We start from the raw sequence: 57,053 nt of genomic DNA, 5'->3' as shown, positions 1-57,053 counted from the left end.
CGGCAACGAAGAAACGCAAATGTCGCAAATTGAGAATATGATCAACCGCGGTGTCGATGTGCTGGTCATTATCCCTTATAACGGCCAGGTATTAAGTAACGTCGTTAAAGAAGCCAAACAAGAAGGCATAAAAGTCTTAGCCTATGACCGCATGATTAATAATGCGGATATCGATTATTATATTTCGTTCGACAATGAAAAAGTGGGTGAATTACAGGCTAAAAGCCTGATCGACAAAGTACCTCAGGGCAATTATTTCCTGATGGGCGGCTCGCCGGTTGATAACAACGCCAAGCTGTTCCGCGAAGGGCAAATGAAAGTCCTGAAGCCGTATATCGACAGCGGTAAGATTAAAGTGGTCGGCGATCAGTGGGCGGATGGCTGGCTGCCAGAAAACGCGCTGAAAATCATGGAAAACGCCTTAACCGCCAACAACAACAAAATCGATGCTGTCGTCGCATCCAACGATGCCACCGCAGGGGGCGCAATCCAGGCACTCAGCGCCCAGGGGCTGGCAGGAAAAGTGGCTATTTCGGGTCAGGATGCCGACCTCGCGGGCGTCAAACGCATCATGGCAGGCACACAAACCATGACCGTCTACAAACCGATTACCCAGCTTGCGAATACAGCGGCGGAAATTGCCGTGGAGCTGGGAAATGGTAAGCAACCTAAGGCAGACGCGACGCTGAATAACGGGCTTAAAGATGTTCCGGCTCGTCTGCTCACCCCCATTGAAGTCAATAAAGAGAACATTGACGCCACCGTCATTAAAGACGGTTTCCACAAGAAGAGTGAACTGTAATCCAGCGCGCCCCTGCTCTGCGGGGGCGCATAGAGTTGTACTGTTCTTCCCTCGGGTCATGTGGAGCAGTTATGCCTTATTTACTTGAAATGAAAAGCATCACCAAGCGCTTTGGCGCGGTGAAAGCGGTCGACAACGTCAGTCTGCGGCTCAATCCCGGCGAAGTGGTCTCGCTGTGTGGCGAAAACGGATCGGGCAAATCGACGTTGATGAAAGTGTTGTGTGGGATCTACCCGCACGGCAGTTACGAAGGCGAAATTGTCTTTGCCGGTGAAGTGATTCAGGCGACACACATTCGCGATACCGAACGCAAAGGCATCGCCATCATCCACCAGGAGCTGGCGCTGGTGAAGCACCTCACCGTGCTGGAGAACATTTTTCTGGGGGCCGAAATTTCACGTCATGGCGTACTGGATTACGACACCATGACGCTACGCTGTGAAAAACTGCTGGCCCAGGTAAGTCTCGCGATTTCCCCGGATACGCGCGTCGGTGATCTTGGCCTCGGGCAACAACAGCTGGTTGAAATCGCCAAGGCGCTGAACAAACAGGTAAGGCTGCTGATCCTCGATGAGCCAACGGCCTCCCTCACCGAGCAGGAAACGGCCGTCCTGCTCAATATCATTCGCGATCTGCAAAACCACGGCATTGCCTGCATCTACATTTCGCACAAGCTCAATGAGGTAAAAGCCATTTCGGACACCATCTGTGTGATCCGCGACGGTCAGCACATCGGCACACGTGAAGCTGCCGGCATGAGTGAAGATGACATCATCACCATGATGGTGGGGCGCGAGCTCACGGCGCTCTATCCAAACGAACCGCACACCACGGGTGACGAAGTGTTACGCGTGGAAAACCTCACCGCGTGGCATCCCGTTAACCGCCACATCAAGCGCGTTAATGACGTCTCGTTTTCCCTTCACAGCGGCGAAATCCTCGGTATTGCGGGGTTAGTCGGGGCCGGGCGCACTGAAGCCGTCCAGTGCCTGTTTGGCGTGTGGCCGGGCCGCTGGGAAGGCCGTATTTTTATCGACGGACAGCCGGTAAAAATCGAGAACTGCCAGCAGGCGATTGCCCACGGTATCGCCATGGTACCGGAAGATCGCAAGAAAGATGGCATCGTCCCGGTCATGGCGGTGGGTAAAAACATCACGCTTGCCGCGCTCGATAGGTTCTCCGGTGCGCTGAGCAGCCTCGATGATGCTGCTGAGCAGCAGTGCATTCTCCAGTCGCTCGCCAGACTCAAGGTTAAAACATCCTCCCCGGAACTGGCCATTGGACGTCTGAGCGGGGGCAACCAGCAGAAGGCAATCCTGGCGCGCTGCCTGCTCCTCAATCCACGCATATTGATCCTGGACGAGCCGACGCGTGGGATCGATATCGGCGCCAAGTACGAAATCTACAAACTGATTAATCAGCTTGTACAGCAAGGGATTGCCGTCATTGTCATCTCGTCTGAGTTACCCGAAGTGCTCGGCCTGAGCGATCGCGTGCTGGTCATGCACGAGGGAAAACTGAAAGCCAATCTGATTAACCAGAACCTGACGCAGGAGCAGGTGATGGAAGCCGCTTTAAGGAGCGAACGTCATGTCGAAAAGCAATCCGTCTGATATTAAAGTCGCTGTTCCGACGCCCGGCGCGTTTGCCGGGCTAAAAGCGCTGAACCTGCAGGTTTTCGTGATGATCGCGGCGATTATTGCCATCATGTTGTTCTTTACCTGGATGACCGATGGCTCGTATTTAAGCGCGCGTAACGTCTCTAACCTGCTGCGTCAGACCGCCATTACCGGCATCCTCGCGGTGGGCATGGTATTCGTGATTATCTCGGCGGAAATCGACCTGTCGGTGGGGTCGATGATGGGTCTGCTTGGTGGCGTGGCGGCCATTTTTGACGTCTGGCTTGGCTGGCCACTGCCGCTGACCATTGCGGTTACGCTGGTGCTGGGCCTGCTGCTGGGCGCCTGGAACGGCTGGTGGGTTGCCTACCGTAAAGTCCCTTCGTTCATTGTCACGCTGGCGGGGATGCTGGCCTTCCGCGGGATCTTAATTGGCATCACCAACGGCACCACCGTCTCCCCTACCAGCGCAGCCATGTCACAAATTGGTCAGAGCTACCTCGCCGATAGCGTCGGCTTTACGTTCGGTGTGATTGGGTTGCTGGCGTTTGTGGCCTGGCAGTGGCGTGGGCGAATGCGCCGTCAGGCGTTGGGTCTGGCATCGCCAGCGTCAACGTCCACAGTCGGTCGTCAGGCACTCACTGCGGTCATTGTGCTGGGCGCAATCTGGCTTCTGAACGACTATCGCGGTGTCCCGACGCCGGTATTGCTGCTGGCACTGTTGCTGCTGGCCGGGATGTTTATGGCCACGCGTACCGCGTTTGGTCGCCGTATTTATGCCATCGGCGGCAACCTTGAGGCTGCTCGTCTTTCAGGGATCAACGTCGAGCGCACCAAACTCGCCGTCTTCGCCATTAACGGCCTGATGGTTGCTATCGCCGGGTTGATCCTCAGCTCGCGTCTGGGGGCGGGTTCTCCCTCGGCCGGGAACATCGCCGAGCTGGATGCTATCGCCGCCTGCGTCATTGGCGGCACCAGCCTCGCAGGCGGTGTCGGCAGCGTGGCAGGCGCGGTGATGGGGGCATTTATTATGGCTTCGTTGGATAACGGGATGAGTATGATGGACGTCCCGACGTTTTGGCAGTATATCGTCAAGGGGGCCATTCTTTTGCTGGCAGTCTGGATGGACTCTGCAACCAAGCGACGAGCCTGATAACAATATTGTGACTTATTTGGGAAGTTAGCCATGTTTGAAAAGCGTCACCGCATCACGTTGTTATTCAATGCCAACAAAGCCTACGACCGTCAGGTGGTGGAGGGCGTTGGTGAATATTTGCAGGCGTCGCAATCCGAGTGGGATATTTTTATCGAAGAAGATTTCCGAACCCGTCTCGAAAACATCAAAGAGTGGCTGGGCGATGGGGTCATCGCTGACTACGACGACCCCGTCATTGAGCAATTGCTGACTGACGTCGACGTTCCGATTGTTGGCGTCGGCGGGTCTTACCATGCGCCCGAGCACTATCCGCCGGTTCACTATATCGCCACCGATAACCATGCGCTGGTTGAGACCGCCTTCCTGCATTTGAAAGAGAAAGGCGTCCATCGCTTCGCGTTTTATGGTTTACCGTCAACCAGCGGCAAGCGCTGGGCAGTTGAGCGCGAACATGCTTTCTGCCAGCTTGTCGCGCAGGAGAAGTACCGCGGCGTGGTTTATCAGGGGCTGGAGACCGCGCCGGAAAACTGGCAGCACGCGCAAAACCGACTGGCGGACTGGCTGCAAACCCTGCCGCCGCAAACCGGCATTATTGCCGTCACGGATGCTCGTGCCCGCCACGTTTTGCAGGTCTGCGAACATTTACACATTCCGGTGCCGGAAAAACTGTGCGTCATTGGCATCGATAACGAGGAGCTGACGCGTTACCTCTCTCGCGTGGCGCTCTCGTCCGTTGCACAGGGTACGCGTCAGATGGGTTATCAGGCGGCGAAGTTACTGCATCGTCTGCTGGATAAAGAAGCGTTGCCGCTTCAGCGCTTACTGGTTCCCCCTGTCCGTGTAGTCGAACGCCGTTCAACGGATTACCGCTCCTTAAGCGACCCGGCAGTTATTCAGGCCATGCACTACATTCGCAACAACGCCTGCAAAGGGATTAAGGTCGATCAGGTGCTGGACTCGGTGGGCATTTCCCGTTCGAATCTGGAGAAGCGGTTTAAAGAAGAAGTGGGCGAAACCATTCATGCGGTCATCCACGCCGAGAAACTGGAGAAAGCGCGCAGCCTGCTGATCTCCACCTCATTGTCGATCAACGAAATCTCACAGATGTGCGGTTACCCGTCGCTGCAATATTTTTATTCGGTGTTCCGAAAGGAGTATGAAAGTACGCCAAAAGAGTACCGGGAGCGTCACAGCGAAGTGATGATGTAGAAAAAAGAGAAAAGAAAACGCCTTCCGATGGAAGGCGTTTTTTTGAATTACATATGTGCGGCGATTAATCGCTGGTTATCCTGGTACATCGCGAACAGATAGTTGTTATAGCTCTGTCCCTTGGTCGAATAACCTTTCAGCTTGTGGATCATCGTGCTGGCCGTCACTTCCTGATCCGCTTTACGCAGCTGAGCGCGCGATTTACGGAACGATGAGTAGGCCGGATGCGTGTTCAGATTCACCACGTAGGCATTCACGGAATCTTTCACCGATTCAAACTGAGAATAACCTTTCACCTTACCTGGTGCATTGTTACAACGCCCCTTGATACATTTCATACCAAACAGGTTGTTGTTGTTACGCGCCAGTTTCGAGGTACCCCAGCCACTTTCGGCTGCAGCCATGGTCGCAACCATGCTCCCCGGGATAATGTCGACACGCTCTAAGAGAGAGTTCCACGGCACACGGCGCGTGTTACCGTTCCAGCTCACCTTGTAGCGTTTGGTGATATCTTTCAGACGCGCGCGTTCTGATGGCGACCAACGGCTGTCGTACTGTTTGGCAATCAACCAGTTACGATCCGCAGTAATCGCGGCGTTTTGACTTGTGATGTAAGGCATTACCGTCCGGAGAAACGCTTTTTTCCTTGGTGTTCCGGAAGGGTATTTTCGCAAATCAGGAAGTGAACTACTCTTTGCACTATTGCGAGAATACTCTTGTTTACTGCTAACCTTACTACTTGTCGTCTTTATTACGTGGGCTTTCTTACTCGTTGTATCCGTGTGCGTCTTCGCAAGCACCTCACCCGAAAATGCCATGGTGAGTAACATGAGTATCGCGGCCCCATATCGTCGAATGGGAGTCGATATCATTAGGTCTCCTGGTCGGATATAAACATTCCAACACCTTATTTTTTTCACAAATTTGAGAGCGGAATCTCAAATCATAACAAAAATAGACTGCAAGAGCACGTATAGAAATAGTCCAATTCCGAAACTATGTCACCTGAAACCTGCTCACATAAGCATCAATTCTGAAAAATTGTGCGCGAACTCGCAGATAACTTCCTAATTTTGCGCGGGATCACTCATCCTCACGCGTCATCCTTGCAGAAAGCCCCGGGGGATGAGTTTTTACCCCACACCTGATGGCACACTGGTCAAAAATGCCGCGACAGGAAAATGGAATGAAACGCACCGCATTAGCTTTTCTGATGTTACCCGCACTGGCTCATGCTGACTGGTCATCACCGGGTTTCAACGCCTTTAGCGCCGAAGGTACCGGGATATTCACCAGCCAGGCAAAGCTTGCGAAGGGTACTCGCCCTCTTACGCTGAGTTTTGACAACACGTGCTGGCAGCCAACGGATGCAATAAAACTCAATGAGATGCTGTCGCTTAAAAAATGTGACGGCACGCCGCCGCAGTGGCGACTGTTCCGCGACGGCGAGTATCAGATGCGTGTCGATACCCGCTCCGGTACGCCCACACTGATGCTGACTATTCAGAGCGCAACGGAACCGTCGCTTGCAAACGTTACCCGCCAGTGTCCGAAGTGGGACGGTAAACCCCTGACGCTTGAAGTTGGCAACGATTTCCCGGAAGGATCGGTGGTCCGTGATTTCTACAGCAAACAGACTGCAACAGTGCAGAATGGAAAAATCACCCTGCAACCCGCCGCCAACAGCAACGGCCTGCTGCTGCTTGAACGCGCCGAAACCGACAAACCTGCGCCCTTTAGCTGGCAAAACGCCACCGTCTATTTCGTGCTGACTGACCGCTTTGTCAACGGCGATCCCTCTAACGATAACAGCTATGGACGCCACAAAGATGGCATGCAGGAGATCGGCACCTTCCACGGTGGCGATCTCAAGGGGCTTACAACCCGGCTCGATTATTTACAGCAGCTGGGCGTGAATGCGCTCTGGATAAGCTCCCCGCTGGAGCAGATCCACGGCTGGGTTGGCGGTGGCACCAAAGGTGACTTCCCCCACTACGCCTATCATGGCTACTACACCCAGGACTGGACCACGCTTGATGCCAACATGGGCACCGAAGATGATTTACGCCACCTTGTCGATGTAGCGCATAAACGCGGTATCCGCATCCTGTTTGATATCGTCATGAACCACACGGGTTACGCGACGCTCGCAGACATGCAGGCGTTCCAGTTTGGGGCCCTTTATCTGCAGGGTGATGAACTGAAAAAAACGCTGGGCGAGCACTGGACGGACTGGAAGCCGGGAGCAGGCCAAAGCTGGCATAGCTTCAATGATTACATCAACTTCAGCGACAAAGCCGCCTGGGAAAAATGGTGGGGTAAAAAGTGGATCCGCACCGACATTGGCGATTATGACAATCCCGGCTTCGACGATTTAACCCTGTCGCTGGCGTTCCTGCCGGACCTGAAAACGGAGTCGACGACCCCTTCCGGTTTACCCAACTTCTACCAACATAAACCTGATACCCACGCGAAGGCCATTTCGGGCTACACCCCGCGTGATTACCTGACCCACTGGCTCAGCCAGTGGGTACGTGACTATGGCATTGACGGTTTCCGTGTGGATACGGCAAAACACGTGGAACTCGAGGCCTGGCAGCAGTTGAAAGATCAGGCAAGCCAGGCGCTGGCAGCCTGGAAAGGCGCGAACCCCGACAAAAAACTCGACAATACCCCGTTCTGGATGACCGGCGAGTCATGGGGCCACGGCGTGATGCAAAGCGATTATTACCGCCACGGGTTTGACGCGATGATCAACTTTGATTATCAGGAGCAGGCAGCAAAAGCGGTCGGTTGTCTGGCGGACATCGACCTGACCTGGCAGCAGATGGCGGAAAAACTGCAAAGCTTCAATGTCCTGAGCTATCTCTCGTCGCATGACACACGCCTTTTCCGTGAAGGCGGCCAGCGTGCCGCAGAGCTGCTCCTGCTCGCCCCGGGCAGCGTACAAATTTACTACGGAGATGAATCCGAGCGGCCATTCGGACCGACAGGGTCTGATCCATTACAGGGCACCCGCTCGGATATGAACTGGCAGGACGTGACGGGCAAGCAGGCCTTAACCGTCGCCCACTGGCAGGTTCTGGGCCAGTTCCGCGCCCGTCATCCCGCAATAGGTGAAGGCAAACAAACCACGCTGTCGCTGAAAGAAGGCTACGGCTTCGTTCGCGAGCACAATGGCGATAAGGTCATGGTGGTGTGGGCAGGTAATCAATAACGACGCAAACCGGTTCCCTCTCCCCTCCGGGAGAGGGATATTTCACCAGAACAATCCACTACCTAAATGCCTTCCCACCACATAAAACAACAATCCCGACCGCATCTCTCGATTTGCACCAGCACGGTGCTAGCGTTATGGTTACCCACTTTCAAAATAAGCTCGACAGATCACCTGCTATGACGTTTTCACTTTTCGGCGACAAATTCACCCGCCATTCAGGCATTACTCGCCTGATGGAGGACCTCAACGACGGGCTGCGCACACCAGGCGCCATCATGCTCGGCGGCGGAAACCCGGCTCAAATCCCGGAGATGAACACCTATTTTCAGACGCTGCTGGCTCAGATGCTGGAAAGCGGGAAAGCAACCGATGCGCTTTGCAACTACGACGGCCCACAGGGTAAAACCGAACTGCTGACACTGCTTGCTGAAATGCTGCGCAAAGAGCTGGGTTGGGATATCGAACCACAGAATATTGCACTGACAAACGGCAGTCAGAGCGCATTTTTCTACTTGTTTAATCTGTTCGCAGGCCGTCGCGCCGACGGCACCACCAAAAAAGTGCTGTTCCCGCTGGCGCCAGAGTACATCGGCTATGCCGATTCCGGCCTCGAAGAGGATCTGTTCGTCTCGGCGCGCCCGAACATTGAGCTGCTGCCAGAAGGCCAGTTCAAATATCATGTCGACTTTGAACATCTGCATATTGGTGAAGAGACGGGCATGATCTGCGTATCACGTCCAACCAACCCTACGGGCAACGTCATCACCGACGACGAACTGATGAAGCTGGATGCGCTGGCGAATCAGCACGACATCCCGCTGGTGATTGATAACGCTTATGGCGTGCCGTTCCCGGGGATCATCTTCAGCGAAGCACGTCCGCTGTGGAACCCTAATATCGTCCTGTGTATGAGCCTTTCCAAGCTGGGTCTGCCGGGCAGCCGTTGCGGGATCATCATCGCCAATGAAAAAATCATCACCGCCATTACCAACATGAACGGCATTATCAGCCTTTCCCCGGGGGGAATCGGCCCGGCGATGATGTGTGAAATGATCAAACGTAATGACCTGCTGCGCCTGTCGAACGAGGTTATCAAGCCGTTCTATTACCAGCGGGTACAGGAAACGATCGCCATTCTTCGCCGCTACTTACCGGAAGAACGCTGCCTGATCCACAAACCTGAAGGGGCAATTTTCCTGTGGCTGTGGTTTAAGGATCTGCCGATCACCACCGAGCTTCTCTACCAGCGCCTGAAAAAGCGCGGCGTGTTGATGGTGCCGGGTGATTACTTCTTCCCGGGTCTGGATAAGCCGTGGCCGCATACGCATCAGTGCATGCGCATGAACTACGTGCCCGATCCGGAGAAAATCGAAGCGGGCGTGAAAATTCTCGCCGAAGAGATTGAGTACGCCTGGCGCGAAGATAGCCAGTAACGCGTTACGCCAGATTATGCAGCCGTTCGGTGCGTAATCTGGCGGGGTCAACGCAGCGCAGCGCGTGGGTTGGACACGCCTCCACACAGGCGGGTCCAGCCTCGCGATCTGCGCACAAATCACATTTCACCGCCTGAACGCGGTTCCCCACTCGCTGAACCTGCATTGCCCCAAACGGGCACGCTACCACACAACTTTTACAGCCAATACAGCGCGCCGGCTCCACCCGCCAGGCACCCGCGGTGTGGCGAATCGCCTGTGTCGGACAAACAGTGGCACAAGGGGCATCTTCACACTGATGACAGCCCACAGCCGTAGTGAATGCACCGCCTTTGACCACCCGAATGCGGGGCGCAAACGCGCCTGCAGAAAGCATTCCCTGATGCGACACCACGCAGGCCACTTCGCAGGTACGGCAGCCAATGCATTTTTCCGTATCAGCCAGGATAAATCGGTTCATCTGTCACGCTCCGCGCACGTTAAAACCCAACTCTTTTGAGATAGCCTCTGCCGTTTCCCGCAGCGGTTTCAGCAGGTTTTTTTCACCAATTTGCTTCATGCGGGACGTCGAGAGCGAAATGGAGATCGCGTACGGCACGCGGCCATGAATATCAAACACCGGTACGGCAAGACAGGAGACGCCCAGCTCGTTCTCTTCTTTATCCATCGCCATGCTGTGCTCGCGGATTTCCGCCAGCTCGTCATACATCGCGCTCAGTTCGGTAATCGTGTTGCGGGTGAGCGGCTGGATCTGCTCCTGATGGCTCTGCCAGTAGCTCGCCACATAGTCCTGATGACCAAACGCCATGTAGATTTTGCCCATCGCCGAACAATAGAGCGGCATATGCTGACCGATGTAAGCACGCGTGCGCAGCATACCGGTTGTGGGCTCCAGCTTATAAATCAGAATCGCGTGATCGTCCTCGCGGCTTGAGAAGTTCACCGTCTCACCGGTGGCGATATTCAGCGTCTCAAGGTGCGGGGCCGCCACGTGAATGATATTCAGCGACGACAGCGCCTTTTGCCCGACGGCGATAAATTTGGTGGTCAGGCGGTAGCTGCCCGCCGCAGGCGCCGGGGTAACGTACCCGCACGACTGTAATCCCTGCAGTAAGCGGTGCACGGTGCTTTTATTCAGCCCTGCCAGTTCCGATAAATGGGCCAACGGACACCCGTTCGGGTAGTTGCTGAGGATCTCAATCAGCATCAGGCCGCGAAACAAGCTCTGGCTACCTGCTGGCCTCTCTTTTTCTTGCGTCATTTCGCTCTCTTTCGTGCTCATCCAATGGCTCCTTTTTATCGCGTCCTGATGGTAGCGCAAAGTGTGGTTCAGTTCACGATCTCAACAGAAAAAACACAACCAGTTGATTTTAATCGATTTTGAAAATCATGAATGTCGTTGATCTGGCAAAATTTGATCGTTATATTTGAAATCAGATTTCGCATAGTGAAATTTAGCGATAAAAAAGCACTCGTACTTGCCCCGACAAAAACAGGAGAACAGGGATGAAAGTGACCTTTGAAGAGTTAAAAGCGGCGTTCAGGCGGGTCCTGGTCGATCGCGGCGTAAAAGCGGACACCGCCGACGCCTGCGCGGAGATGTTTGCCCGCACCACGGAATCGGGCGTCTATTCACACGGGGTTAACCGCTTCCCTCGTTTCATTCAGCAGCTTGATGCCGGCGACATCATTCCTGATGCCCAGCCAACACGGGTGACCTCGCTAGGTGCCATCGAACAGTGGGATGCCCGACGTTCGATTGGCAACCTGACGGCGAAAAAGATGATGGATCGCGCCACCGAACTGGCCGCCGACCACGGTATCGGCCTGGTGGCTCTGCGAAACGCCAACCACTGGATGCGCGGCGGCAGCTACGGCTGGCAGGCCGCAGAGAAGGGGTACATCGGGATCTGCTGGACTAACTCCATTGCCGTCATGCCAGCCTGGGGCTCAAAAGCGTGCTGCATCGGCACTAACCCTCTGATCGTGGCGATTCCGTCTACGCCGATCACAATGGTCGATATGTCGATGTCAATGTTCTCCTACGGCATTCTGGAAGTGAATCGCCTGGCCGGACGCACGTTGCCGGTGGATGGGGGGTTTGACGATGAAGGGCACCTCACCAGAGAACCTGGTGTGATCGAGAAAAACCGCCGCATTCTGCCGATGGGCTACTGGAAAGGATCGGGCTTATCCATCGTCCTCGACATGATCGCAACCCTGCTCTCCAACGGATCCTCCGTTGCGGAAGTGACCCAGGACAACAGCGACGAATATGGCGTGTCACAAATCTTTATCGCCATCGAGGTCGATCGTTTGATCGACGGACCCACCCGCGATGCCAAACTGCAGCGCATCATGGACTTTATCATCAACGCCGAGCGGGCTGATGACAACGTCGCGGTTCGACTGCCGGGTCATGAATTCACACGTCTGCTCGAAGAGAACCGCCGCAACGGCATCACCATTGACGACAGCGTGTGGGCGAAAATCCAGTCTCTGTAAGGAGTGGGCCATGATTTTAGGACATATTTCGCAGCCAAATCCGTGTCGCCTGCCGCGGGCGATAGAGAAAGCGCTCGATTTTCTGCGCACCACGGATTTCACGGCGCTGGCACCTGGCGTGGTGGACATTGACGGACGTAACATCTTTGCTCAGGTGCTCGACCTCACCACTCAAACGTGGGATGAGAACCGTCCCGAAGTGCACCGTCGCTATCTGGACATTCAGTTTCTGGCATGGGGTGAAGAGAAAATCGGTGTCGCCATTGATACCGGCAATAACGAAATAAGCGAATCGCTGCTGGAACAGCGGGATATTATTTTTTATCACGGCAGCGAAAATGAATCATTTATAGAGATGACGCCCGGCACGTACGCCATATTTTTTCCGCAGGATGTTCACCGTCCTGCCTGCATTAAAAATAAGGTATCGGCAATTCGTAAAATTGTGGTGAAAGTAGCAATCAGCGAAATAGATTAATTTTCTGAACTCTATTGGGAATGCGAAATGACTAACACCGGTTTTATAATTGGTGCGTACCCCTGCGCACCCTCGTTTCATCAGCAAGGGGAACAAGAAGAGCAGGACTTCTGGCGAGCGCTTTCCGACACGCCAGACATTCGCGGGCTGGAGCAACCGTGTCTTGAGGATCTCCATCCGTTGGGTGACGAATGGCTGTTCCGCCATACGCCGGGGGACTGGCAAATGGTGGTTACCGCGGTGATGGAAACCATGCGCCGCCGCAGTACAAATGGCGCGTTTGGCCTGGCCTCTACCGATGAAGAACAGCGCAAAGCCTGCGTTGACTATTACCGCCATCTGCTGCGAAAGATTGATGCCATCAATACTCGCTTTCCAGGCAAAATTATCGCCCTGGAGATGCAGGCCGCGCCGCAGGCGGGAAACCCGTCTGTTGAACAAGCTACCGCTGCGTTTTCCCGTTCTGTACGTGAAATCACCTCATGGGACTGGTCATGCGACCTGGTGCTTGAACACTGCGATGCCATGACCGGCCCCGCGCCACGCAAGGGGTTTTTGCCCTTAGCGCAGGTGCTTGAGGTGGTGAAAGAAACGGATATCAGCGTATGCATCAACTGGGCGCGGTCGGCTATCGAAGGACGCAATATCGCGCTGCCACCTGAACATGTTAAAGCCGCACTTGAGGCCGGGAAGCTGGGCGCACTGATGTTCTCCGGGACCTCCGTCCGCGGAGCGTACGGCGAATGGCAGGATCTGCACGCGCCATTTTCCCCGTTCTGCGCCGACAGTTTAATGACCACCGAACAGGTAAAAGCACTTTTTACTGCGGCGAGCGCCGCAACATTGAAATTCTCCGGTATTAAATTACTGGAAATAAATGCTAATGCTAACGTCAGCCATCGTATCGCTATTTTGCGCGACGGCATTAGTGAAATGAAAAAAGCAACGCAATAACAATAAAAATCTTAATCCGGTTACATTCACTGAGATATTAAATATGAATATTTCTACTCATGCTCTACAAGCGGATATTCCGCGTCAGCGCTGGTTAAGAATCATTCCGCCTATTCTTATCGCCTGTATTATTTCATATATGGACCGCGTGAATATCGCATTTGCGATGCCAGGCGGTATGGATGAAGAGTTAGGTATCTCTGCCACCATGGCAGGCCTGGCGGGTGGGATCTTCTTTATCGGTTATCTGTTCCTGCAGGTGCCCGGCGGCAAGATTGCCGTGCATGGCAGCGGTAAGAAGTTTATTGGCTGGTCACTGGTTGCCTGGGCGGTGATTTCGGTCCTGACCGGCGTTGTGACCAACCAGTATCAACTGCTGGCACTGCGCTTCTTACTCGGTGTGGCAGAAGGCGGGATGCTGCCTGTGGTGCTCACGATGATCAGTAACTGGTTCCCGGACGCCGAACGCGGCCGCGCCAATGCGATTGTCATCATGTTTGTTCCCATTGCGGGGATCATCACCGCGCCCCTGTCGGGCTGGATTATCACCGCACTCGACTGGCGCTGGCTGTTCATCATTGAAGGGCTGATGTCCATTGTGGTGCTGGTGCTCTGGGTGTTCACCGTCTACGACCGCCCGCAGGAGGCTCGCTGGATCTCCGAGGCCGAGAAAAATTATCTGATACAAACGCTGGCCGCAGAACAGCAGGCTATTGCCGGAAAAGCGGTGAAAAATGCCTCGCTGAGTGCGGTTCTGTCCGACAAAACCATGTGGCAGCTGATTGCCCTGAACTTCTTCTACCAGACCGGGATTTACGGTTACACCCTCTGGCTGCCGACCATTCTCAAAGAGCTGACGCATACCAGCATCGGCCAGGTGGGAATGCTCGCCATCCTGCCTTATGTCGGTGCCATTGCGGGCATGTTCCTGTTCTCTTCACTGTCTGACCGTACCGGCAAGCGCAAGCTGTTCGTCTCCCTGCCACTGATTGGCTTCGCGCTCTGCATGTTCCTCTCCGTGGCGTTGAAAGAGAACATCTGGCTGGCCTATGCCGCGCTGGTGGGCTGTGGCTTCTTCCTGCAGTCCGCTGCGGGTGTGTTCTGGACGATTCCGGCGCGCCTGTTCAGCGCAGAGATGGCCGGTGGCGCTCGCGGCGTGATTAACGCCCTGGGTAACCTCGGTGGGTTCTGCGGCCCTTACGCGGTGGGCGTGCTGATCACCCTCTACAGCAAAGATGCCGGGGTGTACTGCCTCGCGGTTTCACTGGCGCTGGCCTCGCTGCTCGCCCTGATGCTACCGGCGAAATGCGATGCCGGAGCGGAACCCAACCCCGGCGTGAACCCGCATAAGCACGCAGCCTGATCCCCCCGCCCTCTCCTGAAGAGAGGGCGTAAGACAAGAGAGTCAACGATGAGTGAAAAAGAGCCCTTCTGGCTGGGTATCGATTGTGGCGGAACGTATCTGAAAGCCGGTCTGTACACCAGCCAGGGCCAGGAAGTCTGTATTGAGCGCCGCGCGGTTGCCACACTCAGCCCACACGCAGGCCACGCTGAGCGGGATATGCACCAACTCTGGCAGCAGTGCCACGCCACCATCGCCCTGCTGCTTAAGAAGGCCGGCATCGGCGGCGCACAAATCAAAGGCGTCGGGATATCGGCTCAGGGTAAAGGACTGTTTTTACTGGACAAGTATGACCAGCCGCTCGGCAACGCCATCCTCTCCTCTGACCGCCGGGCGCTGGAGATTGTACAGCGCTGGCAGCAGGACGGTATTCCTGAAAAGCTTTATCCGCATACGCGCCAGACGCTATGGACGGGGCATCCCGCCTCCCTCCTGCGCTGGGTGAAAGAGAATGAACCGCACCGTTATCAGCAGATTGGCTGTGTGATGATGGCGCACGACTACCTGCGCTGGTGCCTCACCGGCGTTAAAGGGTGTGAAGAGAGCAACATCTCTGAATCCAATCTCTACAACATGAACACCGGGCAGTACGATCCGCAGCTCACACGCTGGCTCGGCATCGATGAAATTGACGGCGCACTGCCGCCGATCGTCGGTTCAGCAGAAATGTGCGGGGAAATCACCGCTCAGGCCGCCGCCCTGACCGGTCTCGCAGCGGGTACACCCGTTGTAGGGGGGCTGTTTGATGTGGTTTCCACCGCGATCTGCGCCGGGTTACATGACGACAGCACGCTCAACGCCGTGATGGGCACCTGGGCTGTCACCAGCGGGATCGCCAACGGTATAGGCCATAACGAGCCGTATCCCTATGTGTATGGGCGCTACGTTCATCCGCAGCACTACATCGTTCACGAAGCCAGCCCCACCTCGTCCGGTAACCTCGAATGGCTGACCACACAGTGGGGCGACATGTCATTCGATGCGATCAACCAGGCCGTGGCCAGCCTGCCGAAAGCCGGAAGCGATCTGCTCTTCCTGCCGTTCCTCTATGGCAGCAACGCCGGGCTGGAGATGACCTGCGGGTTTTACGGCATGCAGGCCCTGCACACCCGCGCACATCTGTTGCAGGCGGTCTATGAAGGTGTGGTCTTCAGCCACATGACCCATCTTAACCGCATGCTAGCGCGCTTCACGCACGTGCAGGCATTGCGCGTAACCGGCGGCCCTGCCCATTCAGATGTGTGGATGCAAATGCTCGCGGACGTCAGCGGTCTGGCAATAGAACTGCCCCAGGTCGAAGAGACCGGCTGTTCCGGCGCGGCGCTGGCCGCGCTGGTGGGTACCGGCGTTTATCCCGATTTCCGCACCGCGCAGCAGGCTGTCAGACATCACATTCGCGTCATCACACCCGACAAGCATGCCCATGCGGCCTACCAGCGCAAGTATCAGCGCTACCAGCTACTGATTTCAGCACTACAGGGCTATCACGCCCATGTTAAGGAGCACGACCTATGAGCCGACCATTACTGCAGCTGGCGCTCGACCATACCTCACTTCAGGCCGCACAGCGCGACGTCGAGCGGCTTGCGGATCACGTCGATATTATCGAAGCAGGCACCATTTTGTGTCTCACCGAAGGGCTTAATGCCGTGCGCGCACTGCGCCAGCAGTGTCCGAAAAAAACGATCGTGGCTGACTGGAAAGTGGCCGATGCCGGAGAAACGCTGGCTGAACAGGCGTTTGGCGCAGGCGCGAACTGGATGACCATTATCTGCGCCGCGCCGCTGGCAACCGTCGAGAAGGGTCACGAGGTGGCTCTGCGCTGCGGCGGGGAAATTCAGATGGAGCTGTTTGGTCACTGGACGCTGGATGATGCGCGAGAATGGCACCGTATCGGGGTCACACAGGCCATTTATCACCGTGGGCGCGACGCACAGGCCAGCGGCCAGCAGTGGGGCGAGGCGGATCTCGCCAGCATGAAAGCCCTCTCGGATATCGGCCTGCAGCTCTCGATCACCGGCGGCATTACCCCCGCCGACCTGCCGCTGTTTAAGCAGATCAATGTGAAAGCGTTTATTGCCGGACGGGCACTGACAGGCACTGCTAACCCACCGCAGGTGGCCCATGCATTCCATTCACACATCCGCGACATCTGGGGGGAGTCACCATGCGTCAGCATCCGTTAGGTATCTACGAAAAAGCGCTGCCGAAAGCGCTCACCTGGCCAGAGCGCCTGGTGCTGGCAAAAAGCTGCGGATTTGATTTTGTCGAGATGTCGATCGATGAAACCGATGAGCGCCTGTCCCGCCTTGAGTGGAACACCGCGCAGCGCGCCTCTCTGGTTGAGGCGATGCTGGAAACCGGGGTCGCGATCCCGTCGATGTGTCTGTCTGCCCACCGCCGTTTCCCGTTTGGTAGCCGGGACGAGACCGTCCGCGAGCGCGCACGCGCCATCATGACCAAAGCCATCCGTCTGGCGCGCGATCTCGGTATTCGCACCATCCAGCTTGCCGGGTATGACGTCTATTACGAAGAACATGACGAAGGTACCCGGCAACGCTTTGCCGAAGGGCTGGCATGGGCCGTGGAGCAGGCCGCCGCCGCGCAGGTCATGCTGGCAGTGGAGATCATGGATACCGCGTTTATGAACTCCATCAGCAAATGGAAAAAGTGGGACGAAATGCTCGCTTCGCCATGGTTCAGCGTTTATCCGGACGTCGGCAACCTGAGCGCGTGGGGTAACGATGTGGCCGCCGAGCTGACGCTGGGCATCGATCGCATCGCCGCCATCCACCTGAAAGATACCCAGCCCGTGACTGAACAAAGCCCCGGACAGTTTCGTGACGTACCGTTCGGTGAAGGGTGCGTTGATTTCGTGGGCATATTTAACACGCTGAATCAGCTCAATTATCGCGGCGCATTTCTGATTGAAATGTGGACCGAAAAAGCCAAAGAGCCGGTACTGGAAATCATCCAGGCACGCCGCTGGATTGAAGCCCGGATGCAGGAAGGAGGGATGACATGTTAGAACAACTCAAAGCCGAGGTCCTGGCGGCAAACCTGGCGCTGCCCGCCCACCAGCTGGTGACTTTCACCTGGGGCAACGTCAGTGCGGTGGATCGTGAACGCGGCCTGATGGTGATTAAACCCTCCGGCGTGGAGTATGACGTGATGTCCGCAGAGGATATGGTGGTGGTGGACATTGCCACGGGCCAGGTGGTCGAGGGGGTTAAAAAACCCTCTTCCGACACGCCAACCCACCTGGCGCTGTATCGCCGTTACCCTGAAATTGGCGGCATTGTGCATACCCATTCCCGCCATGCCACTGTCTGGGCGCAGGCAGGGCAGGATTTACCGGCATGGGGTACCACGCACGCTGACTATTTTTATGGTGCGATCCCCTGCACGCGGTTGATGACCCCGGCTGAAATTGCGGGTGAATACGAATACCAGACCGGTGAAGTGATCATCAAAACCTTTGAGGAGCGCGACGTAAACCCGATGCAAATCCCGGCGGTGCTGGTGCATTCTCACGGCCCGTTCACCTGGGGAAAAAATGCGGCCGATGCGGTACATAACGCTGTGGTGCTGGAAGAGTGCGCCTTTATGGGGCTGTTTTCACGCCAGCTTGCGCCACAGCTACCGACGATGCAGCAGGAACTGCTCGATAAACATTACCTGCGCAAGCATGGAGCAAATGCCTACTACGGGCAGTGATCACCCGGAATTAATATGCTCCTTACAGTACCGCCGTTTCCAGACGGCGGGCGTTAAGCCGGTATGCTTTGAAAATATCTGCCGGAAATACCCGACATCATTAAAACCGCAGCGGGTTGCCACTTCGGTCAGGGACGCGGAGTCGTTCAGCAACAGCTTTTCTGCCGCCCTGACGCGCTGGCGATGGATCGCCTCCGTCAGGGTTAAGTGAAAGGTCCGGCGAAATACGCGTCCCAGATAATCGGCATTGCAGTGCAAGGCTTTTGCCAGTTGCGATGTGGAAAGCGGCAGATGAAACTGCGTGCGAATAAGCTGTTTTGCCTTCCATGCCATGGCCGCGCCGGCTTCATCGGCTCTGTCTTCATAACCTGAGGAGATCGACACTTGCTGTAAAATCAGCAGCAAAATCATTTCCAGCGCCACGCTTCGCTGTAATTTTTCCTGCTCACTCAGGAATTGCCGGAATAGCGCAATCACATATTGAGCATCGCGCACGCAGCAATGTTGTTCAATGGCCACCGGAAAAGCATGTGGCAAAGGCGACGATTGCCCTTCGACCTCAAAATGCAGCCAGTAGAACCGCAGGTCCGCCGGGAAATCTTCTGTCCCCACGTGTCGACGCGCCGGCCAGAGCAGTAAGCTCTCTCCCGCTTTCACTTCAAAGAGCGTGTTTTCTTCCTGGATCGTTAATGTCCCTTTTTCAACGAAGATAATCTCCCACGAAGTTAATTTGCGCGCCGGATGCCGGCCCACGCCCCGGGAAATAAAGAGCCCACCATTTTGCACTTTAATCGGAAGCGCTATGGATAATTCAAGCATGGATATTCACCATTCCGCTCTGATTGCCATTAATATTCATCTTATGCTTTGATTATTAATGAATATCTTCCTGCCTTCCCGATCGAAATCACAAATTTATCATCAGGTCGGAATCGTCACCTTTTTATACTTTTCCCTTCCCTTGTTGGCCTGAGCGTTCGGTGCAGAATGAATGGGGTACCTTGCATAAATACGATAAAAATCGATTACCGAGGAGTTACCTCATGACTTCCACACCGATTACAGAATCACAGGTCGTACAAGGGGCAATGGATGACCGCCTGTCAGTCCGCGAAAAAATTGGCTACGGCCTGGGTGACGCGGGTGGCACGGTCATTACCTGCCTGATCATGAATTTTCTTACCTTCTTCTACACCGACGTTTTTGGTCTGACGCCTGCGCTCGTTGGCACGCTGTTTATTGCCCTGCGCGTGTTTGACGCCATTTCCGATCCGGTGATGGGGGTGATTGCCGACCGAACACAAAGCCGTTGGGGGCGTTTTCGCCCGTGGCAGCTGTGGGTGGCGCTTCCTGTCGGGGTTATCGGTGTACTGACCTTCACCGTGCCTGACGCCAGCATGGGGGTGAAAATCGCCTGGGCGTTTGGTACCTATCTGCTGTTGTCAGTGGGCTATACCGCCATCAACGTGCCCTACTGCGCGCTAATCAACACCATGACCACCCGCCACAGCGAGGTCATCTCCTGCCAGTCATGGCGCTTTGTGCTGTGCGGTGTGGCGGGCTTTTTGGTCTCTGTTGGCCTGCCGTGGCTGGTCGCAGCGCTGGGCGAGGGCAACGCTGCCCGAGGCTATCAACTCGGCGTTGGGGTGTTGTGCGCCATCGCCGTGGTGATGTTCCTCTGCTGCTTCTTCTGGGTGCGTGAGCGCGTCCCGCTGGCGCTGATGGGCAAATTCACCTTACGCGAGCATCTGGCCGGCCTGCGCAACAACGATCAGCTCCTGCTGATGCTGGTGATGTCATTCCTGCTGATCAACGTCTTCAACATTCGTGGCGGCGGCTACATGTACTTCATCACCTACGTGCTCCAGGGCAGTACCGCTTATACCTCGCTGTTCTTCACGATGGTGACCTTTGCGGCCATTCTCGGCGCGGTGATCGTGAATCCCCTTTCTCGCCGGATTGATACCGTCAAACTCTATTACTACACCAACCTCGTGCTGGCCGCGCTCGCGGCGGGTATGTGGTTTCTGCCAGGCGGTCCGGCTCATCAGATGCTCTGGCTGATCGTTATTCTGAGTAACGGTGTCATTCTCGGTTTTACCCTGCCCCTGCACTTCTCGCTGATGGCATTTGCAGATGACTATGGTGAGTGGAAAAACGGGGTACGTTCATCTGGCATGAACTTCGCTTTCAATCTGTTTTTCATCAAGCTCGCCTGGGCGTCCAGCGCCGGGATCATCAGCCTGGTGTTTATCGCCGTCGCCTACCAGCCGGGCGCGGGCAACCAGACGCCAGCCTCGTTACAGGGAATTACTGCGATGGAGACGCTGCTCCCCGCCCTTTTCCACCTGCTGCTGGCGGTCTCAATCCGCTGGTGCAGACTCAACAATCCCATGATGTCGCGCATTGCCACCGATCTGCGCCAGCGTCACGTATCGTCCTGAGGAGAATGACATGTCCATAATGGAAGCCGACCTGCACACACTGAACATCAACGACCCGTTTCTCGGCCAGTATCAGCGGCTGGTGCGTGATGTGGTGATCCCCTACCAGTGGGATGCGCTAAACGATCGCGTTACCGAAGCCGAACCGAGTCACGCCATCACCAACTTCCGCATTGCGGCAGGGCTGGAACAGGGGGAGTTCTATGGGATGGTGTTTCAGGACAGCGACGTGGCGAAATGGCTGGAAGCCGTCGCGTGGTCGTTGTGCCAGAAGCCCGACCCGGAACGTGAAAAAACCGCCGATGAGGTGATTGAGCTGATTGCGGCGGCGCAGTGCGACGATGGCTATCTCAACACCTACTTCACGGTGAAAGCACCCGGTGAGCGCTGGACGAATCTCGCCGAATGCCACGAATTGTATTGCGCCGGACATATGATTGAAGCTGGCGTGGCCTATTTTCAGGGGACCGGAAAACGCCGTCTGCTGGAGGTGGTATGCAAACTGGCGGACCATATCGACCGGGTCTTTGGCCCCGGCGAGGAGCAGCTTCACGGTTATCCGGGCCATCCGGAAATTGAGCTGGCGCTTATGCGGCTTTACGACGTCACTCAGGAACCGCGTTACCTGGCCCTTGTGAAATATTTTATCGACACGCGCGGCACACAGCCTCATTTCTACGATATCGAATATGAGAAACGGGGCCGGACATCGTACTGGAACACATACGGCCCGGCGTGGATGGTCAAGGACAAAGCCTATAGCCAGGCGCATCAACCGCTTGCCGAACAACACACCGCCATCGGCCACGCGGTTCGATTTGTCTATCTGATGGCGGGCATGGCGCATCTTGCTCGCCTGAGTCATGACGAGGGTAAACGCCAGGACTGCCTGCGACTGTGGAATAACATGGCCCAGCGACAGCTCTATATTACCGGCGGGATCGGCTCGCAAAGCAGTGGCGAAGCCTTCAGCAGCGATTACGATTTGCCTAACGATACGGTATATGCCGAAAGCTGCGCCTCCATTGGCCTGATGATGTTTGCCCGCCGGATGCTGGAGATGGAAGCGGACAGCCAGTACGCCGACGTGATGGAGCGTGCCTTATACAACACGGTACTGGGCGGCATGGCGCTGGACGGTAAACATTTCTTCTATGTGAACCCGCTGGAGGTACACCCTAAAACACTGGCATTTAATCATGTCTACGACCACGTTAAGCCGGTTCGCCAGCGCTGGTTCGGCTGCGCCTGTTGCCCGCCCAATATCGCCCGCGTGCTCACTTCGCTGGGCCACTATCTCTATACCGTTCGTCAGAACGCGCTCTTTATCAACCTCTATGTGGGGAACGACGTCGCCATACCGGTAGATGAGGGCACCTTACAGCTACGGATTAGCGGTGATTATCCATGGCAGGAAGAGGTCAACATCGAGATCACCTCACCTGCCCCGGTGACCCACACGCTGGCACTACGTTTACCAGACTGGTGCACAAGCCCGGCCGTGTCACTGAACGGCGAAAGGGTCACGGGTGATGTCTCCCGGGGGTATCTGTACCTCACCCGCCGCTGGCAGGAGGGAGATACCCTTACGCTGACCTTACCCATGCCGGTCCGCCGCGTGTACGGTAACCCGCTGGTACGCCAGCAGGCCGGTAAAGTCGCGCTGCAGCGTGGCCCGCTGGTCTACTGCCTGGAAGAGGCCGACAATGGCGCGAACCTGCATAACCTCTCCCTGCCTGAGCAGAGCGAATTTCGGGTCTTTGAAGGAAAAGGGATCTTTGCGCACAAGATACTGATTCAGGCGGAGGGCATCGCGCGTCACGCTGATGAGGAAGGCACGCAGGCACTGTGGCAGTACGATCGCGCCCCGGTGCAGCGCCAGCCCCGGACGTTGACCTTTATTCCGTGGTTCAGCTGGGCAAACCGGGGAGAAGGGGAAATGCGGATTTGGGTGGATGAGGCCTGAAGGCATCTGTCCTGTCAGCCTCACCCCAACCCTCTCCCACAGGCGCGGGAGATAAAAACCGAGGCCGGGTAAGGCAATCGCCACCCGGCTTTAGATCAGAAACGCCAGGACATGCCGGTCATCAGCGCGAAACTGTCTTCGCGGTCGATCATCGGACTGTTCTTCACGTCGTCAGGTAACACGGTATAGACCGCGCTGGCGTTGATAAACAGATTCTGGGTTAACTGATATTTAGCCGCGAGACCCACATACGGCGTCCAGCTATCACCTGCGGTGTATTCATTGAGGCCTGAGCGGCGAGACTCATTGCCGGATACACCGTAGTAGTAATCGTTATAGCTTTCGTCGCTGTAGAAAATACCTACCGATGGCGTCAGCGTCAGACGTTCCATCCGAACCGGACGGAAGTATGAGATTTCACCGATCACGCCGCCGCTCTCATCCATCGCATCACCCGAGACCGCCACTTTCAGCGAGCCCCAGTGTTCATGGCGGTAGTACGCCCCGCCGAGAAACGCTGATGCTTTACGCTCATCGAGGTGTTTCATCTGAGCGTCGTCGTTATCTTCAGGATCAAATCGCAGTGGCATCCACGATGCGGTCATGCTGAATTCATTTTTTTCGTCTTTCCACAGGATCCATCCGCCGGTGGTCTGGCGAATATAAAACCGGTCGCCTTCATAGCTAATTAACGGTACCGCCGTGGTATTTTCGTTATAACCTTTATAAGGCGACTCATTAAATACAGCCCCCGCCCCAAGTGAAAAGTCACCAGCCATTGCAGATGATGTTGCAAATAACGTGGCTGCGATGAGTAAATTGTATTTAATAGTCATTACATGTAATCCATTTAGACGCCAAACAAGCGAGGCGAATAATAATGGTTACAAATTTGCCAATGCAACGCTGCAGTTTATATAATATTATATATAAAAACATATAGATGGGTGCGCATGATGAATAAGTTCCAGCTAAAACCACGCGAGTTAAAAATTATTTCCGTCATCGCAGCCACCCACAGTATTGGCGATGCCGCAGCCCTGCTGGGCATGGCACAGGCTAACGTCAGTAAATACCTTTCTGATTTTGAAACGCGTGTCGGTCTTAAGGTATTTGAGCGCACGACCCGTCAACTGGCGCTAACCCAGTTTGGCGAAGCGTTACTCCCCTATATTGACGCCACGCTGGATAAAAATAGCCAGCTCATTAATTTCATTGCTGATTATAAGCATGAGAAGCGCGGAAAAGTGACCATTTACGCCCCAACGGGTATCGTGATGTATCTGGCGCGACACGTGATCCATCAGATTGAGGACATCGGTGATATCCGCATCTCGTTAAAAACGTACAACCTGGATCGTAATGAATATTCCGAAGGGGTCTCGTTCCCCGATGATTGCGATATTCTCATTACCTATGCTCAGCCGAAAGATGAAAGTCTGGTCGCCAGTGTGTTAACGAAATATTCCGTCACGGCGTTTGCCACTGAAGAATATTTGAAAAACCACCCCTTAACCGGACCTGAAGATTTAATGAATCACTCCTGTATTTTAATAGACTCGATGCTGGTGGATGAGGCGAACATCTGGCGTTTTCGCGTCCACGGCAGCGAGACCGTATATGATTACAGAGTGACCGGGAATTATATTTGCGACAATACGCAGACGGCGCTGGAACTGGCACGAAATAATCTCGGTATTGTTTTTGCGCCGAAAGAAAGCCTGAAAAAAGAGCTTAAGAGTGGTTCTCTGGTTCCCTGCTTCCCCCATCAGGAAGAGTGGTGGCTCGACCTGACGGCGATATTCCGCAAACGTGAATACCAGCCCTGGCGCGTGCAGTACATTCTGGACGGCGTACTGAACTGCCTGCGTCAGCAAATTGCTCAGGCTGCCCAGGGGCAGCCTGAGCTGGAGGGTTAGAACAGCCCCAGAGGTTTATCGGAATAACTCACCAGCAGGCATTTCGTCTGCTGGTAATGCTCCAGCATCATCTTGTGGGTTTCACGCCCGATGCCCGACTGCTTATAGCCCCCAAAAGCCGCGTGCGCCGGATAAGCATGGTAGCAGTTGGTCCACACGCGCCCGGCCTGAATGCCCCGCCCCATTTTATAAGCCAGATTACCGTTGCGGCTCCAGACGCCAGCCCCGAGGCCATACGGCGTATCGTTAGCAATCTCCAGCGCCTCTTCCATCGTTTTGAAGGTGGTGACGGCCAGCACCGGTCCGAAAATTTCCTCCTGGAAGACGCGCATATTGTTTTTGCCGAACAGGATCGTCGGCTCCAGGTAATACCCGTCCTGCAGATCGCCGCCCAGCATTTTACGCCGACCGCCGGTCAGGACATCCGCCCCTTCTTTCTTGCCGATATCAATGTAGTTGAGGATAGTGTCCATCTGCCCGTGCGAGACCTGCGCGCCCATCTGGGTCACGTTATCAAGCGGGTTACCGCTGCGGATAGACTCGACGCGGCGAATGGCTCGCTCCATAAAGCGCTCATAGATAGACTCCTGCACCAGCGCGCGGCTTGGGCAGGTACAGACTTCACCCTGGTTAAAAGCAAACAGCGCAAAGCCTTCCAGGGCTTTATCGAAGAAGGCATCCTCTTCCTCCATGACGTCGGCGAAGAAAATGTTCGGCGATTTACCGCCCAGCTCCAGGGTCACTGGAATGATGTTCTGGGTCGCGTACTGCATGATCTGCTGACCCACTTCCGTCGACCCGGTAAACGCGACTTTGGCGATCCGTTTTGAGGTCGCCAGATATTCCCCTATCTCACCCCCCGCCCCGTTCACCACGTTAATCACGCCTGGCGGGAGAAGGTCGCCAATGACTTCCATCAGCAGCAGAACTGACAGCGGGGTCAGGCGGGCCGGTTTGAGCACAATGCAGTTACCCGCCGCCAGGGCGGGCGCCATTTTCCAGCTCGCCATCAGCAACGGGAAGTTCCACGGAATGATCTGCCCCACCACCCCCAGCGGTTCGTGGAAGTGGTACGCCACGGTGTCGCTGTCTACCTCGCTAATTCCGCCCTCCTGAGCGCGAATACAGGAGGCAAAATAGCGGAAGTGGTCAATGGCCAGCGGCACGTCTGCCGCCATCGTTTCACGAATTGGCTTACCGTTATCCCAGGTTTCCGCCGTAGCCAGCAGCTCCAGATTCTGTTCCATCCGGTCAGCGATTTTGAACAATATCGCCGCTCTGTCCTGAACAGAGGTATGCCCCCATTTGTCTTTGGCTTTGTGCGCGGCGTCCAGCGCCAGGTCGATATCCCCCTTGCCGGAGCTGGCTATCTCACACAGCGGCTGGCCGGTAACGGGCGTCAGATTGGAATAGTATTCGCCGTCGACGGGTGCAACCCAGTCGCCGCCGATAAAGTTTTCATAACGGGGCTTCAGCTTGAGGGGAAAACCATACTCGCCAGGCTGGATACGCGATGAGGGAGGATTGTTTGTCATGACCGTCTCCTTGCTGTTGGTGTACAACAAGGGTAGTTCCGGCTGGCGATTTTCTCGCCAGCCGGTAACGGTGTTTACGACGGGGGTCACGGAGTTTCAGGAAATAATAACGAATCCCGCAATAAATGATCGTTGCCACGACGACGGGTAAAGCCGATGCGGTTGAAATATTCCAGGATCTGAATCGCCAGCTTGCGCCCGACGTTCAGCCGATCGCGAAAATCTGCTGCGCAGGTCGTGCCTCGCGCCTGATCCAGCTCGCGGATCAGGTTAGCAAACGCCACAATGCGATCGTTACGGTAATAACGATCTTTCACGATCGCGACGATTAACCCCTGCTGCGCCGCATGGCGCAATACCTGGCGCATCACCTGTTCGTCGGTATTCGTTTCACGTGCGAGATCGCGAACCCACCACGGCTCGTCGCCAAACAGCGGGGCCACTTTCTGCCATATCGCCTCTTGCCCGGCGTTAAACCCGGCTTTGTGATCCGGCAGATGCAGCCAGCCGTGGTGGCTTTTTATCAGCCCACTTTCGCGCATGTTTTCAATCAGCAGCAGCACCAGCGCATCGTTTTCCATCGGCAACGCCATGCGTCGCAGGCGTTCACGTCCCGGGCCGGGTTCATCCTGATGTTGTTCATGGTAAGTGGCGAGCGTGGTCAATACCTTGCGCTGCCAGCATGCTGCGACCGGGGCATTCAGTAAATTGTTACCCGCCTGAATAAAACCAGGCTCCTGGGTCAGCAGGCGTAATCCTTCCGCGCTGAGCTGACGAGCCCATGCGAAATCGCTCAGATTGACGGCACCACGCTCAAGATGAACAAGCAACGCGGCTTTATCATCCGCGGCCTGCGCCAGCGCTCCCAGCCATTGCAGATACTCCGGCTTGCGCTTGCCGCGACGCGGCGGGTTGAGCGTGACCACCCGCGCCCCGGCCAGCGTCTCCCGCGCCGAAATGTCACGCAGTACCAGACGGTCATTATCCGCGAGCCACAGTGGCGAATCGAAAACCAGTTCGGCAAGGTCGTTTTCCAGCAGTGACACGCGCCCGGTGATATGGCTGGCCGCGTGGTGGATATGCAGCGGCTGCCATTGGGTCAGCGGCACATGCGTCTGCAGGGCGACGATCGCCCGCTCAGAAGGCTCCGGCGGTACACCGGCCAGCAGCCAGTCGCCACGGTTAAGCTTCTCTTTTTCCGCATCGCCCGCAATATTGAGTGCGATGCGCTGCCCGGCATGGGCATGCTCTACGGGCTGGTTCTGCGCATGCAAACCGCGCACACGCATCGGGGCGTTGGCACCCGTGAGCCATAAGGTATCGCCCACGTTCACTTCACCGCTCAGCGCGGTACCGGTGACCACCAGCCCCGCGCCTTTAACGGTAAAGGCCCGGTCGATCGCCAGACGGAAACGATGATGGCTGGCATGCTCGCGTGAAGTAAGCTGCTGCAAATGGTGGCGAAGTTCGTCAATACCGCGACCTTCTGTCGCCACGGTGACGAATAATGGCGCATCGGCAAATCCATACTCCCGCAAGGTCGCCTGCACGGTTTCGCGCACCGCGTTGAGTCGCGCCTCATCGACGCGGTCAGCTTTGGTCAGCGCAACGGTCAGCTGCAGGTTGCCCGTCAGCTGTAAAATTGCCAGATGTTCACGCGTTTGCGCCATCACGCCGTCATCACAGGCCACCACCAGCAGAGCATGATCGATGCCACCGACGCCCGCCAGCATGTTAGAAAGAAACTTCTCGTGTCCCGGTACATCAATAAAACCCAGCACCCGGCCATCAGGCTGAGGCCAGTAGGCATAGCCCAGATCGATGGTCATGCCGCGTTTTTTCTCTTCCGGCAGACGATCGGCATTCACCCCGGTCAGGGCCTGTAATAAGGTGGTTTTTCCGTGGTCGACGTGACCGGCGGTGGCAATAATCATTTCAACAGCATCTCCAGAAATCGCGCTTCATCTTCAAGACAGCGTAGATCCAGCCACATTCGGCCATCGTAAATGCGCCCGATAACCGGTGCTGGCAAGGCACGCCAGCGCGCCGACAAAGCGTCAAGCTGGCTGCCGCGCCCGTCACGGGGTGTAAACGTGAGCGCCGCGCTGGGCAGCCTGTCCACCGGCAGTGAACCGCTGCCGATCTGCGACTGACAAGCTTCAAGGCGCACGTCAAAATCGGGGTAGTGCGGCGCAACGTGTGGCAAGAGCAGCTCACCCTGGGCGCGAATTGAGGCGGCATCACGGGCCAGCAGGCGCAGCGTGGGCAGACGTTCAGCCAGTTTTTCCGGGTGGAGATAAAGGCGCAGCGTCGCTTCCAGCGCAGCAAGCGTCATTTTATCGGCTCGCAGTGCACGTTTGAGCGGGTGCTGCTGCAGCTTCGCAATAAGCGCACGTTTACCCACGATAATCCCCGCCTGCGGGCCGCCAAGCAGTTTGTCGCCGGAGAAACTCACGAGACTGACGCCCGCCGCAATCATCTCCTGCGGCATGGGCTCTTTTGGCAGACCGTACTGGCTCAGATCGACCAGCGAACCGCTACCGAGGTCGGCCACCACCGGCACACCCAGCTCACGGCCCAGCTCCGCCAGCTCCGCCTCTTCAACGGTTTTGGTGAATCCGGCTATCTGATAATTACTGGTGTGGACCTTCATCAGTAGCCCGGTATTTTCATTCACTGCTGCGCGATAATCTTTTGCATGCGTGCGGTTGGTGGTGCCCACTTCATGCAGGGTACAGCCCGCCTGGCGCATAACATCCGGAATGCGAAACGCACCGCCAATCTCGACCAGCTCGCCACGGGAAACCACCACCTCTTTACCGCTGGCGGTCGCTGCCAGCATTAACAGTACCGCCGCCGCGTTGTTATTCACGATGCAGGCATCTTCCGCGCCGGTCAGCTCGCAGAGCAGGTCCGCCAGCGCCCGATCGCGATGTCCGCGCCCTGCGCCGTCCAGATCGTACTCAAGCGTCACGGGGGAACGCATGGCCTGCACGACCGCAGCGACGGCCTCTTCAGCCTGTTGAGCGCGACCAAGGTTGGTGTGCAGCACGGTTCCCGTCAGGTTGATGACCGGGCGTAACGCGCTTTGTGCTTTCTCCTCGAGCCTCAGCTCCACTTCCAGCCCCCACGCCGCACACCAGTCCGGCAATGCATTTTCTGTCTGAATATGGCTGCGGGCTTCGTCCTGAAGCAGACGTAATATTTCAACCGTCGCGGTATGGCCGAACCGCGCAACGGCAGCATGCACGCGCGGCTCGCGAAGAAGACGGTCGGTTGCAGGGATCTGGCTGTACAGGGAGTGATGAGTTGTCATGAAAGCGCCTGGCGAGTAAATATCATCCCCCCTCCCGACGGGAGAGGGAGTCAACATAAGAAGGGATTGTACCGCCTCCTGCTGCGAAGTGTTATAACCCGCATCAAGCCTTTGGCGGTTCGGTACGGGCAAAGCTCTCGCGCTGAAAGAGCGTTTCTGCAAGCTTCACCAGCAATGGACGGTCGACGCACCAGCCGGGGGAAACGTGGCGGAAATTGAGATAACCGATGGCGCAGGCAATGGCTATCGTTGCCAGGTTCAGGCTATCGGGTTGAATTTTTCCCTCCCGGATAAGCTGTTCGCACCAGTCCAGGCTGCGGCTGATTTTTTCACGCTGGCGTAACAGTTCCGTTTCAGACTGCTGGGCGGCGGGTCTTGCCTGCTCGCGTACGGACGTTAACGCCGCATCCATAATACCGTCGGCCAGCGCTTCAATTTGCTTCATTGCCAGCGCCGCGTTTGGATCGGCCGGTAACATCGCCGGGGCCACGCCGAGCAGCTCGATGTACTCCGCAATAATGGGGGAATCAAACCAGTACTGGCCTTCGTCTGTTACCAGCGCCGGCACTTTTCCCAGCGGGTTGTACTGCGCCACACCGTTTTCAGCGTGATAAGGCTGTTCATTGACGAACTCGAATTCAATCCCTTTCTCCAGCAGAAGAATCGAGATTTTTCGCACGAAGGGACTGGTGTAGCTGCCGATAAGTTTCATTGCCTGATCCTTGATGCCGAAAAAAGTCAGTATGGATCAAGCGATGAAAAAAGGGCAGGTATGCGTGTCGCATTCCTGCCCTGAAGGGGTTAGTGATCGAGATAGAGGTAGTGCATCCAGCTGGTCATACGCAGCAGCACCTTACGCATTACCGAGACGTGAGCAAAGTGATCCGAATAGACCGCCACCTGAGCATAAATGCCGTCGGGCAGCGCATCGACATCAGCATTCGGCTCCAGCTCGATAGTGCCTAATACGCCATCGGTACCTGGGATCACGGTCAGCGACTGCAACGCACCCTGCGCCTGGTATGACCCCCCCGGCACCACCGGCAGAATACTGGTGAGCTTGCCGGAGAAGACCTGGCCCGGCAGCGCGTTGAAGACCACTTCCGCTTCGTCGCCCGGCTTCAGACGCAGCAGCGAGTTCTGACGGAACTGGGCCACAATCTGGCGTTTCTGTTCAGGAATAAAGACCATGACCGGGCGCAGCGGCAGCGCGGCAGCATAGGTCCCCGGACGAATCAGCACCTGCGTGATATAGCCATTGCTCGGCGCACGCACCACGGTCTGATCCAGGTTGTATTTCGCTTCAGCAAGCTGAGCACGCAGGGAAGCAACCTGGGATTGCTCACCGTTGACCATACTGTCTAACTGACTTTGTATTTGCGTCTGTTCAGCCACCGAGCCTTTTACCAGCGCATCCTGCGCCAGATAGTTTTGCCGTGCGTTGTCGATATCGCTTTCAGAGAACGGGTTAACCTTTGCCCGGCTGCCTTTCAGGTAGCGCTGGTAATCTTTATACAGGCGGTCACGTTCAGCGGACACGCGCGTGGTATTGGCGACCGCTTCCGCAAGCTGCGCTTTGAGATTGTCGATATTGTGCGTGGCGGTGACCAGGTCGGCCTGCAGTCTGTCGACGCGCGCCTGATAGCGGCCCGGATCAAGTTTAAATAACACTTCGCCTTTTTTAATTAGCTGGTTATTTTTATCGGTAACTTCACTCACTACCCCAGTAACCTGCGGCGTAATCGGAATGGAAATAACCGCTTTTTGCGCCGTAAAGGTATAGGGATGGTTATAGTTCATCAACAGGATAAGCCCGGCGACAATAAACACCCCGCCTAATGTTGCGGTCGCGAGGGTCCACTGGTTTACCGGAATACGGAATATTTTAAAAATGGCCCAGGCAAAGGCCACATAGGTCAAAATAATCAGCAGATCCATGATTAGTGCTCCAGCGTATTCTTGTCAGCCGTGGGAGGTACCGCTGCCAGTTTTTGTTCTAATTCGGCGACACGTTTAGTCAGAGCATCCATACCCGGGACCTCATCAGGTTTTGAGATGTGGTTCTGCATCCCCCAGCCGCGATCTTCGCGGTACAACGTGGCCCAAATCCACAGGAACGGCCAAATCGCATGGAGCGTAAACAGGCTAATCCATCCCGCCGTATGAATGGCATCCGCATGGGGATGATTCCGTTTTTTGGCCATATTATAAGGAATATCATGGATGGCGATGATTCCGTAAAAAAGAACCAGAAATACAAAAATCAATACGCCCAGCGCAAAATAGTTGAGAAACATATTCTCCTCACTTAAACAACGTCAACTCATTAAATTAATAAAACGGTACGCAACCTAATTAATTTTTTATAAATACGAGGTGTACTTATATTTCAGAGCAGGGGAGTATCGTTTTTTATAATATCTCCATGCAAGTTTATAAGCGTGTCAAAATATATCCTGAATAATAATAGACTTAACCTTACAATATGAGCGTAACGTACCTTATTGCTTTTCGCCATACCACACATGAAAAGTCATTTTTTAGCTTTATGTGTGACTTCATGACATCCTGGCGTTGAATCGCCAGGCAGAATTTGTCGCCGATCACATCCGGAGAATTCTGCATAAAAATTTTTTGTGAAATTAGTCACAATCCAGAAACAAACTCACGACAACCAAATGTGATTTACATCACAGAAGTGGGTGGTTTTTGCGTTATTTATCGCCATCGTATTTTTTTTATCCACCATTTTTGTGACGAAGATCACTTCATTCATGTCTGCACCCCCTACATTTACGTGATTCATATCACACAAATTTCCGTCGTCTGGACAGTTGAACGATTCAGTGCCAGATTTCACAGCATCAGAACAGGGCCCGGCTACCTCTGCCGCCTCATTAACAATAAACCTCGGGCCGCAAGCCTAAGCGTAAACAGAAGAAGGGGTGTTTTATGTCATCCGATTTCAAGATCAAAGTTCAAAGCTTTGGTCGTTTCCTCAGCAATATGGTGATGCCAAATATCGGCGCGTTTATCGCGTGGGGTATCATCACTGCGTTGTTCATTCCGACAGGGTGGTTGCCTAACGAAACGCTGGCGAAACTTGTTGGCCCAATGATTACCTACCTGCTGCCGCTGCTTATCGGGTTTACCGGTGGTCGTCTGGTGGGTGGAGACCGGGGTGGCGTTGTGGGTGCCATCACGACGATGGGGGTTATCGTCGGTGCGGATATGCCGATGTTCCTCGGTGCAATGATTGCGGGCCCTCTGGGCGGCTGGGCAATTAAGAAATTCGACGTCTGGGTTGATGGCAAGATCAAATCCGGCTTCGAAATGCTGGTGAACAACTTCTCTGCGGGCATCATCGGTATGATCCTCGCGATTCTGGCGTTCCTCGGCATTGGCCCTGCGGTTGAAGTGCTGTCCAAAGTTCTGGCGGCAGGCGTTAACTTCATGGTTGCGCACGACATGCTGCCGCTGGCGTCTATCTTTGTTGAACCGGCGAAAATCCTGTTCCTCAACAACGCCATTAACCACGGTATCTTCTCACCGCTGGGTATTCAGCAGTCTCATGACCTCGGCAAGTCCATCTTCTTCCTGATTGAAGCCAACCCGGGTCCGGGCATGGGTGTTCTGCTGGCGTACATGTTCTTTGGTCGCGGCAGTGCGAAACAGTCTGCGGGCGGTGCGGCTATCATCCACTTCCTGGGCGGTATCCACGAAATTTACTTCCCTTACGTGCTGATGAACCCACGTCTGATCCTGGCCGTTATCCTCGGCGGTATGACGGGCGTGTTCACCCTGAGCGTGCTGGGCGGTGGTCTGGTTTCTCCGGCCTCTCCAGGCTCCATCCTGGCGGTCCTGGCGATGACCCCGAAAGGTGCCTATTTCGCTAACATCGCAGCCATCTGTGCGGCAATGGCCGTCTCCTTCGTGGTCTCTTCTATCCTGCTGAAAACCAGCAAAGTGAAAGAAGATGACGATATCGAAGCGGCAACCCGTCGTATGCATGACATGAAAGCCGAATCAAAAGGCGCAACGCCGCTGGCGGCGGGCGATGTCTCTAACGACCTAAGCCACGTACGTAAAATCATCGTGGCCTGTGACGCGGGTATGGGTTCCAGCGCCATGGGTGCCGGCGTGCTGCGTAAGAAAGTGCAGGATGCGGGTTTGACCAACATCTCCGTCACCAACAGCGCCATCAACAGCCTGCCTGCAGATGTTGACCTGGTGATTACGCACCGCGATCTGACCGAACGTGCGATGCGTCAGGTTCCTCAGGCACAGCACATTTCGCTGACCAACTTCCTGGACAGCGGCCTGTACACCAACCTGACCGAACGCCTGGTGGCCGCGCAGCGTCATGAAGATAACGAAGTCAAAGTCCGCGACAGCCTGAAAGACAGCTTTGACGCGAACGACAGCCACCTGTTCCGCCTGGGCGCAGAAAACATCTTCCTGGGCCGCACGGCGTCCAACAAGGAAGAGGCGATTCGCTTTGCCGGTGAACAGCTGGTGAAAGGCGGCTACGTGCAGCCTGAATACGTTGACGCGATGCTGGAGCGTGAAAAGCTGACCCCAACCTATCTGGGTGAATCCATTGCGGTTCCACACGGTACGGTTGAAGCGAAAGACCGCGTACTGAAAACCGGCGTGGTGTTCTGCCAGTATCCGGATGGTGTACGCTTCGGTGAAGAAGAAGACGACATCGCCCGCCTGGTGATTGGTATCGCCGCTCGAAACAACGAGCACATCCAGGTGATTACCAGCCTGACCAACGCGCTGGATGACGACTCTGTCATTGAACGTCTGGCCAACACCACCAGCGTGGAAGAAGTGCTGGCGCTGTTGAACAAGTAACGGAACCTCTTCCCTCTCCCCCTGTGGGGAGAGGGTTAGGGTGAGGGCAAAGCCTCACCCCAGCCCTCTCGGGTAAAAACATTGATTAAGGTTAATACTATGAAAGCATTACATTTTGGCGCAGGTAATATCGGTCGTGGCTTTATCGGTAAACTGCTGGCAGACGCAGGCATTACGCTGACATTCGCCGATGTGAATCAGGTAGTCCTGGATGCCCTGAATGCCCGTCATAGCTATCAGGTACACGTGGTAGGCGAAAACGAGCAGGTTGAGACGGTGTCTGGCGTTAATGCGGTAAGCAGCATTGGCGAAGACGTTATCGACCTCATCGCCAGTGTCGATCTGGTGACCACGGCCGTTGGCCCGGTGGTGCTTGAGCGCATTGCCCCTGCGGTGGCGAAAGGCCTGGCAAAACGTAAAGCGCAGGGCATCGACACACCGCTGAACATCATCGCCTGTGAAAACATGGTGCGCGGCACCACGCAGCTGAAAGGCCATGTGCTCGCCGCCGTCGCGGACGAAGATAAAGCCTGGGTGGAAGCGCACGTCGGCTTTGTGGATTCCGCCGTTGACCGTATCGTTCCGCCATCAGAATCCGCCACCCACGATCCGCTGGAAGTGACCGTGGAAACCTTCAGCGAGTGGATCGTCGATAAAACCCAGTTTAAAGGCGCACTGCCAACCATTCCGGGGATGGAATTAACCGATAACCTGATGGCCTTTGTCGAACGTAAACTCTTCACGCTGAACACCGGGCATGCTATAACCGCGTACCTCGGAAAATTGGCCGGTCATCAGACCATTCGTGACGCGATCCTCGATGAGAGCATCCGTGCGGTGGTTAAAGGGGCAATGGAAGAGAGCGGCGCGGTGCTGATCAAACGCTACGGTTTTGATGCTGAGAAACATGCAGCATACATCCAGAAAATCCTCGGTCGTTTTGAAAACCCGTATCTGAAAGATGACGTTGAGCGCGTAGGCCGTCAGCCACTGCGTAAACTGAGCGCGGGCGATCGCCTGATTAAACCGCTGCTGGGCACGCTGGAGTATGATCTTGCGCACGCCAACCTGGTGAAAGGGATTGCCGCCGCGATGCATTACCGCAGCGAACAGGATCCACAGGCGCAGGAGCTGGCTCAGCTGATTAACGATAAAGGCCCGCAGGGTGCGCTGGCGCAGATCTCGGGTCTGGATGCCAACAGCGACGTGGTTGTGGAGGCGGTGAACGCTTACAACGCAATCAAATGATGCAGAGTGCGGCGCAGGATAGCCTGCGCCCAAATAACAGATTGTCAGATATGCAGGCAATAATGGAACAAACCCAGGCCTTTGAAAATCGTGTGCTTGAGCGTCTGAATGCTGGCAAAACCGTACGAAGTTTCCTGATTGCCGCCGTCGAGTTGCTAACCGAGGCGGTGAATATTCTGGTACTTCAGGTGTTTCGCAAAGACGACTACGCGGTAAAATATGCTGTAGAACCGTTACTGGACGGAGACGGACCGCTGGGCGATTTATCGGTACGTCTGAAGCTGATTTATGGTCTTGGCGTGTTGAACCGACAAGAGTATGAAGATGCCGAGCTGCTGATGGCGCTGCGCGAAGAGTTAAATCATGACGGTAATGAGTACACCTTTACCGATGATGAGATCCTTGGCCCCTTCGGCGAGCTACACTGCGTCACCGCGCTTCCCCCTGCTCCCCATTTTGATAACAGTGACCCTGAGCTGTACGCGATGCAAAAGCTGCGTTATCAACAGGTTGTCCGTTCCACAATGGTCCTTTCCCTGACTGAGCTGATTTCCCGAATCAGCTTAAAAAAAGCGTTTCAGAAGTAAGCCTGCTCACATTGGTGTATCCTTCCCTGTAAATTCCCCGTTTTCAGAGTTATTTGTCATGAAAGAAGTCGAAAAGAACGAAATTAAACGCCTGAGCGACCGCCTGGATCTGATCCGCCACCAGATGGCTGGTCTCTCGCTGGTTGAGTCCGCCGAGAAGTATGCCGAGCTGGAGAAAGAGAGTGAGAAGCTTGAAGCGGAAATCGAGCGTCTGCGCGAAGTCAAAGGCCAGAAGCTGAGCAACGAAGCCCAAAAGCTGTTGAGCATGCCGCACCGTCGCGCCATCACTAAAAAAGAGCAGGCCGACATGGGCAAGCTGAAGAAAAGCGTCCGTGGCCTGGTGGTGGTTCATCCCATGACCGAGCTTGGTCGCGAAATGGGTCTGAAAGAGATGACGGGTTTTTGTAAGACCGCGTTTTGATCGTCCCCTGCCCTCTCTCCCAGGCGAGAGGGCGAAAACCACACCGCGTCGCCCCCCTCACCGCTTAAAATTGGCCCAACCAATCTCCCGGTAATCACTTTCCTGGTTCACAATTCCACTAATTCCCCTCACAAAATCATTGCCGACTCATAACAACTGGTTAACCATTTATTGTCATTCACCCTACAACACAATATTGGCAGGACCACTTTTACACAGTTTGTGACGCAGAGATGAGCGGAGACTCACCCGCTACGCAGACTGTCTGGTCCTCAGGAGACCTGCATGAGCCTCTGGCAACAAAACTACGATCCGGCTGGCAATATCTGGCTGTCGAGCCTGATCGCATCGCTTCCGATCCTGTTCTTCTTCTTTGCGCTGATTAAGCTCAAGCTGAAGGGGTACCTGGCCGCGACGTACACCGTTGCCATTGCGCTGATGGTGGCACTGTTCTTCTATAAAATGCCGGTCGATCGCGCGCTGGCCTCCGTCGTCTATGGTTTCTTCTACGGCCTATGGCCGATTGCGTGGATCATCATCGCGGCGGTCTTTGTCTACAAAATCTCGCTGAAAACCGGGCAGTTCGACATTATCCGCTCATCGATACTTTCCATTACCCCGGACCAGCGTCTGCAGATGCTGATTGTCGGTTTCTCCTTCGGGGCTTTTCTGGAAGGGGCGGCCGGGTTTGGCGCACCGGTTGCCATCACCGCGGCGCTGTTAGTCGGGCTGGGGTTCAACCCGCTTTACGCCGCAGGTCTTTGTCTGATCGTTAACACCGCGCCGGTGGCGTTTGGTGCGATGGGGATCCCGATTCTGGTCGCCGGGCAGGTCACCGGTCTGGACAGCTTTGAAATTGGCCAGATGGTTGGCCGTCAGCTGCCGTTCCTGACCATCATCGTGCTGTTCTGGATCATGGCGATTATGGATGGCTGGCGCGGCGTGAAAGAGACATGGCCTGCGGTGGTCGTCGCTGGCGGCTCGTTTGCCATTGCCCAGTATCTCAGCTCGAATTTCCTCGGCCCCGAATTGCCGGACATTATCTCTTCACTGGTGTCGCTGGTCTGCCTGACGCTGTTCCTGAAACGCTGGCAGCCGGTACGCATCTTCCGTTTCGCCGATATGGGTGCTTCACACGTCGATCAAACCCTGGCACGTACCGGTTATACCGCGGGACAAATCATTCGCGCATGGTCTCCGTTCCTGTTCCTGACCGCCACGGTTACGCTCTGGAGTATTCCACCGTTTAAGGCCCTGTTCGCACCGGGTGGCGCACTGTATGAGATGGTCATTAACATCTCCGTGCCGTTCCTCGACAAGATGGTCGCCCGCATGCCGCCCGTGGTGCACGCCGCCACGCCGTATGCCGCGGTGTATAAATTTGACTGGTTCTCGGCAACCGGCACCGCAATCCTGCTTGCCGCTATCCTGTCTGTGGTGTGGTTACGCATGAAGCCAGCGGCTGCAGTACAGACTTTTGCGGCTACCATTAAGGAGCTGATGCTGCCGATCTACTCCATCGGCATGGTGCTGGCGTTCGCGTTTATCTCGAACTATTCCGGCCTGTCATCGACACTGGCGCTTGCGCTGGCGCATACCGGCCACGCCTTCACGTTCTTCTCGCCATTCCTCGGCTGGCTGGGGGTGTTCCTTACGGGTTCAGATACCTCATCTAACGCCCTGTTTGCGGCCCTGCAGGCGACGGCAGCCCAGCAGATTGGCGTGTCGGACATCCTTCTGGTGGCCGCCAATACTACCGGCGGCGTGACCGGCAAGATGATCTCACCGCAATCCATCGCCATTGCCTGTGCGGCGGTGGGACTGGTCGGTAAAGAGTCGGACCTGTTCCGCTTTACCGTGAAACACAGCCTGATATTCACCTGTATGGTCGGGGTGATCACGACCCTGCAGGCCTATGTCTTAACCTGGATGATCCCATGATAGTCATGCCCAGACGCCTGTCCGACGAGATTGCCTCTCGCGTACGGGCGCTGATTGAAGAACAACAGCTGGAAGCGGGCATGAAATTGCCCGCCGAGCGCCAGCTCGCCGCCCAACTGGGTGTATCTCGTAATTCACTGCGTGAGGCGCTGGCGACGCTGGTCAGCGAAGGGGTACTGGTAAGCCGTCGGGGCGGCGGCACCTTTGTCCGCTGGCAGCACGATGACTGGTCCGAGCAAAACATCGTGCAGCCGCTTAAAACGCTGATGGAAAACGACCCGGACTACAGCTTCGACATCATTGAAGCGCGGCACGCCATCGAAACCAGTACCGCCTGGCATGCGGCCATGCGGGCCACTGAAGCCGACAAAGAGAAGCTCAAAGCCTGCTTTGACGCCACCCAAAGCAGCGACCCGGACATCGCCTCGCAGGCGGACGTGCGGTTTCATCTGGCGATTGCCGAAGCGTCGCACAACGTCGTTCTGCTCCAGACCATGCGCGGTTTCTTCGACCTGCTGCAATCCTCCGTGAAGCAGAGCCGCCAGCGTATGTATCTGGTCCCGCCGGTATTTGCCCAACTGACCGAACAGCACGAGGCGGTACTCAACGCCATTCTGGCCGGAGATGCTGAGGCCGCGCGCAAAGCGATGATGGCGCATCTGGGGTTCGTGCACACCACCATTAAACGATTCGATGAAGATCAGGCCCGACAGGCGCGTATTACCCGTCTGCCTGGCGACAGTGATATTTCCAGGGAGAACAAAGCATGATTATTTCAGCAGCCAGTGACTATCGCGCCGCAGCGCAGCGCATTTTGCCGCCGTTCCTGTTCCACTATATCGACGGTGGGGCTTATGCCGAATACACCCTGCGCCGCAACGTGGAAGATCTGTCGGAAGTGGCGCTGCGCCAGCGCGTGCTGAAAGATATGTCTGAGCTGAGCCTTGAGACAACGCTGTTTAACGAAACGCTTTCCATGCCGGTGGCCCTTGCACCAGTCGGTTTGTGCGGCATGTACGCCCGCCGGGGTGAAGTCCAGGCGGCAGCGGCAGCGGATGCCAAAGGTATTCCGTTTACCCTCTCCACCGTCTCCGTCTGCCCGATTGAAGAAGTGGCCCCGACCCTCCAGCGTCCGATGTGGTTCCAGCTGTACGTCCTGCGCGATCGCGGCTTTATGCGCAACGCGCTGGAGCGTGCCAAAGCCGCGGGCTGTTCAACGTTGGTCTTTACCGTTGATATGCCGACGCCTGGCGCCCGTTACCGTGATGCCCACTCCGGGATGAGCGGCCCAAATGCTGCCCTGCGTCGCTACTGGCAGGCGGTAACGCACCCGCAATGGGCCTGGGATGTCGGTGTGAATGGTCGCCCGCACGATCTGGGGAATATCTCGGCCTATCTCGGTAAACCCACCGGGCTGGAAGATTACATCGGCTGGCTGGCGAATAATTTCGATCCGTCCATCTCGTGGAAAGACCTGGAGTGGATCCGCGAATTCTGGGACGGCCCGATGGTGATCAAAGGGATCCTCGACCCGGAAGATGCCCGCGATGCCGTGCGTTTTGGCGCTGACGGTATTGTGGTCTCTAACCACGGCGGACGTCAGCTTGATGGGGTACTCTCTTCCGCACGCGCACTGCCGGCGATTGCCGATGCGGTGAAAGGTGATATCGCTATCCTCGCCGACAGCGGTATCCGCAACGGGCTTGACGTGGTGCGTATGATTGCCCTTGGCGCAGACAGCGTATTGCTCGGACGCGCATATCTTTATGCACTGGCTACGGCTGGTCAGGCAGGGGTGGCGAATCTGCTCAACCTGATCGAAAAAGAGATGAAAGTGGCGATGACGTTGACCGGTGCAAAAACGATTCGCGAAATCAGCAAGGACTCCCTGGTGCAGGAGTTGGGTAAATTACCCGCCGCACTGGCACCGCTTGCCCAGGGTGACGCAGCCTGACGCCCGTCTGATTCCCCTTCCCCTCTCCTCGCGTCCGAACTCCCCTCGGGCGCTTTTTTTTGTCAAAAATAACATCTAGGTAACATATTAGATGAGAAAATTTGACATACCTGTGCCGCACGCAATTGTATAGACAAGAAAATACAAGAACACAAAAACACCATCACATCAGAGGGGAGCGTATGAGATATTCAGGTCAGGTGGATATTCAGCAGGTGATCGACGACAGTCCCTTTTCGGGGTTTCACTGGGTGCTCATCGTGCTGGGCTTTCTGGTGCTGGCGATCGATGGTTTCGATACCGCAGCAATGGGCTACATTGCGCCCACGCTGTCGGCAGAATGGGGCATACACAAACAGGATCTGGGACCGGTACTGAGCGCAGCACTGCTCGGGCTGTCGCTGGGAGCGCTGGTCGCAGGCCCGGTATCGGACCGGATAGGCCGCAAGCGCGTACTGGTCTTTTCTTGTCTGTTCTTCGGACTTTCAAGCCTGGGGACGGCCTGGGCACAAAGCCTTAACACCCTGACGCTATGGCGGTTTCTGACGGGCCTGGGGCTGGGTGCCGCCATGCCGAACGCCATCACCCTCATCTCAGAGTTTGCCCCTCAGCGCTGTCGCGCCATGGCGATTAATACCATGTACTGCGGCTTCCCGCTGGGCGCGGCCGGCGGTGGGGCGATATCGTCCTGGCTTATCCCGCATCATGGCTGGCGAAGCGTACTGCTGACCGGCGCGATAGCACCGCTGATATTAACGCTGCTGCTGATGCTGTTTTTACCGGAATCGGTAAAGTACCTGGTGCAACGCGGGAAAGACATGATGCAGATCCGCCGTATCGCCAGCCGTTTCGCCCGCACGACCCTCGATGGCGTCACCGGTTTCTTCCTCGCAGAGGATCGGGTCGCCGCCAAAAAAGGGAGCGTAGCACAGCTGTTTTCACAGCCCTGGCTGCCCGGCACCCTGATGCTATGGGTAACCTATTTTATGGGGCTGGTGATTTATTACGTCCTGCTTAGCTGGATGCCGACACTGATGCTGGGGATGGGCTATCCCCTCGCGGAATCCGCATGGCTCACCTCGCTGTTCACCTTCGGCGGTACCGCAGGCATCCTTCTCGCGGGCTGGATGATGGATCGCTGGGAGGCACACAAAGTGGTCGCAGGTGGCTTTGTCCTGACCATGCTGCTCATTCTGGCGCTCGGCATTGAACATAACCATATCGCCCTGTTTGGCGGCTTGATTTTCCTGATGGGGATCGCGATGAACGGCGCACAATCGGGAATGCAGACGCTGGCAGCCACCTTTTATCCTACCGAGTGTCGCGCAACGGGCATTGCCTGGATGCAGGGCATTGGCCGCTTTGGTGGCGTGGCGGGCACCATGACCAGCGCGCAGCTTCTCTCCATGCAGTGGCAGGCAGACAGCATTTTGATGATCCTTAGCCTGCCCGCCCTGCTGGCGGCCGCGGCAACCTTCTACAAAATGCTGCGTTGCCGCTCGCAGGATCTCGGCGTCGCATAAGCGGCCCGGTTTCTGCTATTCTGCCCCCGCAATTAAGGGGGCAGCATGCTTAACATCGTTTTATTCGAACCAGAAATTCCGCCGAATACCGGCAATATTATCCGCCTGTGCGCCAACACCGGTTTTCGCCTGCATATCATCGAGCCGATGGGTTTTACGTGGGACGACAAACGTCTGCGCCGCGCGGGGCTGGATTATCATGAATTTACGGCCGTGGTTCGCCATCATGATTACGCCGCGTTTCTGGAAAGCGAAAACCCACAGCGCATGTTCGCCCTGACCACCAAAGGTACGCCGGCACATAGCGCCGTGCGCTATCAAAACGGTGATTATCTGATGTTTGGCCCGGAAACGCGCGGCCTGCCGGCCACCATTCTTGATGCTCTGCCCGCTGAGCAGAAGATTCGTATTCCGATGATGCCGGACAGCCGCAGCATGAACCTGTCAAATGCGGTGTCGGTGGTGGTGTATGAAGCATGGCGCCAGCTGGGATACCCGGGCGCCATTCTCAGAAGTTAAATACCGTCACCATACTCAAACGTATGGTGAATACCGTTGAAGTGCTGATCCATATCCATCGACGGTTTGTCGCTGTCTGGTTTACCGACAATACGAGCCGGTACGCCAGCGGCGGTCGTGTGCGGCGGAACAGGCTGCAGAACAACCGAACCGGCGCCAATCTTCGCACCACGACCCACTTCGATGTTGCCGAGGATCTTGGCGCCCGCGCCAATCATCACCCCTTCACGGATTTTCGGATGGCGATCGCCGCTGGTTTTACCGGTGCCGCCTAACGTGACCGACTGCAGAATCGAAACGTCATCTTCAATCACCGCGGTTTCACCGACGACAATGCCGGTGGCATGGTCAAGCATGATCCCGCGGCCAATTTTCGCGGCCGGGTGAATATCCACCTGGAAGGTCACGGAAACCTGGTTTTGCAGGAAGATAGCCAGCGCGCGGCGGCCTTCATTCCACAGCCAGTGGCCGATGCGATAAGCCTGCAAGGCATGAAAGCCCTTCAGATACAGCAACGGCGTAGAGTATTTGTCCACCGCCGGGTCACGCGTGCGCACGGCCTGGATATCACAGGCGGCAGAAGCGATCATTTCAGGGTCAGCGGCATAGGCCTCTTCCACCACTTCACGAATGGCGATAGCGGGCATAATCGAGGAAGCCAGTTTATTGGCGAGCATATAGCTCAGGGCGCTGCCGAGGTTTTCGTGCTTGAGTAGCGTCGCATGATAGAAACTGGCCAGCATTGGCTCGCAGTCAGCCAAAGCCCGGGCTTCAGCTTTAATATTGTTCCAGACGATATCCAGTTCTTCACACGGCATTGCTTACTCCAGACGACATGTTAATGACCGGCCAGTTCTGTGCTGGCCGGGTCATAGTGCTAACAAGAATCCCTGCGACTAGTTACTGCTGCGCTCATCCTTGCGCGAACGACCTAATAAGGTCAATGCTGCCTCGCGCGCATTTTTTCCGCAATACAATACCTGATAAATTTCCTCGGTTATTGGCATTTCGACACCAAAACGGTGCGCCAATTCGCGAACTTCTTTGGTATTGCGATAGCCTTCAACCACCTGACCAATCTTCTCCTGCGCGCCTTTCACATCCATGCCCTCACCGAGCATCATGCCAAAGCGGCGGTTACGGGACTGGTTGTCGGTACAGGTCAGCACCAGATCGCCCAGGCCCGCCATGCCCATGAAGGTGGTCGGATCGGCACCCAGTGCTGCGCCAAGGCGGGACATCTCGGTTAAGCCGCGCGTAATCAGTGCGGTACGTGCGTTGGCACCAAAACCAATCCCGTCGGACATTCCGGCGCCGATCGCAATCACGTTCTTCACCGCACCGCCCAGCTGTACGCCGATAAAATCGGGGTTGCTGTAAACGCGGAAGCTTTTACCGCAGTGCAGCAGATGCTGAAGATCGTCGGAGAAGGCCTGATCGGTTGATGCCAGCGAGATCGCCGTCGGCAGGCCAGCGGCCAGCTCTTTAGCAAACGTCGGCCCCGAGATAACCGCCAGCGGGATGTCATCACCCAGTGCTTCGCGGGCGACATCCTGCAACAGGCGTCCGGTTTCGGCTTCCAGCCCTTTGGTGGCCCATACAATGCGCGCATCAGGGCGCATCAGCGGCTTGATCTGACGCAGCACTTCGCCAAACACATGGCTCGGCACCACAATCAGAATGTTGCGGCTGGCCGCCAGCGCGGTCGCAAGGTCACTTTCAAGGTGCAGGGAGTCTGGGAACGGAACGTCCGGGAGGAACGCCACGTTGCAACGGTCGCGTTGCAGCGTCGCGATATGTTTTGGGTCGTGGCCCCAGAGAACCACTTCGTGACCATTTCTTGCCAGCGTGATGGCAAGAGCGGTGCCGTATGAGCCGGCACCGATCACAGTCATTGACGCATTAAGAGTGCTCATCAGGCATCCTGATGTTGTTCAGTACCTTCGCCAGCTTGCTGCTGCAGATAGTTCATGAACAGCGCATCAAAGTTAACTGGCGCAAGGTTCAGTTGCGGGAATGTACCGCGAGAAACCAGGCTGGTGATGCATTCGCGAGCATACGGGAACAGAATGTTCGGGCAGTATGCACCCAGGCAGTGCGCCATCTGGTTGCCTTCGATGCCGCCGATGGAGAAGATGCCGCCCTGCTGAACTTCACACAGGAATGCAGTCTCTTCGCCCAGAGAGGCAGTAACAGTCACACGCAGTACGACTTCATACACGTCATCCGCCAGTTGGGTAGATGCGGTATCAAGATCAAGTTTAACCTCTGGCTGCCAATCTTTCTGGAAAACGTGTGGCGCATTTGGCGCTTCGAAAGAGACATCCTTGGTGTAGATACGCTGGATCTGGAAAGTCATTTCGGTGTTGTTTTGTTCTGACATGGAAAAACCCTTTTTAATTGTCCTAAAGTCTCTTAGCTCAGCAGCGGATCGAGTCCACCACGGGCATCGAGCGCATACAAGTCATCACAGCCGCCAATGTGCTGCGCATCAATAAAAATCTGCGGAACCGTCGTACGACCACTACGTTGGATCATCTCTTCGCGTTTAATCGCGTCACCGTCAATCGGCAGTTCTTTGAACGCTACGCCTTTGCTGTTCAGAAGCGCTTTTGCACGGTGGCAGAACGGGCACGTTGCTTTGGTGTAGATCTCGATATTGGCCATTACTGAACTCCTTATTTACCGCGAACCAAAGGAAGATTTTCCCCGCTCCAGCCGGAAATACCTTCTTTCAGAACCGTTACGTTTTCGAAGCCTGCTTTATGCAGCGCGCTGGCAGATTCCTGCGCCTGCATACCGGTCGCGTCAACAACGATAATCGGCTGGGCTTTATGTTTCTCAAGCTCGCCAACGTTGTTCGCTTTGATTTCAGCAGGTAACAGGTTGATAGCACCAGCAATGTGACCTTTACGGAAATCGTCACGCTGACGCAGATCGACCACGACGGCATCTTCTTTGTTAATCAGACGCGTCGCTTCACCACGGGTGATAACCTTAATCTTAGACGTCAGGCCTTTAAATGTGGTGAACAGCACAGCAGCCAGCAGGCCAATCCACGCGATGCTCAGAACCGGATGGCGGCTAACGAATTGCATAATTTCTTGCATGGAGGGTAACTACTCCGACTTAGTGATTAAAAAAACCAGGACAGGAGTATACCTGTGCGTTGTGGCAAATACAGCCAGCGACCATAACCTAATCCATTTTCTGAGGCCTGCCACCTAAAAAATTGCCTCAAAAGCGTCCGCTAAGCACCTTGCCCCTGCGCTTTCTTTGATCTTCTGCGGCTATTTGATCGATTCAGCTGTAGTAAAATTACGCAAATTTTGACTCTTGAGCATGAGGTTGTCGCAATGTCGGTTTCTAAAAAACCTATGGTACTGGTGATTCTGGATGGCTATGGCTACCGTGAAGATCAACAGGATAACGCCATTTTCAACGCCAAAACGCCGGTGATGGACGCGCTGTGGGCAAAACGTCCCCACACCCTGATTGATGCGTCCGGGCTGGAAGTGGGTCTGCCAGATCGTCAGATGGGCAACTCCGAAGTTGGACACGTAAACCTGGGTGCAGGTCGTATCGTGTATCAGGACCTGACGCGTCTGGACGTTGAAATCAAAGAACGTACCTTCTTCAACAACCCAGTACTTTGCGGCGCGGTGGACAGAGCCGTGGCGGCCGGTAAAGCAGTTCATATCATGGGTCTGCTCTCCGCCGGTGGCGTACACAGCCACGAAGATCACATCATGGCGATGGTTGAACTGGCGGCTGAGCGCGGCGCAGAAAAAATCTATCTGCACGCTTTCCTGGACGGTCGTGATACGCCACCACGCAGCGCAAAAGGTTCACTGGCCTCCTTCGAAAACAAATTCGCCACGCTTGGCAAAGGACGTGTGGCCTCTATCATCGGGCGCTACTACGCAATGGACCGCGACAACCGTTGGGATCGCGTTGAACAGGCCTATGACCTGATGACGCTGGCAAAAGGTGAATTCCAGTTCGCGACCGCGGTGGAAGGTCTGGAAGCCGCTTACGCGCGTGATGAAAACGATGAATTCGTGAAAGCAACCGTCATTCGTGCTGAAGGCCAGGCTGATGCCGCCATGGAAGACGGCGACGCGCTGATCTTCATGAACTTCCGTGCTGACCGCGCGCGTGAAATCACCCGTGCGTTCGTGAACAATGATTTCGACGGTTTCACCCGTAAGAAAGTGGTGAAGATCGACTTTATTCAGCTGACCGAATACGCCGCTGACATCAATGCGCCATGCGCTTATCCACCCGCTTCACTGGCCAATACCTTCGGTGAGTGGATGGCGAAGAACGACAAGACACAGCTGCGTATCTCCGAAACCGAGAAATATGCCCACGTCACCTTCTTCTTTAACGGCGGTGTTGAAGAGCCGTTCAAAGGCGAAGATCGCATTCTGATTAACTCACCCAAAGTGGCCACCTACGATCTGCAGCCAGAAATGAGCTCTGCCGAGCTGACTGAAAAACTGGTTGCGGCAATCGAAAGCGGCAAATACGACACCATCATCTGTAACTACCCGAACGGCGACATGGTGGGTCATACCGGCGTGATGGAAGCCGCCGTAAAAGCGGTTGAAGCGCTGGATCACTGTGTTGAGCAGGTCGTGAAAGCGGTTGAATCCGTTGGTGGCCAGCTGCTCATCACCGCTGACCACGGTAACGCAGAACAGATGCGCGACCCGGCAACCGGCCAGGCGCACACCGCTCACACCAACCTGCCTGTTCCGCTGATTTATGTGGGTGATAAATCACTGAAAGCAGTGGAAGGCGGCAAGCTTTCCGACATCGCGCCAACCATGTTGTCGCTGATGGGCATGGAGATCCCTGAAGAGATGACTGGTAAGCCGCTGTTCATCGTGGAATAATCGCTCCCCATGAGGGGAAAGGCGATTTTTTCAATCACATGGGTCGTGAAGCCGCTTAGGTTATCAGTCAGACCTCTGCTTTACGCCAGCGCACTCAGCGCTGGCGTATTGCTGTGCGCCGCATCCGCCCACGCGGATGACCGTGACCAGCTGAAATCCATTCAGGCCGATATCGCCGCGAAAGAGCGTGCGGTACGCCAGCAACAACAGCAACGCTCTGCTCTGCTCGCTCAGCTTAAGCAGCAGGAAGAAGCCATCTCCGCTGCCGCACGTAAATTACGTGAAACGCAAAACACCCTCGCCCAGTTGAATAAACAGATCGACGAAATGAACGCGTCGATTGCCAAACTGGAACGCCAGCGTGATGCCCAGGAACGCAACCTTGCCGCACAGCTTGATGCTGCTTTCCGCCAGGGTGAGCATACGGGCCTTCAGCTGATCCTCAGCGGTGAAGAGAGCCAGCGCGGTCAGCGTCTGCAGGCCTACTTTGGTTATCTGAACCAGGCGCGTCAGGAGACTATCGCGCAGCTGAAACAGACGCGCGAAGAGGTCACCACGCAAAAAGCCGAGCTCGAAGAGAAGCAGAGCCAGCAACAGACGCTGCTCTACGAACAGCAGGCGCAACAAGCGAAGCTCGAGCAGGCCCGCAACGAGCGCAAGAAAACCCTTTCCGGTCTCGAGTCCTCTATTCAGCAAGGCCAAAGCCAGCTGAGCGAAATGCGCGCCAACGAATCGAAACTGCGTAACAGTATCGCCCGCGCGGAAGCGGCGGCGAAAGCGCGCGCCGAAAAAGAGGCCCGTGAAGCGCAGGCCGTACGCGACAAGCAGCAGGAAGCCTCACGCAAAGGTACGACCTACAAGCCAAGCGAAAGCGAACGCTCCCTGATGTCACGTACCGGCGGTTTAGGCTCCCCTCGTGGTCAGGCTTACTGGCCCGTGCGCGGTACAATTCTGCATCGCTATGGCGAACAGCTGCAGGGTGAACTACGTTGGAAAGGGATAGTTATCGGTGCGTCTGAAGGTAGCGAAGTAAAAGCCATCGCCGATGGCCGTGTGATTCTGGCCGACTGGCTGCAGGGTTACGGGCTTGTGGTAGTGGTGGAACACGGTAAAGGCGATATGAGCCTTTACGGCTACAACCAGAGCGCACTGGTCAGCGTTGGTACTCAGGTGCGCGCCGGCCAACCCATCGCCCTCGTGGGCAGCAGTGGCGGTCAGGGCCGCCCGTCACTCTATTTCGAAATTCGTCGCCAGGGTCAGGCGGTCAATCCACAGCCGTGGTTGGGAAGATAAGTTTTGCTTCAATTTCGTCGAATTGTTCTCTCCTTCGCCAGTGCACTGGCGCTGGCAGCACCGGTCTACGCTGGCAAACTCGCGATAGTGATTGATGACTTCGGTTATCGTCCGCACACCGAGAATCAGGTGCTGGCGATGCCGGCCGCCATCTCTGTCGCCGTCCTCCCGAATGCGCCGCACGCGCGTGAAATGGCGATCAAAGCGCATAACAGCGGCCATCAGGTTCTCATCCATCTGCCGATGGCACCGCTCAGCAAGCAGCCGCTGGAAAAAGATACTTTGCGCCCTGATATGAGCAGCGATGAGATCGATCGCATCATTCGCGATGCTTACAATAAAGTGCCGTACGCCGTCGGGCTGAACAACCACATGGGCAGCGCGATGACCTCCAGCCTGTACGGGATGCTCAAAGTGATGCAGTCGCTGGAGCGCTATAACCTCTATTTCCTCGACAGCATGACCATCGGCAACAGCCAGGCGATGCGTGCCGCGCAGGGTACAGGCGTGAAGGTAATAAAGCGCAAGGTGTTCCTCGATGACACCCAGAACGACGCGGACATCCGCGGGCAGTTCAATCGCGCCGTACAGCTAGCCCGACGCAATGGCTCGGCCATTGCTATCGGCCACCCACACCCGTCTACCGTTCGCGTTCTGCAGCAGATGCTGCCGACATTGCCCTCTGATATTACGCTGGTTCGTCCAGGCGATCTGCTGAATGAGCCACAGGTTGATACGTCGCGTCCTGGCAATGCACAGCCACCGGTAACACAGCCGCGCAATCCATTCAGGGGTGTGACGCTGTGTAAAACGAAACGCCCGCCAGAACCCGTCTACGCGACGCGGTTCTTTGCCGTGCTTAGTGAGAGCGTGAGCCAGAGTACACTGGTGCAATATTTCCAGCACCAGTGGCAGGGCTGGAATATTACCCGGCAACAGACTGTGAGAGGCGATTAAGGTAGAACGATGCTGCAACGACACAAAATACTGCTCCTCGATACCGGCAAAGAGTGGGGCGGTGGCACCAACAGCATGCTCGAACTTCTGAAGCGGATTGACCGCGAGAAGTTCGATATCACCTGCTGTTTTTACAGTGATTACAGCCGTGCCGAAGGGCAAACGATCGGCCAGGTGCTGGACAGTATCGGCATTCCCTTAATTGTGATCCCTCAGCCACGGCAGCCCGTATGGGCGAAACTTGCGAAAGAGCTGGGCCGCAGTCTCCTTTTCTTCTCGCGCAGGGGGCGTAAGGCCTTTACGCGCCATATCGATACGCTCTGGCGTATTCGGCCCAATGTTCGCAGAATTGCAACGCTGCTCAGTGAAGGCGGATTCGATACGCTGTATATGAACAATCAGCCTGGCTCAAATGAAGAAGGGTATTTAGCCGGTGCAAAACAGCATGTGCGGTTAATTCAGCACTGCCGCATCGAACCTGTCATGACGCCGCCGCTGGTCAGGCTGGTTAATGACCATGCCACAAAAATCATTGCGGTCTCCCACGGCGTTGAGCGTGTTTTACTTCAGAATGGGGTTCGCCCTGAGCTCTGCACAACCGTAAACAATGCAATCGACATCCACCAGCCCCTGCCAGACCGACGTGCAATGCGCCAGCGGCTGAACATTGATGACGATACTTTCGTTTTCGGTAGCGTGGGGTCACTGATCCCCCGCAAAGCAAACCATCATACTCTGGAGGCGCTGGCGCAGTTCAGTCAGAAGAACCCTGACGCAAAATGGAAGATGGTGTTAGTCGGTGAAGGTGGCGAACGCGACGCATTAATTGCTCAGGCCACCGCATTGGGTATTGAGAAGCAGGTCATCTTCACGGGGTTCCAGAATACCCCCTTTGATTACCTTGCGACATTTGACGCTTTTATTTTAGCCTCACAGAGCGAAGGATTACCTCGCGTCGTGCTGGAAGCCATGTTGCTTAATATCCCTGTCATTGGCTCGCAGGTGACCGGGACAGCGGAATTAATTGACCCAGGGTCGACGGGACTCTTGTTCCCCTGGGGCGACGTTTCACAGCTTGCCGCGCATCTTGAGAGCATCTGGAAAGATGCCGATCTGCGCGCACGCCTGGCTTTGGCTGCCCGTCAGAATGTCTGTGGAACCTATGCCATTGAACAGTATGTTAGCGGCGTCGAAGCGGTACTTGGCGCAAAATAATCACACGAGATGAACATGTTTAAATTCCTTAACGCTCGCTATCGTCATATTACCGGACGACATAACATTCCGTACCGTTCCCTGCCGGTAACAGGCAATCTTGTTGCCGTTGACTCCATCGTCATTCCTTGCACCGGCGCTGATTTTGTTGAAGAGGCGTTACTGTCGGCAACCTTTGCTGAGCGTTATGCCACCGGCGTCAGCGAGATCGTGATTGTCAGCGATCAGCCAGAATCTGCTTTCGGGGTGCTTCCCCCTAAAACTCGCGTAGTGACACTCACGCTTCCAAAACGAGAAGAGAGTTACCGCTACAAGCAGATCTATCTTAGCCGTCTGGTGAAGCTCAATGCGCCGCTACAGGCCCGGGGTGAAGGCGTTTTGATGATCGACTCCGATCTCAATCTGCTCAAAATGCCTGAGATCAACATGGCCGATATGCACATCTACTCCAGCTTCCGTCAGGGTAAGATGATCGCCAAACTCGATGGTGCTCCCGCGGAGAAAGTACCCGCCTATTACAAAGAGACGGTGCGCCCTTATCTTGTCGATCACGTTAACGGCGCTTTCCTCGCAGCAACCCAAAAGACGTGGCGACGCATTTGCCCGCTGTGGTTGACCCTGTTCCAGGATACCTGGGAGCTAATGGAAGATAATCAGCCCCCAACCGATCAGCTTCCGCTCGCCGCACTTCTGGATATGCTGGATGTGAAAACGGTCAATCTGGGAGACTGGATGAACTGGCCGGTCTCTAAGAAAATTGGCGGACAAGAGGCTGTGGTACCGAAAGAGGTCATTGGCGCACACGGCGGTTTCCCGCTGTCCGAATGGCAGAAGTATCTTGAGTCACCAGACAATAAGCTGCAGTTCAAAGGTCAGGATTACACGCGAAAGGTGCGTTACCTGACAGACGAAGAGAAGAAGAACCAGTAAAAAAGGGGCCTGAGGCCCCTTTTTTATGACTAATCCCAGCTCAGGATAACCTTTCCGGACTGGCCAGAGCGCATCGCGTCAAAGCCTTCCTGGAACTCATCGATGGAGAAGCGATGGGTGATAATCGGAGAGAGGTCCAGACCAGACTGGATCAGTGCCGCCATCTTGTACCAGGTTTCGAACATCTCGCGGCCGTAGATACCTTTGATGAACAGCCCCTTGAAGATAACCTTGTTCCAGTCGATAGACATATCAGACGGTGGAATGCCCAGCATCGCAATACGTCCGCCGTGGTTCATGGTGTCCAGCATGGTGCGAAACGCCGGTGGTGCGCCGGACATCTCAAGACCCACGTCAAAACCTTCGGTCATGCCCAGCTCTTCCATCACGTCGCTCAGGCTCTCTTTTGAGACATCCACCGCGCGGGTCACGCCCATTTTGCGCGCCAGCGACAGGCGATACTCGTTCACATCGGTAATCACCACATTGCGGGCACCAACGTGCTTCGCCACCGCGGCCGCCATAATTCCGATGGGACCCGCGCCGGAAACCAGCACATCTTCGCCGACCAGGTCGAAAGAGAGCGCCGTGTGTACCGCGTTGCCGAAGGGATCAAAGATAGAGGCCAGATCGTCAGAAATGTTGTCCGGGATTTTGAACGCGTTAAACGCCGGGATCACCAGATATTCTGCGAAGCAGCCCGGACGGTTCACGCCCACGCCGATTGTGTTACGGCATAGGTGCGTGCGTCCACCGCGGCAGTTACGGCAGTGACCACAGGTAATATGACCTTCACCCGAGACGCGGTCGCCAATGTTGAAGCCTTTTACTTCCTGACCCATGCCCACCACTTCGCCGACATATTCGTGGCCCACGACCATCGGTACCGGAATGGTTTTCTGCGACCACTGGTCCCAGTTATAGATATGAACGTCAGTGCCGCAAATGGCGGTTTTACGAATTTTGATCAGCAGATCGTTATGACCGACTTCCGGCTCCGGCACGTCGGTCATCCAAATCCCTTCTTCCGCTTTCAGTTTGGATAACGCTTTCATCACACGTCCTCAGGCAATTACGCCCAGCTGTTTGCCGATGCGGGTAAAGGCTTCCACCGCACGTTCAATTTGTTCAGGCGAATGCGCCGCAGACATCTGGGTGCGGATACGCGCCTGGCCTTTTGGTACCACCGGGAAGAAGAACCCGGTAACGTAAATTCCTTCTTTCTGCAGCTCGCGGGCAAAATTCTGCGCCACAACCGCATCGCCCAGCATCACCGGAATAATGGCGTGATCGGCACCGGCGAGCGTAAACCCTGCGGCACCCATTTTTTCACGGAACAGGCGGGCGTTTGACCACAGACGGTCGCGCAGCTCAGCGCCAGACTCCACCATTTCCAGGACTTTAATGGATGCGGCAACGATCGCCGGCGCCAGCGAGTTGGAGAACAGGTATGGACGGGAACGCTGGCGCAGCCACTCAACCACCTCTTTACGCGCAGCAGTATAACCCCCTGACGCGCCGCCGAGCGCTTTACCCAGCGTACCGGTGATAATGTCCACGCGACCCATTACGTCACAGTATTCGTGAGATCCACGGCCGTTCTCACCAACAAAACCGACGGCGTGTGAATCATCAACCATCACCAGCGCATCGTATTTGTCTGCCAGGTCGCACACGCCCTTCAGGTTGGCAATCACGCCATCCATAGAGAACACGCCGTCGGTGGCGATCAGCACATGGCGGGCACCTGCTTCACGCGCTTCTTTCAGGCGCGCTTCCAGTTCAACCATGTCGTTGTTGGCGTAGCGGAAGCGCTTCGCTTTACACAGGCGCACACCGTCAATGATAGAAGCGTGGTTCAGGGCGTCGGAGATAATGGCATCTTCTGCGCCGAGCAGCGTCTCAAACAGACCACCGTTGGCGTCGAAGCACGAGGAGTACAGGATCGCATCTTCCATCCCCAGGAAGTCCGCCAGCTTTTTCTCAAGCTGCTTATGGCTGTCCTGCGTACCGCAGATAAAGCGTACGGAGGCCATACCGAAACCGTGGGTGTCCATGCCTTGTTTTGCCGCGGCAATCAGCTCAGGGTGATTCGCAAGACCTAAGTAGTTGTTCGCACAAAAGTTGATCACATGGCTGCCATCGGCAACGGTGATGTCCGCCTGCTGAGCAGACGTGATAATACGCTCTTCTTTGAACAACCCTTCCGCACGTGCGGTGTCGAGGTCGCTGTTTAACTGTTTGTAAAAATCACCACGCATTGCAATTCTCCAGACTCGGCAAATTTTGGCACATATTACCCAACCCTGGCCGCCATGACGAGATGACACATTATCTCTTCTCGTTTTTGCAGCATAAATCACGTGTACCCTTGCGCTATGTCGGTGAATGGCTGAAGGGCAGCCATACTAATGATATGATAAGAACATTAGCGTCCGGGATTGTCCCCGGACTCCACACTTCAAAGGTTACAGTTATGATCATCGTTACCGGCGGCGCGGGCTTTATCGGCAGCAACATTGTTAAGGCCCTCAATGACAAAGGCATCACCGACATTCTGGTGGTGGACAACCTGAAAGACGGCACCAAGTTTGTAAACCTGGTGGATCTGAACATCGCTGACTATATGGATAAAGAAGACTTCCTTATCCAGATTATGGCAGGTGAAGAGTTCGGCGAGATCGAAGCCATCTTCCACGAAGGCGCATGCTCTTCCACCACCGAGTGGGACGGCAAGTACATGATGGACAATAACTATCAGTACTCCAAAGAGATCCTGCATTACTGCCTGGAGCGTGAAATTCCGTTCCTGTACGCCTCTTCTGCTGCAACCTACGGTGGCCGTACGTCAGACTTCATCGAATCCCGCGAATATGAGCAGCCGCTGAACGTCTATGGCTACTCCAAATTCCTGTTCGATGAATACGTGCGTCAGGTTCTGCCTGAAGCCAATTCCCAGATTGTGGGTTTCCGTTACTTCAACGTATATGGACCGCGCGAAGGCCACAAAGGGAGCATGGCGAGCGTCGCGTTCCACCTGAACACGCAGCTGAACAATGGCGAAAGCCCGAAACTGTTTGAAGGCAGTGACGGCTTCAAGCGTGACTTCGTCTACGTAGGCGACGTGGCGGCAGTGAACCTGTGGTTCTGGGAAAACGGCGTCTCCGGTATCTTTAACCTGGGGACAGGCCGTGCGGAATCCTTCCAGGCCGTGGCGGACGCCACCCTGGCGTACCACAAAAAAGGCAGCATTGAATACATTCCGTTCCCGGACAAACTGAAAGGTCGTTACCAGGCCTTCACGCAGGCGGATTTGACCAACCTGCGTGCGGCGGGTTACGACAAACCGTTCAAGACCGTTGCCGAAGGCGTAACGGAATATATGGCCTGGCTGAACCGCGACGCGTAAGTATGAAAATTCTGGTGATCGGCCCGTCATGGGTGGGCGACATGATGATGTCGCAAAGTCTCTATCGCACGCTCAAGGCGCGTTATCCCCAGGCGATAATTGACGTGATGGCACCTGCCTGGTGCCGTCCGTTGTTATCGCGTATGCCGGAAGTTAACGAGGCGATCCCAATGCCGCTCGGCCACGGCGCGCTGGAAATTGGTGAACGTCGCAAGCTCGGCCATAGCCTTCGCGAAAAGCGCTATGACCGCGCCTATGTCCTGCCTAACTCCTTTAAATCCGCCCTGGTACCCTTCTTTGCGGGCGTCCCCCATCGCACCGGCTGGCGTGGAGAAATGCGCTACGGTCTGCTGAACGACGCGCGCGTGCTCGATAAAGACGCCTGGCCACTCATGGTCGAGCGCTACGTCGCGCTGGCCTATGACAAAGGCGTGATGCGCAGCGCAAAAGATCTGCCGCAACCGCTGCTCTGGCCCCAGCTCCAGGTCAACGACGGTGAGAAATCCCACACCTGCAACGCGTTTGGAATTTCATCAGAACGCCCCATGATCGGTTTCTGCCCGGGAGCAGAGTTCGGCCCGGCAAAACGCTGGCCGCATTATCATTACGCTGAGCTGGCAAAACAGCTGATCGATGAAGGTAATCAGGTCGTGTTGTTTGGCTCGGCGAAAGACCACGAGGCGGGTAACGAAATTCTGGCTTCGCTGAATACAGAACAGCAGGCATGGTGCCGTAATCTGGCAGGGGAAACCCAGCTGGAACAGGCGGTAGTTTTACTTGCCGCCTGTAAAGCCGTCGTCACCAACGACTCGGGCCTGATGCACGTCGCCGCTGCGCTCAACCGGCCGCTGGTTGCTCTGTATGGCCCCAGCAGCCCTGACTTTACGCCACCGCTTTCTCATAAAGCGCGCGTCATACGTCTGATCAGCGGTTATCACAAGGTGCGAAAAGGCGATGCGGCTGAAGGCTATCACCAGAGCCTGATCGACATCACGCCCGAGTGTGTCCTTGAAGAGCTCAACGAGCTGCTGTTGAGTGAAGAAGGATAACGGATGCGGGTATTGATCGTTAAAACCTCTTCCATGGGCGATGTCCTGCATACTCTGCCGTCGCTCACCGACGCCATGCAGGCCATTCCCGGCATTCGTTTTGACTGGGTGGTGGAGGAGGGCTTCGCACAGATCCCCACCTGGCATGAAGCAGTAGACCGCGTGATCCCGGTTGCTATCCGCCGCTGGCGTAAAGCGTGGTTCTCAGCACCGATTAAGGCTGAACGTCAAGCCTTCCGTGATGCGGTGCAAGCGCAGCGTTACGATGCCATCATTGACGCACAGGGTCTGGTCAAAAGCGCCGCGCTGGTCACGCGTCTGGCGCACGGCGTAAAGCACGGTATGGACTGGCAAACCGCCCGCGAGCCGCTGGCGAGCCTGTTCTATAATCGCCGCCACCATATCGCGAAACAGCAGCACGCCGTGGAGCGCACCCGCGAGCTGTTTGCGAAAAGCCTCGGCTATGCAAAACCGGACACGCAGGGTGATTACGCTATTGCGCAGCATTTTTTGCGCGATGCGAAGACGCACACGCCGCCCTATCTGGTCTTTCTGCATGCCACAACGCGCG

The 57,053-nt window shown here is 55.7% G+C and carries 52 protein-coding genes (2 of these 52 cut by a window edge); 34 read left to right on the top strand and 18 right to left on the bottom strand.

Going from position 1 to position 57,053, the window contains the following annotated elements; translation table 11 throughout:
- The 4 genes from xylF to xylR form a co-directional block, all read left to right on the top strand.
- Positions 1 to 802, top strand: the 3' portion of a protein-coding gene (gene xylF / locus ACMGG3_RS19255) for a D-xylose ABC transporter substrate-binding protein (RefSeq protein ID WP_020882647.1). It extends 191 nt beyond the left edge of the window; the window shows 802 of its 993 coding nt (coding positions 192-993); the start codon falls outside the window, past its left edge; it ends in the stop codon at positions 800 to 802.
- A gap of 71 nt (positions 803 to 873) precedes the next feature.
- Complete coding sequence (locus ACMGG3_RS19250; RefSeq protein WP_020882648.1) at positions 874 to 2,415, top strand: xylose ABC transporter ATP-binding protein; 1,542 nt, start codon at positions 874 to 876, stop codon at positions 2,413 to 2,415.
- Positions 2,393 to 3,574 carry a xylose ABC transporter permease XylH gene (gene xylH / locus ACMGG3_RS19245; protein WP_014168116.1) on the top strand — a complete coding sequence of 394 codons (1,182 nt, stop codon included), beginning with the start codon at positions 2,393 to 2,395 and terminating at the stop codon, positions 3,572 to 3,574. Before ACMGG3_RS19250 ends, xylH begins: the two co-directional genes overlap by 23 nt.
- A 33-nt stretch (positions 3,575 to 3,607) precedes the next feature.
- The gene (gene xylR, locus ACMGG3_RS19240) at positions 3,608 to 4,786 is read left to right on the top strand and encodes a D-xylose utilization transcriptional activator XylR (RefSeq protein WP_020882649.1); all 1,179 of its coding nucleotides are present in this window, start codon (positions 3,608 to 3,610) and stop codon (positions 4,784 to 4,786) included.
- A gap of 47 nt (positions 4,787 to 4,833) precedes the next feature.
- Here the strand turns inward: xylR and ACMGG3_RS19235 are convergent, their stop codons facing one another.
- Complete coding sequence (locus ACMGG3_RS19235; RefSeq protein ID WP_020882650.1) at positions 4,834 to 5,658, bottom strand: protein bax; 825 nt, start codon at positions 5,656 to 5,658, stop codon at positions 4,834 to 4,836.
- 314 nt (positions 5,659 to 5,972) lie between these two features.
- Between ACMGG3_RS19235 and ACMGG3_RS19230 the strand changes: the two genes are divergently transcribed.
- Together ACMGG3_RS19230 and avtA are read left to right on the top strand one after the other, a co-directional pair.
- The gene (locus ACMGG3_RS19230) at positions 5,973 to 8,003 is read left to right on the top strand and encodes an alpha-amylase (protein ID WP_414149384.1); all 2,031 of its coding nucleotides are present in this window, start codon (positions 5,973 to 5,975) and stop codon (positions 8,001 to 8,003) included.
- Positions 8,004 to 8,182: 179 nt separating this feature from the next.
- Entirely contained in the window at positions 8,183 to 9,439 is a 1,257-nt protein-coding gene (avtA, locus tag ACMGG3_RS19225) for a valine--pyruvate transaminase (protein WP_020882652.1), read from the top strand.
- Between the two features lie 4 nt (positions 9,440 to 9,443).
- Here the strand turns inward: avtA and ACMGG3_RS19220 are convergent, their stop codons facing one another.
- The gene (locus ACMGG3_RS19220) at positions 9,444 to 9,899 is read right to left on the bottom strand and encodes a 4Fe-4S binding protein (protein WP_047742808.1); all 456 of its coding nucleotides are present in this window, start codon (positions 9,897 to 9,899) and stop codon (positions 9,444 to 9,446) included.
- A 3-nt stretch (positions 9,900 to 9,902) separates the two neighbouring features.
- The gene (yiaJ, locus tag ACMGG3_RS19215) at positions 9,903 to 10,721 is read right to left on the bottom strand and encodes an IclR family transcriptional regulator YiaJ (RefSeq protein ID WP_020882654.1); all 819 of its coding nucleotides are present in this window, start codon (positions 10,719 to 10,721) and stop codon (positions 9,903 to 9,905) included.
- A gap of 224 nt (positions 10,722 to 10,945) precedes the next feature.
- Here yiaJ and yiaK point away from each other — a divergent pair, with 224 nt between their 5' ends.
- The 8 genes from yiaK to araD are packed head-to-tail and all read left to right on the top strand — an operon-like array spanning position 10,946 to position 18,495.
- On the top strand, positions 10,946 to 11,944 hold the full coding sequence (yiaK, locus tag ACMGG3_RS19210; RefSeq protein ID WP_414149383.1) for a 3-dehydro-L-gulonate 2-dehydrogenase: 999 nt from the start codon (positions 10,946 to 10,948) through the stop codon (positions 11,942 to 11,944).
- Between the two features lie 10 nt (positions 11,945 to 11,954).
- Positions 11,955 to 12,422: a YhcH/YjgK/YiaL family protein gene (locus ACMGG3_RS19205; RefSeq protein WP_041162365.1), complete on the top strand. Its 468-nt coding sequence runs from the start codon at positions 11,955 to 11,957 to the stop codon at positions 12,420 to 12,422.
- Between the two features lie 27 nt (positions 12,423 to 12,449).
- Complete coding sequence (locus ACMGG3_RS19200) at positions 12,450 to 13,376, top strand: DUF4862 family protein (RefSeq protein WP_414149382.1); 927 nt, start codon at positions 12,450 to 12,452, stop codon at positions 13,374 to 13,376.
- Positions 13,377 to 13,419: 43 nt separating this feature from the next.
- Positions 13,420 to 14,739: an MFS transporter gene (locus tag ACMGG3_RS19195; RefSeq protein ID WP_014168105.1), complete on the top strand. Its 1,320-nt coding sequence runs from the start codon at positions 13,420 to 13,422 to the stop codon at positions 14,737 to 14,739.
- 48 nt (positions 14,740 to 14,787) lie between these two features.
- Positions 14,788 to 16,293 (top strand): FGGY-family carbohydrate kinase, encoded by a 1,506-nt coding sequence (locus ACMGG3_RS19190; protein ID WP_414149381.1) that lies wholly within the window; start codon positions 14,788 to 14,790, stop codon positions 16,291 to 16,293.
- Positions 16,290 to 16,964: a 3-keto-L-gulonate-6-phosphate decarboxylase UlaD gene (gene ulaD, locus ACMGG3_RS19185; RefSeq protein ID WP_040018411.1), complete on the top strand. Its 675-nt coding sequence runs from the start codon at positions 16,290 to 16,292 to the stop codon at positions 16,962 to 16,964. Before ACMGG3_RS19190 ends, ulaD begins: the two co-directional genes overlap by 4 nt.
- Positions 16,946 to 17,806 carry an L-ribulose-5-phosphate 3-epimerase gene (locus tag ACMGG3_RS19180; protein ID WP_014168102.1) on the top strand — a complete coding sequence of 287 codons (861 nt, stop codon included), beginning with the start codon at positions 16,946 to 16,948 and terminating at the stop codon, positions 17,804 to 17,806. The genes ulaD and ACMGG3_RS19180 overlap by 19 nt, the downstream gene beginning before the upstream one ends.
- Positions 17,800 to 18,495, top strand: a complete 696-nt coding sequence (gene araD, locus ACMGG3_RS19175) for an L-ribulose-5-phosphate 4-epimerase (protein ID WP_014168101.1) — start codon at positions 17,800 to 17,802, stop codon at positions 18,493 to 18,495. The genes ACMGG3_RS19180 and araD overlap by 7 nt, the downstream gene beginning before the upstream one ends.
- Here the strand turns inward: araD and ACMGG3_RS19170 are convergent, their stop codons facing one another.
- Positions 18,496 to 19,314, bottom strand: a complete 819-nt coding sequence (locus ACMGG3_RS19170) for a helix-turn-helix domain-containing protein (protein WP_020882659.1) — start codon at positions 19,312 to 19,314, stop codon at positions 18,496 to 18,498.
- A gap of 224 nt (positions 19,315 to 19,538) precedes the next feature.
- Between ACMGG3_RS19170 and ACMGG3_RS19165 the strand changes: the two genes are divergently transcribed.
- Both ACMGG3_RS19165 and ACMGG3_RS19160 read left to right on the top strand, forming a co-directional pair.
- On the top strand, positions 19,539 to 20,939 hold the full coding sequence (locus ACMGG3_RS19165) for an MFS transporter (protein WP_020882660.1): 1,401 nt from the start codon (positions 19,539 to 19,541) through the stop codon (positions 20,937 to 20,939).
- Positions 20,940 to 20,949: 10 nt separating this feature from the next.
- Positions 20,950 to 22,905: a glycoside hydrolase family 127 protein gene (locus tag ACMGG3_RS19160; protein ID WP_047742786.1), complete on the top strand. Its 1,956-nt coding sequence runs from the start codon at positions 20,950 to 20,952 to the stop codon at positions 22,903 to 22,905.
- A 95-nt stretch (positions 22,906 to 23,000) separates the two neighbouring features.
- Here ACMGG3_RS19160 and ACMGG3_RS19155 read toward each other — a convergent pair whose 3' ends face one another.
- Positions 23,001 to 23,741 carry a MipA/OmpV family protein gene (locus ACMGG3_RS19155; protein WP_014168097.1) on the bottom strand — a complete coding sequence of 247 codons (741 nt, stop codon included), beginning with the start codon at positions 23,739 to 23,741 and terminating at the stop codon, positions 23,001 to 23,003.
- Between the two features lie 117 nt (positions 23,742 to 23,858).
- Between ACMGG3_RS19155 and ACMGG3_RS19150 the strand changes: the two genes are divergently transcribed.
- On the top strand, positions 23,859 to 24,824 hold the full coding sequence (locus tag ACMGG3_RS19150) for a LysR family transcriptional regulator (protein ID WP_059305611.1): 966 nt from the start codon (positions 23,859 to 23,861) through the stop codon (positions 24,822 to 24,824).
- Here the strand turns inward: ACMGG3_RS19150 and ACMGG3_RS19145 are convergent.
- The 6 genes from ACMGG3_RS19145 to ACMGG3_RS19120 all read right to left on the bottom strand — a co-directional run bounded on the left by ACMGG3_RS19145 (position 24,821) and on the right by ACMGG3_RS19120 (position 31,972).
- Entirely contained in the window at positions 24,821 to 26,359 is a 1,539-nt protein-coding gene (locus tag ACMGG3_RS19145; protein ID WP_059305610.1) for an aldehyde dehydrogenase family protein, read from the bottom strand. The genes ACMGG3_RS19150 and ACMGG3_RS19145 overlap by 4 nt on opposite strands.
- An 86-nt stretch (positions 26,360 to 26,445) precedes the next feature.
- Positions 26,446 to 28,293, bottom strand: a complete 1,848-nt coding sequence (gene selB, locus ACMGG3_RS19140) for a selenocysteine-specific translation elongation factor (RefSeq protein WP_410378649.1) — start codon at positions 28,291 to 28,293, stop codon at positions 26,446 to 26,448.
- Complete coding sequence (gene selA / locus ACMGG3_RS19135) at positions 28,290 to 29,675, bottom strand: L-seryl-tRNA(Sec) selenium transferase (protein ID WP_020882665.1); 1,386 nt, start codon at positions 29,673 to 29,675, stop codon at positions 28,290 to 28,292. The genes selB and selA overlap by 4 nt, the downstream gene beginning before the upstream one ends.
- Positions 29,676 to 29,778: 103 nt before the next feature.
- Entirely contained in the window at positions 29,779 to 30,387 is a 609-nt protein-coding gene (locus tag ACMGG3_RS19130; protein WP_014168092.1) for a glutathione S-transferase, read from the bottom strand.
- An 89-nt stretch (positions 30,388 to 30,476) separates the two neighbouring features.
- Positions 30,477 to 31,613: an HlyD family secretion protein gene (locus ACMGG3_RS19125; protein ID WP_014168091.1), complete on the bottom strand. Its 1,137-nt coding sequence runs from the start codon at positions 31,611 to 31,613 to the stop codon at positions 30,477 to 30,479.
- Between the two features lie 2 nt (positions 31,614 to 31,615).
- A complete protein-coding gene (locus tag ACMGG3_RS19120; RefSeq protein WP_014168090.1) occupies positions 31,616 to 31,972 on the bottom strand; it encodes a DUF3302 domain-containing protein in 357 nt (118 codons plus the stop codon).
- 655 nt (positions 31,973 to 32,627) lie between these two features.
- On the opposite strand from ACMGG3_RS19120, the gene ACMGG3_RS19115 reads away from it, so the two are divergent.
- The 9 genes from ACMGG3_RS19115 to trmL all read left to right on the top strand — a co-directional run bounded on the left by ACMGG3_RS19115 (position 32,628) and on the right by trmL (position 42,728).
- Positions 32,628 to 34,535 carry a PTS mannitol transporter subunit IICBA gene (locus tag ACMGG3_RS19115; protein WP_138013389.1) on the top strand — a complete coding sequence of 636 codons (1,908 nt, stop codon included), beginning with the start codon at positions 32,628 to 32,630 and terminating at the stop codon, positions 34,533 to 34,535.
- A 99-nt stretch (positions 34,536 to 34,634) separates the two neighbouring features.
- Positions 34,635 to 35,783, top strand: a complete 1,149-nt coding sequence (gene mtlD / locus ACMGG3_RS19110; RefSeq protein WP_044858417.1) for a mannitol-1-phosphate 5-dehydrogenase — start codon at positions 34,635 to 34,637, stop codon at positions 35,781 to 35,783.
- Positions 35,783 to 36,370 (top strand): mannitol operon repressor MtlR, encoded by a 588-nt coding sequence (gene mtlR, locus ACMGG3_RS19105; protein WP_025206446.1) that lies wholly within the window; start codon positions 35,783 to 35,785, stop codon positions 36,368 to 36,370. Before mtlD ends, mtlR begins: the two co-directional genes overlap by 1 nt.
- A 58-nt stretch (positions 36,371 to 36,428) precedes the next feature.
- Positions 36,429 to 36,791, top strand: a complete 363-nt coding sequence (locus ACMGG3_RS19100) for a YibL family ribosome-associated protein (protein WP_014168086.1) — start codon at positions 36,429 to 36,431, stop codon at positions 36,789 to 36,791.
- 285 nt (positions 36,792 to 37,076) lie between these two features.
- Complete coding sequence (gene lldP, locus ACMGG3_RS19095; RefSeq protein ID WP_414149380.1) at positions 37,077 to 38,732, top strand: L-lactate permease; 1,656 nt, start codon at positions 37,077 to 37,079, stop codon at positions 38,730 to 38,732.
- Positions 38,729 to 39,502, top strand: coding sequence for a transcriptional regulator LldR (lldR, locus tag ACMGG3_RS19090; protein WP_014168084.1), 774 nt, complete (start codon positions 38,729 to 38,731; stop codon positions 39,500 to 39,502). Before lldP ends, lldR begins: the two co-directional genes overlap by 4 nt.
- Positions 39,499 to 40,686: an FMN-dependent L-lactate dehydrogenase LldD gene (gene lldD, locus ACMGG3_RS19085; protein ID WP_025206447.1), complete on the top strand. Its 1,188-nt coding sequence runs from the start codon at positions 39,499 to 39,501 to the stop codon at positions 40,684 to 40,686. The genes lldR and lldD overlap by 4 nt, the downstream gene beginning before the upstream one ends.
- A gap of 182 nt (positions 40,687 to 40,868) precedes the next feature.
- The gene (locus tag ACMGG3_RS19080; RefSeq protein ID WP_025206448.1) at positions 40,869 to 42,209 is read left to right on the top strand and encodes an MFS transporter; all 1,341 of its coding nucleotides are present in this window, start codon (positions 40,869 to 40,871) and stop codon (positions 42,207 to 42,209) included.
- A gap of 45 nt (positions 42,210 to 42,254) precedes the next feature.
- A complete protein-coding gene (gene trmL, locus ACMGG3_RS19075) occupies positions 42,255 to 42,728 on the top strand; it encodes a tRNA (uridine(34)/cytosine(34)/5-carboxymethylaminomethyluridine(34)-2'-O)-methyltransferase TrmL (RefSeq protein WP_414149379.1) in 474 nt (157 codons plus the stop codon).
- On the opposite strand, the gene cysE is transcribed toward trmL, so the two are convergent.
- From cysE to ACMGG3_RS19050, 5 genes are all read right to left on the bottom strand, one after another.
- Positions 42,725 to 43,546 (bottom strand): serine O-acetyltransferase, encoded by an 822-nt coding sequence (gene cysE, locus ACMGG3_RS19070; RefSeq protein WP_008502718.1) that lies wholly within the window; start codon positions 43,544 to 43,546, stop codon positions 42,725 to 42,727. The genes trmL and cysE overlap by 4 nt on opposite strands.
- A 78-nt stretch (positions 43,547 to 43,624) precedes the next feature.
- Positions 43,625 to 44,644: an NAD(P)H-dependent glycerol-3-phosphate dehydrogenase gene (gene gpsA / locus ACMGG3_RS19065; RefSeq protein ID WP_014168080.1), complete on the bottom strand. Its 1,020-nt coding sequence runs from the start codon at positions 44,642 to 44,644 to the stop codon at positions 43,625 to 43,627.
- The gene (gene secB / locus ACMGG3_RS19060) at positions 44,644 to 45,111 is read right to left on the bottom strand and encodes a protein-export chaperone SecB (RefSeq protein ID WP_014168079.1); all 468 of its coding nucleotides are present in this window, start codon (positions 45,109 to 45,111) and stop codon (positions 44,644 to 44,646) included. The genes gpsA and secB overlap by 1 nt, the downstream gene beginning before the upstream one ends.
- A 32-nt stretch (positions 45,112 to 45,143) precedes the next feature.
- The gene (gene grxC, locus ACMGG3_RS19055; protein WP_014168078.1) at positions 45,144 to 45,395 is read right to left on the bottom strand and encodes a glutaredoxin 3; all 252 of its coding nucleotides are present in this window, start codon (positions 45,393 to 45,395) and stop codon (positions 45,144 to 45,146) included.
- 11 nt (positions 45,396 to 45,406) lie between these two features.
- Positions 45,407 to 45,838, bottom strand: coding sequence for a rhodanese-like domain-containing protein (locus ACMGG3_RS19050; protein ID WP_014168077.1), 432 nt, complete (start codon positions 45,836 to 45,838; stop codon positions 45,407 to 45,409).
- A 246-nt stretch (positions 45,839 to 46,084) separates the two neighbouring features.
- Here ACMGG3_RS19050 and gpmM point away from each other — a divergent pair, with 246 nt between their 5' ends.
- The 5 genes from gpmM to ACMGG3_RS19025 are packed head-to-tail and all read left to right on the top strand — an operon-like array spanning position 46,085 to position 52,024.
- Positions 46,085 to 47,629, top strand: a complete 1,545-nt coding sequence (gene gpmM / locus ACMGG3_RS19045; protein ID WP_414149378.1) for a 2,3-bisphosphoglycerate-independent phosphoglycerate mutase — start codon at positions 46,085 to 46,087, stop codon at positions 47,627 to 47,629.
- Between the two features lie 33 nt (positions 47,630 to 47,662).
- Entirely contained in the window at positions 47,663 to 48,922 is a 1,260-nt protein-coding gene (envC, locus tag ACMGG3_RS19040; protein ID WP_414149923.1) for a murein hydrolase activator EnvC, read from the top strand.
- A 3-nt stretch (positions 48,923 to 48,925) separates the two neighbouring features.
- Positions 48,926 to 49,879, top strand: coding sequence for a divergent polysaccharide deacetylase family protein (locus ACMGG3_RS19035; RefSeq protein ID WP_014168074.1), 954 nt, complete (start codon positions 48,926 to 48,928; stop codon positions 49,877 to 49,879).
- 9 nt (positions 49,880 to 49,888) lie between these two features.
- Positions 49,889 to 51,094 carry a glycosyltransferase gene (locus ACMGG3_RS19030; protein ID WP_138613093.1) on the top strand — a complete coding sequence of 402 codons (1,206 nt, stop codon included), beginning with the start codon at positions 49,889 to 49,891 and terminating at the stop codon, positions 51,092 to 51,094.
- 15 nt (positions 51,095 to 51,109) lie between these two features.
- Entirely contained in the window at positions 51,110 to 52,024 is a 915-nt protein-coding gene (locus tag ACMGG3_RS19025; protein ID WP_020882674.1) for a hypothetical protein, read from the top strand.
- A 29-nt stretch (positions 52,025 to 52,053) separates the two neighbouring features.
- Here ACMGG3_RS19025 and tdh read toward each other — a convergent pair whose 3' ends face one another.
- Together tdh and kbl are read right to left on the bottom strand one after the other, a co-directional pair.
- A complete protein-coding gene (gene tdh, locus ACMGG3_RS19020; protein WP_020882675.1) occupies positions 52,054 to 53,079 on the bottom strand; it encodes an L-threonine 3-dehydrogenase in 1,026 nt (341 codons plus the stop codon).
- Positions 53,080 to 53,088: 9 nt separating this feature from the next.
- Positions 53,089 to 54,285, bottom strand: coding sequence for a glycine C-acetyltransferase (kbl, locus tag ACMGG3_RS19015; RefSeq protein WP_020882676.1), 1,197 nt, complete (start codon positions 54,283 to 54,285; stop codon positions 53,089 to 53,091).
- Positions 54,286 to 54,500: 215 nt separating this feature from the next.
- On the opposite strand from kbl, the gene rfaD reads away from it, so the two are divergent.
- The 3 genes in view from rfaD to rfaC are tightly spaced (at most 3 nt apart) and all read left to right on the top strand, a layout consistent with a single transcriptional unit that may run on beyond the window.
- On the top strand, positions 54,501 to 55,433 hold the full coding sequence (gene rfaD, locus ACMGG3_RS19010; RefSeq protein ID WP_008502707.1) for an ADP-glyceromanno-heptose 6-epimerase: 933 nt from the start codon (positions 54,501 to 54,503) through the stop codon (positions 55,431 to 55,433).
- A gap of 2 nt (positions 55,434 to 55,435) precedes the next feature.
- A complete protein-coding gene (gene rfaF / locus ACMGG3_RS19005) occupies positions 55,436 to 56,482 on the top strand; it encodes an ADP-heptose--LPS heptosyltransferase RfaF (RefSeq protein WP_014168068.1) in 1,047 nt (348 codons plus the stop codon).
- A 3-nt stretch (positions 56,483 to 56,485) separates the two neighbouring features.
- A protein-coding gene (gene rfaC, locus ACMGG3_RS19000) for a lipopolysaccharide heptosyltransferase RfaC (RefSeq protein ID WP_014168067.1) crosses the window boundary here: on the top strand, positions 56,486 to 57,053 show its 5' portion. 416 nt of this gene lie beyond the right edge of the window; 568 of the gene's 984 nt are visible here — the first part of the coding sequence; the start codon lies at positions 56,486 to 56,488; the stop codon falls past the right edge of the window.

The sequence above is a fragment of the Enterobacter sp. BNK-18 genome (assembly GCF_047456135.1).
GTDB classification, from domain to species: domain Bacteria; phylum Pseudomonadota; class Gammaproteobacteria; order Enterobacterales; family Enterobacteriaceae; genus Enterobacter; species Enterobacter ludwigii.
Note: the sequence above shows the minus strand (reverse complement) of the source record. Positions and strands in the feature narration are given on the sequence as shown.

What these genes read in the sequence shown, in the direction of transcription:
- ACMGG3_RS19250 (WP_020882648.1), top strand. Translation starts at nt 874, where the DNA reads ATGCCTTATTTACTTGAAATGAAAAGCATCACCAAGCGCTTTGGCGCG.
- xylH (WP_014168116.1), top strand. Translation starts at nt 2,393, where the DNA reads ATGTCGAAAAGCAATCCGTCTGATATTAAAGTCGCTGTTCCGACGCCC.
- xylR (WP_020882649.1), top strand. Translation starts at nt 3,608, where the DNA reads ATGTTTGAAAAGCGTCACCGCATCACGTTGTTATTCAATGCCAACAAA.
- ACMGG3_RS19235 (WP_020882650.1), bottom strand. Translation starts at nt 5,658, where the DNA reads ATGATATCGACTCCCATTCGACGATATGGGGCCGCGATACTCATGTTA.
- ACMGG3_RS19230 (WP_414149384.1), top strand. Translation starts at nt 5,973, where the DNA reads ATGAAACGCACCGCATTAGCTTTTCTGATGTTACCCGCACTGGCTCAT.
- avtA (WP_020882652.1), top strand. Translation starts at nt 8,183, where the DNA reads ATGACGTTTTCACTTTTCGGCGACAAATTCACCCGCCATTCAGGCATT.
- ACMGG3_RS19220 (WP_047742808.1), bottom strand. Translation starts at nt 9,899, where the DNA reads ATGAACCGATTTATCCTGGCTGATACGGAAAAATGCATTGGCTGCCGT.
- yiaJ (WP_020882654.1), bottom strand. Translation starts at nt 10,721, where the DNA reads ATGAGCACGAAAGAGAGCGAAATGACGCAAGAAAAAGAGAGGCCAGCA.
- yiaK (WP_414149383.1), top strand. Translation starts at nt 10,946, where the DNA reads ATGAAAGTGACCTTTGAAGAGTTAAAAGCGGCGTTCAGGCGGGTCCTG.
- ACMGG3_RS19205 (WP_041162365.1), top strand. Translation starts at nt 11,955, where the DNA reads ATGATTTTAGGACATATTTCGCAGCCAAATCCGTGTCGCCTGCCGCGG.
- ACMGG3_RS19200 (WP_414149382.1), top strand. Translation starts at nt 12,450, where the DNA reads ATGACTAACACCGGTTTTATAATTGGTGCGTACCCCTGCGCACCCTCG.
- ACMGG3_RS19195 (WP_014168105.1), top strand. Translation starts at nt 13,420, where the DNA reads ATGAATATTTCTACTCATGCTCTACAAGCGGATATTCCGCGTCAGCGC.
- ACMGG3_RS19190 (WP_414149381.1), top strand. Translation starts at nt 14,788, where the DNA reads ATGAGTGAAAAAGAGCCCTTCTGGCTGGGTATCGATTGTGGCGGAACG.
- ulaD (WP_040018411.1), top strand. Translation starts at nt 16,290, where the DNA reads ATGAGCCGACCATTACTGCAGCTGGCGCTCGACCATACCTCACTTCAG.
- ACMGG3_RS19180 (WP_014168102.1), top strand. Translation starts at nt 16,946, where the DNA reads ATGCGTCAGCATCCGTTAGGTATCTACGAAAAAGCGCTGCCGAAAGCG.
- araD (WP_014168101.1), top strand. Translation starts at nt 17,800, where the DNA reads ATGTTAGAACAACTCAAAGCCGAGGTCCTGGCGGCAAACCTGGCGCTG.
- ACMGG3_RS19170 (WP_020882659.1), bottom strand. Translation starts at nt 19,314, where the DNA reads ATGCTTGAATTATCCATAGCGCTTCCGATTAAAGTGCAAAATGGTGGG.
- ACMGG3_RS19165 (WP_020882660.1), top strand. Translation starts at nt 19,539, where the DNA reads ATGACTTCCACACCGATTACAGAATCACAGGTCGTACAAGGGGCAATG.
- ACMGG3_RS19160 (WP_047742786.1), top strand. Translation starts at nt 20,950, where the DNA reads ATGTCCATAATGGAAGCCGACCTGCACACACTGAACATCAACGACCCG.
- ACMGG3_RS19155 (WP_014168097.1), bottom strand. Translation starts at nt 23,741, where the DNA reads ATGACTATTAAATACAATTTACTCATCGCAGCCACGTTATTTGCAACA.
- ACMGG3_RS19150 (WP_059305611.1), top strand. Translation starts at nt 23,859, where the DNA reads ATGATGAATAAGTTCCAGCTAAAACCACGCGAGTTAAAAATTATTTCC.
- ACMGG3_RS19145 (WP_059305610.1), bottom strand. Translation starts at nt 26,359, where the DNA reads ATGACAAACAATCCTCCCTCATCGCGTATCCAGCCTGGCGAGTATGGT.
- selB (WP_410378649.1), bottom strand. Translation starts at nt 28,293, where the DNA reads ATGATTATTGCCACCGCCGGTCACGTCGACCACGGAAAAACCACCTTA.
- selA (WP_020882665.1), bottom strand. Translation starts at nt 29,675, where the DNA reads ATGACAACTCATCACTCCCTGTACAGCCAGATCCCTGCAACCGACCGT.
- ACMGG3_RS19130 (WP_014168092.1), bottom strand. Translation starts at nt 30,387, where the DNA reads ATGAAACTTATCGGCAGCTACACCAGTCCCTTCGTGCGAAAAATCTCG.
- ACMGG3_RS19125 (WP_014168091.1), bottom strand. Translation starts at nt 31,613, where the DNA reads ATGGATCTGCTGATTATTTTGACCTATGTGGCCTTTGCCTGGGCCATT.
- ACMGG3_RS19120 (WP_014168090.1), bottom strand. Translation starts at nt 31,972, where the DNA reads ATGTTTCTCAACTATTTTGCGCTGGGCGTATTGATTTTTGTATTTCTG.
- ACMGG3_RS19115 (WP_138013389.1), top strand. Translation starts at nt 32,628, where the DNA reads ATGTCATCCGATTTCAAGATCAAAGTTCAAAGCTTTGGTCGTTTCCTC.
- mtlD (WP_044858417.1), top strand. Translation starts at nt 34,635, where the DNA reads ATGAAAGCATTACATTTTGGCGCAGGTAATATCGGTCGTGGCTTTATC.
- mtlR (WP_025206446.1), top strand. Translation starts at nt 35,783, where the DNA reads ATGCAGAGTGCGGCGCAGGATAGCCTGCGCCCAAATAACAGATTGTCA.
- ACMGG3_RS19100 (WP_014168086.1), top strand. Translation starts at nt 36,429, where the DNA reads ATGAAAGAAGTCGAAAAGAACGAAATTAAACGCCTGAGCGACCGCCTG.
- lldP (WP_414149380.1), top strand. Translation starts at nt 37,077, where the DNA reads ATGAGCCTCTGGCAACAAAACTACGATCCGGCTGGCAATATCTGGCTG.
- lldR (WP_014168084.1), top strand. Translation starts at nt 38,729, where the DNA reads ATGATAGTCATGCCCAGACGCCTGTCCGACGAGATTGCCTCTCGCGTA.
- lldD (WP_025206447.1), top strand. Translation starts at nt 39,499, where the DNA reads ATGATTATTTCAGCAGCCAGTGACTATCGCGCCGCAGCGCAGCGCATT.
- ACMGG3_RS19080 (WP_025206448.1), top strand. Translation starts at nt 40,869, where the DNA reads ATGAGATATTCAGGTCAGGTGGATATTCAGCAGGTGATCGACGACAGT.
- trmL (WP_414149379.1), top strand. Translation starts at nt 42,255, where the DNA reads ATGCTTAACATCGTTTTATTCGAACCAGAAATTCCGCCGAATACCGGC.
- cysE (WP_008502718.1), bottom strand. Translation starts at nt 43,546, where the DNA reads ATGCCGTGTGAAGAACTGGATATCGTCTGGAACAATATTAAAGCTGAA.
- gpsA (WP_014168080.1), bottom strand. Translation starts at nt 44,644, where the DNA reads ATGAGCACTCTTAATGCGTCAATGACTGTGATCGGTGCCGGCTCATAC.
- secB (WP_014168079.1), bottom strand. Translation starts at nt 45,111, where the DNA reads ATGTCAGAACAAAACAACACCGAAATGACTTTCCAGATCCAGCGTATC.
- grxC (WP_014168078.1), bottom strand. Translation starts at nt 45,395, where the DNA reads ATGGCCAATATCGAGATCTACACCAAAGCAACGTGCCCGTTCTGCCAC.
- ACMGG3_RS19050 (WP_014168077.1), bottom strand. Translation starts at nt 45,838, where the DNA reads ATGCAAGAAATTATGCAATTCGTTAGCCGCCATCCGGTTCTGAGCATC.
- gpmM (WP_414149378.1), top strand. Translation starts at nt 46,085, where the DNA reads ATGTCGGTTTCTAAAAAACCTATGGTACTGGTGATTCTGGATGGCTAT.
- ACMGG3_RS19030 (WP_138613093.1), top strand. Translation starts at nt 49,889, where the DNA reads ATGCTGCAACGACACAAAATACTGCTCCTCGATACCGGCAAAGAGTGG.
- ACMGG3_RS19025 (WP_020882674.1), top strand. Translation starts at nt 51,110, where the DNA reads ATGTTTAAATTCCTTAACGCTCGCTATCGTCATATTACCGGACGACAT.
- tdh (WP_020882675.1), bottom strand. Translation starts at nt 53,079, where the DNA reads ATGAAAGCGTTATCCAAACTGAAAGCGGAAGAAGGGATTTGGATGACC.
- kbl (WP_020882676.1), bottom strand. Translation starts at nt 54,285, where the DNA reads ATGCGTGGTGATTTTTACAAACAGTTAAACAGCGACCTCGACACCGCA.
- rfaD (WP_008502707.1), top strand. Translation starts at nt 54,501, where the DNA reads ATGATCATCGTTACCGGCGGCGCGGGCTTTATCGGCAGCAACATTGTT.
- rfaF (WP_014168068.1), top strand. Translation starts at nt 55,436, where the DNA reads ATGAAAATTCTGGTGATCGGCCCGTCATGGGTGGGCGACATGATGATG.